This window comes from uncultured Maribacter sp., from assembly GCF_963977385.1.
Classification (GTDB): Bacteria; Bacteroidota; Bacteroidia; order Flavobacteriales; family Flavobacteriaceae; genus Maribacter.
On the sequence record NZ_CAXBOU010000020.1, the window covers coordinates 57,672 to 107,095 of the forward strand.

General features: G+C 35.7%; 32 protein-coding genes, 1 pseudogene and 1 riboswitch (1 of these 34 only partly in view). Of the genes and pseudogenes, 12 read left to right on the top strand and 21 right to left on the bottom strand.

Annotated elements, in window-relative coordinates:
- Positions 1-17 carry the 5' end (the start) of a TIGR00730 family Rossman fold protein gene (locus AAC084_RS18160; RefSeq protein ID WP_339841674.1) on the bottom strand. The gene continues 742 nt to the left of window position 1, outside the view, so 17 of the gene's 759 nt are visible here — the first part of the coding sequence; the start codon lies at positions 15-17; its stop codon lies off the left edge, out of view.
- Positions 18-273: 256 nt separating this feature from the next.
- Here AAC084_RS18160 and pta point away from each other — a divergent pair, with 256 nt between their 5' ends.
- The 6 genes from pta to AAC084_RS18190 all read left to right on the top strand — a co-directional run bounded on the left by pta (position 274) and on the right by AAC084_RS18190 (position 5,663).
- Positions 274-2,367 (top strand): phosphate acetyltransferase, encoded by a 2,094-nt coding sequence (gene pta / locus AAC084_RS18165; RefSeq protein ID WP_339841675.1) that lies wholly within the window; start codon positions 274-276, stop codon positions 2,365-2,367.
- 11 nt (positions 2,368-2,378) lie between these two features.
- Positions 2,379-3,563: an acetate kinase gene (locus AAC084_RS18170; RefSeq protein ID WP_339841676.1), complete on the top strand. Its 1,185-nt coding sequence runs from the start codon at positions 2,379-2,381 to the stop codon at positions 3,561-3,563.
- 207 nt (positions 3,564-3,770) lie between these two features.
- The gene (locus AAC084_RS18175) at positions 3,771-4,100 is read left to right on the top strand and encodes a YtxH domain-containing protein (RefSeq protein WP_339841677.1); all 330 of its coding nucleotides are present in this window, start codon (positions 3,771-3,773) and stop codon (positions 4,098-4,100) included.
- 5 nt (positions 4,101-4,105) lie between these two features.
- Positions 4,106-4,450 carry a phage holin family protein gene (locus tag AAC084_RS18180; RefSeq protein ID WP_339841678.1) on the top strand — a complete coding sequence of 115 codons (345 nt, stop codon included), beginning with the start codon at positions 4,106-4,108 and terminating at the stop codon, positions 4,448-4,450.
- 2 nt (positions 4,451-4,452) lie between these two features.
- Positions 4,453-4,710 (top strand): DUF6327 family protein, encoded by a 258-nt coding sequence (locus AAC084_RS18185; RefSeq protein WP_339841680.1) that lies wholly within the window; start codon positions 4,453-4,455, stop codon positions 4,708-4,710.
- A 134-nt stretch (positions 4,711-4,844) separates the two neighbouring features.
- Positions 4,845-5,663 (top strand): patatin-like phospholipase family protein, encoded by an 819-nt coding sequence (locus AAC084_RS18190; RefSeq protein ID WP_339841681.1) that lies wholly within the window; start codon positions 4,845-4,847, stop codon positions 5,661-5,663.
- 70 nt (positions 5,664-5,733) lie between these two features.
- Here the strand turns inward: AAC084_RS18190 and AAC084_RS18195 are convergent, their stop codons facing one another.
- Positions 5,734-6,819: a site-2 protease family protein gene (locus AAC084_RS18195; protein ID WP_339841682.1), complete on the bottom strand. Its 1,086-nt coding sequence runs from the start codon at positions 6,817-6,819 to the stop codon at positions 5,734-5,736.
- Between the two features lie 116 nt (positions 6,820-6,935).
- Between AAC084_RS18195 and AAC084_RS18200 the strand changes: the two genes are divergently transcribed.
- Positions 6,936-7,871, top strand: coding sequence for a 1-phosphofructokinase family hexose kinase (locus AAC084_RS18200; protein WP_339841683.1), 936 nt, complete (start codon positions 6,936-6,938; stop codon positions 7,869-7,871).
- 38 nt (positions 7,872-7,909) lie between these two features.
- Here the strand turns inward: AAC084_RS18200 and AAC084_RS18205 are convergent, their stop codons facing one another.
- From AAC084_RS18205 to thiS, 10 genes are all read right to left on the bottom strand, one after another.
- Complete coding sequence (locus AAC084_RS18205) at positions 7,910-9,214, bottom strand: TolC family protein (protein ID WP_339841684.1); 1,305 nt, start codon at positions 9,212-9,214, stop codon at positions 7,910-7,912.
- A gap of 1 nt (position 9,215) precedes the next feature.
- Positions 9,216-12,296, bottom strand: a complete 3,081-nt coding sequence (locus AAC084_RS18210; protein ID WP_339841685.1) for an efflux RND transporter permease subunit — start codon at positions 12,294-12,296, stop codon at positions 9,216-9,218.
- On the bottom strand, positions 12,293-13,375 hold the full coding sequence (locus AAC084_RS18215) for an efflux RND transporter periplasmic adaptor subunit (protein WP_339841686.1): 1,083 nt from the start codon (positions 13,373-13,375) through the stop codon (positions 12,293-12,295). The genes AAC084_RS18210 and AAC084_RS18215 overlap by 4 nt, the downstream gene beginning before the upstream one ends.
- 348 nt (positions 13,376-13,723) lie before the next feature.
- Entirely contained in the window at positions 13,724-14,845 is a 1,122-nt protein-coding gene (gene thiH / locus AAC084_RS18220) for a 2-iminoacetate synthase ThiH (RefSeq protein WP_339841687.1), read from the bottom strand.
- The gene (locus AAC084_RS18225) at positions 14,838-15,611 is read right to left on the bottom strand and encodes a thiazole synthase (protein ID WP_339841688.1); all 774 of its coding nucleotides are present in this window, start codon (positions 15,609-15,611) and stop codon (positions 14,838-14,840) included. Before AAC084_RS18225 ends, thiH begins: the two co-directional genes overlap by 8 nt.
- Positions 15,611-16,264: a thiamine phosphate synthase gene (thiE, locus tag AAC084_RS18230; RefSeq protein ID WP_339841689.1), complete on the bottom strand. Its 654-nt coding sequence runs from the start codon at positions 16,262-16,264 to the stop codon at positions 15,611-15,613. Before thiE ends, AAC084_RS18225 begins: the two co-directional genes overlap by 1 nt.
- Entirely contained in the window at positions 16,261-17,025 is a 765-nt protein-coding gene (locus AAC084_RS18235) for a hydroxymethylpyrimidine/phosphomethylpyrimidine kinase (RefSeq protein ID WP_339841690.1), read from the bottom strand. Before AAC084_RS18235 ends, thiE begins: the two co-directional genes overlap by 4 nt.
- Positions 17,018-17,605: a thiamine phosphate synthase gene (locus AAC084_RS18240; RefSeq protein ID WP_339841692.1), complete on the bottom strand. Its 588-nt coding sequence runs from the start codon at positions 17,603-17,605 to the stop codon at positions 17,018-17,020. Before AAC084_RS18240 ends, AAC084_RS18235 begins: the two co-directional genes overlap by 8 nt.
- Positions 17,606-17,753: 148 nt before the next feature.
- Positions 17,754-19,613 (bottom strand): phosphomethylpyrimidine synthase ThiC, encoded by a 1,860-nt coding sequence (gene thiC, locus AAC084_RS18245; protein WP_339841693.1) that lies wholly within the window; start codon positions 19,611-19,613, stop codon positions 17,754-17,756.
- 33 nt (positions 19,614-19,646) lie between these two features.
- Positions 19,647-19,850 carry a sulfur carrier protein ThiS gene (thiS, locus tag AAC084_RS18250; protein WP_339841694.1) on the bottom strand — a complete coding sequence of 68 codons (204 nt, stop codon included), beginning with the start codon at positions 19,848-19,850 and terminating at the stop codon, positions 19,647-19,649.
- 122 nt (positions 19,851-19,972) lie between these two features.
- Positions 19,973-20,069, bottom strand: a riboswitch (TPP riboswitch).
- 548 nt (positions 20,070-20,617) lie between these two features.
- Between thiS and AAC084_RS18255 the strand changes: the two genes are divergently transcribed.
- Positions 20,618-31,390: a T9SS type B sorting domain-containing protein gene (locus tag AAC084_RS18255; RefSeq protein WP_339841695.1), complete on the top strand. Its 10,773-nt coding sequence runs from the start codon at positions 20,618-20,620 to the stop codon at positions 31,388-31,390.
- Positions 31,391-31,509: 119 nt separating this feature from the next.
- Here the strand turns inward: AAC084_RS18255 and AAC084_RS18260 are convergent, their stop codons facing one another.
- Genes AAC084_RS18260 through AAC084_RS18280 form a run of 5 tightly spaced genes read right to left on the bottom strand, consistent with a single transcriptional unit; the run spans position 31,510 to position 38,693 of the window.
- Positions 31,510-32,142 carry a Pycsar system effector family protein gene (locus tag AAC084_RS18260; RefSeq protein WP_339841696.1) on the bottom strand — a complete coding sequence of 211 codons (633 nt, stop codon included), beginning with the start codon at positions 32,140-32,142 and terminating at the stop codon, positions 31,510-31,512.
- 7 nt (positions 32,143-32,149) lie between these two features.
- On the bottom strand, positions 32,150-32,803 hold the full coding sequence (locus AAC084_RS18265; protein WP_339841697.1) for an NAD(P)H-hydrate epimerase: 654 nt from the start codon (positions 32,801-32,803) through the stop codon (positions 32,150-32,152).
- A 2-nt stretch (positions 32,804-32,805) separates the two neighbouring features.
- Complete coding sequence (locus AAC084_RS18270) at positions 32,806-33,540, bottom strand: hypothetical protein (protein ID WP_339841698.1); 735 nt, start codon at positions 33,538-33,540, stop codon at positions 32,806-32,808.
- Positions 33,541-33,552: 12 nt separating this feature from the next.
- Positions 33,553-35,166, bottom strand: a complete 1,614-nt coding sequence (locus AAC084_RS18275; protein WP_339841699.1) for a glutamate synthase-related protein — start codon at positions 35,164-35,166, stop codon at positions 33,553-33,555.
- 20 nt (positions 35,167-35,186) lie between these two features.
- Positions 35,187-38,693 carry a hypothetical protein gene (locus AAC084_RS18280; RefSeq protein WP_339841701.1) on the bottom strand — a complete coding sequence of 1,169 codons (3,507 nt, stop codon included), beginning with the start codon at positions 38,691-38,693 and terminating at the stop codon, positions 35,187-35,189.
- Between the two features lie 164 nt (positions 38,694-38,857).
- Between AAC084_RS18280 and AAC084_RS18285 the strand changes: the two genes are divergently transcribed.
- Positions 38,858-39,334 carry a nucleoside deaminase gene (locus AAC084_RS18285; protein WP_339841702.1) on the top strand — a complete coding sequence of 159 codons (477 nt, stop codon included), beginning with the start codon at positions 38,858-38,860 and terminating at the stop codon, positions 39,332-39,334.
- A 949-nt stretch (positions 39,335-40,283) separates the two neighbouring features.
- On the opposite strand, the gene AAC084_RS18290 is transcribed toward AAC084_RS18285, so the two are convergent.
- From AAC084_RS18290 to ssb, 4 genes are all read right to left on the bottom strand, one after another.
- Positions 40,284-40,664 (bottom strand): BfmA/BtgA family mobilization protein, encoded by a 381-nt coding sequence (locus AAC084_RS18290; protein WP_339841703.1) that lies wholly within the window; start codon positions 40,662-40,664, stop codon positions 40,284-40,286.
- A 429-nt stretch (positions 40,665-41,093) separates the two neighbouring features.
- Complete coding sequence (locus AAC084_RS18295; RefSeq protein ID WP_079512720.1) at positions 41,094-41,291, bottom strand: hypothetical protein; 198 nt, start codon at positions 41,289-41,291, stop codon at positions 41,094-41,096.
- Between the two features lie 11 nt (positions 41,292-41,302).
- The gene (locus tag AAC084_RS18300) at positions 41,303-41,683 is read right to left on the bottom strand and encodes a DUF6876 family protein (RefSeq protein WP_339724704.1); all 381 of its coding nucleotides are present in this window, start codon (positions 41,681-41,683) and stop codon (positions 41,303-41,305) included.
- An 82-nt stretch (positions 41,684-41,765) separates the two neighbouring features.
- On the bottom strand, positions 41,766-42,107 hold the full coding sequence (gene ssb, locus AAC084_RS18305) for a single-stranded DNA-binding protein (RefSeq protein WP_339841704.1): 342 nt from the start codon (positions 42,105-42,107) through the stop codon (positions 41,766-41,768).
- A gap of 1,968 nt (positions 42,108-44,075) precedes the next feature.
- Between ssb and AAC084_RS18310 the strand changes: the two genes are divergently transcribed.
- From AAC084_RS18310 to AAC084_RS18320, 3 genes and pseudogenes are all read left to right on the top strand, one after another.
- Entirely contained in the window at positions 44,076-44,513 is a 438-nt protein-coding gene (locus tag AAC084_RS18310) for a hypothetical protein (protein WP_339841707.1), read from the top strand.
- A 210-nt stretch (positions 44,514-44,723) separates the two neighbouring features.
- The gene (locus AAC084_RS18315; protein WP_339841710.1) at positions 44,724-49,124 is read left to right on the top strand and encodes a CusA/CzcA family heavy metal efflux RND transporter; all 4,401 of its coding nucleotides are present in this window, start codon (positions 44,724-44,726) and stop codon (positions 49,122-49,124) included.
- Positions 49,125-49,156: 32 nt separating this feature from the next.
- A pseudogene (locus tag AAC084_RS18320) lies at positions 49,157-49,424 on the top strand (efflux RND transporter periplasmic adaptor subunit); the annotation flags it as partial.

Consider the following 49,424-nt stretch of genomic DNA (forward strand, 5'->3'; position numbering starts at 1 on the left):
TTAAACTTTTCATGCATTATATATGTCTTATTGATATCTTAATCGAAAGTAGTTTAAAGTATTTATGATGAAAATGACAATGCTCATACAAATTGTATGAGCATTGTCATTTCTATATAAACCAACCATATCTATATTTGGCCATGTCAAATTCATTACTAACTATGCTAGTTAAATCAAAAATGACCGGGCGATTATAATAATTTTAAATCATACGGATTCATAATCGCCAAAGAATCCTATAAATTTGTTAAACACCAACACTCTTTACTCGTGAGCAAAGCTATTTATATTGTTACCACTGAACCCAATAGTGGAAAATCAATTGTTTCATTGGGCCTTATGCAACTTTTATTAGGCAAAACTGCCAAAGTAGGCTATTTCAGACCTATTATAGATGACGTTCCAAATGGTAAAATTGATAACCATATTGATACGGTTCTAAGTTACTTTAATGTAGATATGAAACCAGAAGAAGCTTATGCCTATACGCGTAGCCAAGTGGTTCAATTAAAAAATAAAGATAAGGATGATGAAATCGTTGGTCACATCATTCATAAATACAAAACCATTGAAAATCGCTTCGATTTTGTATTAGTAGAAGGCACTGATTTCTCTGGGGAAGGTGCTATCATTGAATGGGATATAAACGTACTTATTGCAAAAAATTTAGGTATCCCTGCAATTATTTTAGCCAGCGGAAAGAATAAGACTTTAGATGAACTATTAGGTAACCTATATATGGCCTATGACTCATTTATGGAGAAAGGTGTTGAAGTTTTACTCATTATCGCTAATAAAGTAAAACCAGAGAATTTAGATATAGTGACTAATGGTCTAAAAGAAAAATTACCTAACAATGTATTGGTCGGTACAATTCCTATAAACAATGTACTCGGTAGCCCAACGGTAAAGGAATTTGCTCAAGAATTAGATGCCAAAATTCTATTTGGCGAAGATTATATAAACAATCAAGTAGGTGGTTTTAGTGTTGGTGCCATGCAGTTACGTAATTACCTAACACACTTAAAAAAAGATAGTTTGGTGATTACACCTGGGGATCGGGCAGATATAATTTTGGGTGCCTTACAAGCTAATATTTCTACCAATTACCCCAATCTTTCAGGCATTGTTCTAACTGGCGGACTCATTCCTGAAGAGTCAATTATTAAATTAATAGAAGGATTATCTGATATTATCCCTATTCTTTCAGTAGCAGGCGGAACTTTTTCAGTGACCAATAAAATTGGTACGATTAGACCACGTATTTACGCCGATAACACTGAGAAAATAATTACCTCAATTCAGGAATTTGAAAAATATGTTCCAACAAAAGAATTGTCTGAACGTTTAATTACATTTAAAGCAAAAGGTATTACCCCTAGAATGTTTCAGTATAATTTGCTTCAAAAAGCCAAATCTACCAAAAAACATATCGTTTTACCTGAAGGGTTAGATGAACGAATTCTTTTAGCCACTAAAAAGCTTATCGACGCTGATGCCGTATCTATAACCTTACTAGGAAATAGAGAACAGATTAAAGCTAAAATAACAGAATTGGATATCGATTTAGACCTTAACACTATTGATATCATTGACCCTACTACATCAAACCGATTTATTGAGTATGCTACTACATTGTTCGAATTAAGGAAGCATAAAAACGTGAATTTGGCAATGGCCAAAGATTTAATGGAAGATGTATCTTATTATGGCACTATGATGGTGTACAAAGGCCATGCCGATGGAATGGTTTCAGGAGCCGTACATACTACACAACATACTATTCGTCCTGCGTTACAATTCATAAAAACTAGGCCAGATGTTTCTATTGTTTCTTCTATTTTCTTTATGTGTTTACCAAACAGGGTTACCGTTTTTGGAGATTGTGCAATAAATCCAAACCCTACAGCAGAACAATTGTCTGAAATAGCAATTTCTTCGGCTGCTACAAGTGCAGCTTTTGGTATTGAACCAAAAATCGCTATGCTTTCTTATTCATCAGGTGCTTCGGGTGTAGGTGAAGATGTGGATAGAGTACGAAAGGCAACAGAAATTATTAAAGAAAAAAGACCTGACCTTAAAGTAGAAGGTCCTATTCAATATGATGCAGCGGTTGATGCAAAAGTCGGACTTAGTAAATTGCCAGATTCTGAAGTAGCCGGCCAAGCAAGTGTTTTTATTTTTCCTGATTTAAATACGGGTAACAATACCTACAAAGCTGTTCAACGAGAAACCGGAGCTTTGGCCATAGGTCCAATGCTACAAGGACTTAACAAACCCGTCAATGACTTAAGTCGTGGTTGTACGGTTGATGATATTTTCAATACAGTAATAATCACTGCAATTCAAGCACAAGGTCTTTAAAATTACTTTTCATGAATATATTAATTATCAACTCTGGTAGTTCTTCCATAAAATATCAACTTTTAGAAATGCCTACAGCCCAAGTTATTTGTGCAGGCATGATAGAACGTATCGGTAGTACCGAATCTATTTCAACATTTAAATCTCAAGAATATAAAATTGAAAAAATCTACGAAATAACAAATCATAAAGAAGGTTTAGAAAGAATAACAGCTCTTTTACTGGATTCTGAAAAAGGGGTCATTGAAAGTACCGAAGATATTGATGCTATTGGGCATCGTGTGGTACATGGTGGCAGCGCATTCACTGAAACTACTTTAATTGACAATGAGGTTAAGAATAAAATTAAAATGTTCTCTCCCTTAGCGCCATTACATAATCCTGCCAATCTGGTAGGTATTGAAATGGCCGAAAAACTTTTTAAATCGGCAAAGCAAATAGCGGTTTTTGATACTGCCTTTCACGGCACGGTACCTGAAAAAGCAAAAAAATATGCTATACCTACTGAATTATATAATGAAAAGGGAATTCAGGCTTACGGATTTCATGGCACAAGTCATAAATATGTTTCTGAAAAAGCAACGGAGTATTTAGGAAATAATTATGCCAAACTCATTTCTATTCATTTGGGTAATGGGTGTAGTATAACAGCTATCAAAAATGGGGTGAGTATTGATCACAGTATGGGATTTGCTCCATCAAATGGACTTATTATGGGTACTCGAAGTGGTGATATTGACCATTCTATTATTTTTTATATGGTGAATACCTTAGGCTATAGTTTAGACGAAGTGAATGAAATTTTGAATAAAAAGAGTGGTATGCTTGGTCTTACCGGTTTTAATGATTTAAGAGATATTGAAAGCGAGGCCAGTAAAGGTAATACTAACTGTGTTTTAGCTTTAAAAATGAACGCTTATCGTATTAAAAAATATATTGGTGCGTATACTGCAGCCATGAACGGATTAGATGCAATCATTTTCACAGCGGGTATCGGCGAGAATTCAAGTCTAATGCGCCAACTAGTTTGTAAGGAAATGGACTATTTCAATCTTCATTTAGATAATGCTAAAAATGAATTAAGATCATCTACTATTCGTGAGATAAACACAAAAGATTCTGAGGTCAAAATATTGGTAATACCTACGAATGAAGAATTAGAGATTGCAAAACAAGTTTTTAATTTACTAAATTAATTAAAGATTATATTATCATGTAAATTTTTTGCTTCCAATTAATTTACATTATTCTTCACTTGTATTTATAACAAGTTTTACTTAAAAAAAAAAGAACTTACATATAACATAAATTATAGTTTATGATGAAAGTCATTTCCAAAACCTTTTTAAGTATTTAAATTTAGGTTCAAATATAAATTTCATAATAACTTAAAAATCAATATTATGCAAAACGATAGCGGAAATGTATTATTAGCGCTTTTAACAGGTGCAGCAATAGGAGCTGGAATAGGTATACTCTATGCTCCGGACAAAGGAATAGAAACCCGTCATAAAATCAAAAGAAAAGTAGAAGATACTAGTCACGATTTATCTGAACGTGTTTCTCACGCAAAAGATGAGCTTACCAAAACTGCAAACGAAAAGAAAGATGCATTTGACAGAAAATTAGATGAGGCGATTTCTACCATGAGCTACAAGGCAGATGATATCATTGATAAATTAGAGCGAAAACTAGAGGACCTTAAAGCGAAGAACGCTCAACTACAAAAATAGTCAGTATGGCTTTTGAAGAATTAAAAAATGACCTCATGGGGCTGAAAACCGAAATGAGGTCATATATAGAACATAGCGATGAATACTATAGGCTTAAAATCTTTAAAATTTTATCGAAACATGTTACAGGTATCTTAAAGTTTATAGTGATAGGCACAAGCTCTATTTTTGCATTGCTATTCTTATCATTTGCAGCTTGCCTAGGCTTATCTGAAGTGTTTAATAGCTATTTTATCGGTTTTATTGTTGTAGCCGGCTTTTATATTCTAGTTGCAATTTTACTCTATCTCTTTAGAGAACGATTGAATGCTCCTGTTCTTAAAAAATTGTCTAAATATTATTTCGTCTAATTATGGTAAAGGGATATACATCTTTTGAAGAAATAGATAAGCGCTTGAAAATTTTAGAACTTCAACGCGAGATTAATCAAGAAAGTCTGAAACTTAATGTTCAAAACGCTAGAGTAGATTTGGTTCCGCAATTATTTCGCAATAGCCTTGGAACAAATTTCACTAAAAATGATACCTTAAAAAGATTATTGATTACTTTCATTTCAAGCAAAGCATTAAATTTTATTCGTAATAGACGTAGGTCGAGAAATCGAGATTAGCAGCAATTTAATCTCAGTATCATCGCTCGTAAAAAGTATCATTACTTCAGTAAAATTATACTCACATTTTACTCATATAAATTTTGGACTTAACACTTTTAAGCCCATTGAAATTAAGGTTTAAAGCGATTTAAATGAAAACAGGATTAGTTCTTTCTGGTGGCGGAATGCGAGGTGTAGCACATATAGGAGCTATCAAGGCCCTTGAAGAATACCGTATATTTCCATCGTATATCGCTGGAACTAGCGCTGGTGCCATTGTAGGAGCATTATATGCTGGAGGATGTACTTGGAAAGAAATGCTAGAATTCTTCAAAACAGTAGACTTATTTTCTGTTAATAAATATGCTAGAAACAAGCCAGGAATTATAGATACTACTAAGTTTTATGACCAACTAAAAAAGTATTTCCCAGTAGATAATTTTTCAGCCCTTAAAACACCTCTTTATATAACAGCTACCAACCTATTAGATGGAACGCTAAAAATATTTCATGAAGGGCAACTGATTAAACCTGTTTTAGCTTCAGCAGCGGTTCCTGGATTTTTCGCACCTGTTCATATTAATGATAATTATTATATAGATGGCGGCACATTAAACACTTTTCCAGTTGACTTAATTAAAATGTATTGCGACCAAATTGTTGGTGTATATGTAAACCCTTTCGAGAAAGTTAAAATAGAGGACCTTAAACATGCATATAATATTGTAGAACGAGCGTATCATATTAAACTTGCCGATGAATCACAGTCTAAATTTGATGACTGTAATCTACTAATAAGTCCTAAAGGATTGGAAAATTTCGGAATGTTTTCAATGAAAAACATTGATGCAATATTTGAATTAGGCTATGAGTCTGCCATTGAAGCATTAGAATCAAAACATACGCTAAGCAAATCAATGTCAGCTATCGAATCTGAGTTAATGAATGGTTTTTCTGTAGATACCATTTAAAAACTAACATCGGTTTCAAATTCTTCAATCTTCATGATTAAAAATCATAACATATACATTTATTAAAGAGTTATCTACTAGCAGTTTTTAAAAGAATAAATTCGCTAATATTTGTTGTATCAATAGCACCCATAAGTTTACCGTTCTCCACTACGGGATAAAAGCTATTCTTTTCTTTACCTATCATCTGCAATACTTTCATGATTTCCGTCGTCACATCAACGGTCTTAAATTTTTTCTGCATAATGTCACCAACCAAAACCAAAGGTTTCTTTGCATTTTTTATGATATCTTTTTGCGTTAGAATACCGATAATTTTATCGTTTTCAACAACCACAAAATCTTTTTCTGTTCCTGCCAGTAGAATATCAATAACCTCTTCTAAGTTATTACTCGGCTGCAATTTTGTTATATTGGTTAAAGTAGCCTCCTTTACCAAATGCCCTTTAAGCAAATCTCCTTGTTTTACCATTTGATTTTCACCATAGGCTCCAAAAAATATAAAAAGAGCAATTAGAATTAAGAAAGGATTAAAAAATAGTCCCAGTACAAAAAAGATAAAAGCCAAACCTTGACCAATACTTGCAGCAATATTGGTAGCCGTTACACGACCAAGTTTAAAAGACAAAAGCGCACGAAGTACGCGTCCACCATCCATCGGAAAAGCAGGAATTAAGTTGAAGACAACTAACATCACATTAGCTACAAAAAGATAAAACAAAAAGTTTTGAAGTGTTGGCTCATAAAGCATTTCCTCTAAGACGATAGAATCGAAATTAAAATAACTTCGTACAGGCACAACCAAAAGAAGAAGAATAGCAATAACTACGTTCACTGCCGGACCTGCCAATGCAATCCATAATTCTTGTGCTGGCTTTTCTGGCATTTTTTCTAAAGTAGCAACTCCCCCAATCGGCAGCAACAAAATATTCTTCGTCTTCACACCAAACTTTTTTGCGGTAAGTGCATGCCCTAATTCATGAAGTACTACACAAAAGAACAAGACTAATATAAGTGCCTCATTTAGCAGAATTCGATTAAGGTCACTTCCCTGCTGTATTTCTAAAAATGCAACCCAAATGAGTAGTAATGTAAATGTCCAATGAACTTCTATTTTTATCCCTGAAACGCTTCCTATTCTCAAAATACCTTTCATACTTACTTATTTTAAACGAAGATATTTATGAACATGGTTTACACCAATGACATTGGTCATAGCTACAATTAACTCATCAAATTATATTTGATATAAAACATGAATTATTTACTGCCATGAACAAAATTATTACACTTACTGTAAACCCAGCAATTGATAAAAGCACTACTGTTGCCGGCATAAAACCAAATAGTAAATTACGATGTAACGTTCCTGTCTACGAACCTGGTGGTGGCGGAATTAATGTTTCGAGGGTAATTCAAGAATTAGGTGGTAATTCAATTTGTATGTACATGGCAGGAGGACCGACTGGCACCCAACTACAGAATCAGTTGACAGCATTAAATATAGTACAACAGGTTATTCCTATTTCTGGATGGGTTCGTGAGAATCTTGCAGTGACCGACACTAAAAACAATGCGCAATACCGCTTTGGTATGCCAGGTCCGGTGGTTAAGGATAGTGAGTGGAGAAGTGCTTTAAAACAATTGGATACTGTTTTATCGGAAAATGATTTTTTGGTAGCTAGTGGAAGCCTTTGCCTAGGAATGCCCATCGATTTTTTCGCGCAAATCTCTAAAATTGCCAAGAAGAATAAAGCAAAATATATTTTAGATACATCAGGTGAAGCTTTGATAAAAGGAGCTAATGAGGGAGTTTATTTATTAAAGCCAAATCTGGGTGAGTTGGCTACACTTTGCGGTATTGAAAAAATATCATACGTAGAACTTGAATCAATTGCTAAAGATTTTATAAAGAACAACCCCTGTGAGATTTTGGTGATTTCGATGGGGCCACAAGGCGCAATGATTGTCGCAAATAATGAAGTTAATCATATTAAGGCACCAATTGTATTTCAAAAAAGCACTATTGGTGCAGGCGATAGCATGGTAGCCGGAATGGTTTTAGCCTTAGCACAAGGAAAATCTATAAGGGAAATGGCTACATATGGGGTTGCTTGCGGAACTGCAGCCACCATGACAGCAGGAACCGAATTATGTAAAAAGAAAGATGTGGAAGAGCTTAATAAATGGATTTTAGAGAATTCGTAATTATAAAATTCGTTCTTAGACAACCCTTTACTTTCACGCTATATATCTAAATCACCTGATAATTGTTTCAATATAATCTCTGATAATTTTGCTTGAAACTTGGCATTACTAAAACGAACCTTAGCATTTATATAATTCAATTGCGCGGTTCTAAACTCAAGAGTTGGAATAATACCTATTCTATATTTTTCTACTGTAATATCAAGATTCTCTTTTGCTATGGCTTCATTACTACCTTCTAACTCAATAAGGCTTATGTTCGTTAAATAAGTTTGATACGTAGTTCCTAGTATTGACAATAATTGCTGCTGTTGTTGGGCTATAGCAACCTCTGAATTCTGCAACTCCAACTTGCCTATCTTCTCATCTCTATTTTGATTAAAGCCATCAAAAAGATTCAAGGTAGCACCAAATCCGTAATTAAATCCTCTTGAATTAGAACTTGTTGTAAAACCAAGACTTGATTCTGAGCTACCAAAATTATAACCCGTTGTAGCGTAAATGGTCGGGTATCTTGCCGCCTTTATTTGTTTTAGTTCTAACTCGTTAATTCGTTTATTTATACGTTCTGCGTTTAATTGTGGGTTATTAGAAATAACCAAAGATTCTAAATCTGGAAATAATAAACTGTCATCAACGAAAATTTCAGGCACCACAATAAAATCTGATTTCAAATCTCGCGCCAATTGCTGATTCAATTGAATTTTAGTGTTTGCGTATAATTCCTTTTGTCGCTGCATTAATGTCAGGTCGGTATTGAGATCTACCTTAGCATTCAAAACTTCTAGTTTAGATGCCTTACCAATCGAAAATCTATTTTGTGCTAATTCTACCCGTTGTTTAGAAATTAAAATGGTACTATCTAAAGCTGATAATTGCTGCTGTTGCTGTACTAAGTCATAATAAGTAATCATCACCTCACCTACCTTGGTAAGAATTACTTGCTTTAATTCGGCTTCACCCAAGTTTTGATTTTGCTTCAGTTGTTCAAAATTGGCAAACATTCGTAATCCATCAAACAAAGTCCAATTCATGGCCACACCATAATTCAAACTATTATTCTTTGCATTATCCTGTTCAACTTTCGAACCATCTGAACGTGTTTGTGAGAGGTTTTGAACACTATTATTATCAGTTAAACTGGCTTCTAAAGAAGGTAACATTCCCGCATAACCAGGACTTACAGATATTGAATCTATCTTTAAATTATTGTCCGCAGTCATTATTTGATAATTATTCTCAACCGCAGTCTTTACCGCATCTTGAATTGTTAGCACCTCTTGCCCATAAGAATTAAGAGCAATTAGAATTAAAAAAATGACTATATACTTATTGTTCTTCATTCTAATACGTTTCAAGCGCTTTAAACTCTGGTCTTTCTACTTTTTCCCTAGACCATAACATATAAAGGGCAGGAATTACAAATAAGGTTAGCATTAATGAAAACATAGTTCCACCAATAATTACCACTCCCATTCCAATTCTACTCGTAGACGCAGCACCTAATGACAGTGCAATTGGCAAAGCACCCAACGCAATAGTTAAACTTGTCATTAATATAGGCCGTAATCTAGATTCTGATGCTTGCAAAATTGCTTCCCTTTTTTCTAAACCTTGTTCTCGTAATTGATTAGCAAATTCTACAATTAGAATTCCATTTTTGGTAACTAAACCAATCAGCATAATAGTACCAATTTGACTAAAGATGTTCCAAGATTGACCAAATAACCAAAGTGAAAATAATGCACCAGCAACTGCCATAGGTACCGTCAATATTATTATGAAAGGATCTATAAAACTTTCAAATTGAGCAGCAAGAATCAGAAATATCAACAACAAAGCCAATCCGAAAGCAAACAATGTATTTGAACTACTCTCAACAAAATCTCTTGATTCTCCGCCTAAATCAGTGGTAAAGGAATCATCAAGAACCTTTTCCTTAATTCTTTCCATTGCAGCTATACCGTCATTTAGAGTTTTACCCGGAGCCAAATTTGCCGATACGGTCGCCGACATATATCTGTTATTGTGATATAATTGTGGTGGACTACTATGTTCTGAAGTTTGTACCAGGTTATCTAGTTGAATAAGAAGTCCATCTTTATTCTTTACAAATATGGAAGTTAAATCCATTGGCGCATTCCTATCTTCTTTATCAAATTGGCCTATTACCTGATATTGTTTTCCATTCATTAAAAAATATCCAAATCGCTGACCACTTAATGATAGTTGTAGCGTTTGTGCGACATCTATAACTGAAACCCCTAAAGTTTCAGCTTTTTCACGGTCTATGGTCACATAAATTTCTGGTTTATCGAACTTTAAATTTACATCTACGAATGAAAACGTTTCATCATTTTCAGCCTCTGCCATAAAAGCTGGAATATTTTCCTCGAGTTTTTTAAAATTCTGCGCTTGAATTATGAACTGAATTGGAGGACCTCCCCTTCTATTCACTGAAATAGTAGGTCGTTCAGACACATTTGATTTTCCGCCAACATAGGCTTTTGCCCAACGCCCTAGATCTTCCGCAATTTCATGTTGTGAACGTTCTCGCTCACTAGGATCCACTAAGGCGATATTAGCTCTACCACTATTTACCGAAGATGCTCCAAACCCAGGAGAAGTAAGAACAAGGCTTACTTTTTTCTCAGGCACAGAATCATTTATCAACTCTGTAATATCGGTCATTAAACGATCCATATATTCATAAGATGATCCTTCTGGTGCATTTACATTCAGTCGAACAAAACTACGATCGTCATAAGGAGCTGTTTCTTTGGGAAGTAAAACATAAAAAAGTGCAATAAGTCCCAAACAACCAAATAGAATAGGAAAACTCAGCCATTTTCTTTTCATAAAACTCCGTAAAGAATCGGCGTACGAATGATTCATTTTCAAAAAGTACTTTTCTGTAAAATGATAAAATTTTGACTGCTTTTGTTTACCAGGTTTAATAAGGTAAGCATTAAGCATAGGTGTTAAGGATAAGGATACAAAAGCAGAGACTAATACTGCAGCCCCTAGTACTACACCAAATTCCCGAAAGAGCCTGCCTACGAAACCTTCTAAGAAAATAACAGGAAGAAATACAGCCGCCAAGGTTATAGATATAGATATAACTGCGAAGAATATTTCATTAGACCCTTTTATTGCAGCTTCTATCGGGCTCATGCCCTCCTCTACTTTTTTGTAGATGTTCTCAGTTACCACAATCCCATCATCTACCACAAGACCCGTAGCCAAAACGATGGCCAATAATGTTAATACGTTTATCGAATAACCAAATAGCCACATTATAAAAAAGGTTGCTATTAAGGAAACAGGAATATCTATTAATGGCCTTAGCGCCATGGACCAGTTTCTAAAGAATACGAAAATCACTAGAATTACCAGTATAATCGATATTAGAAGGGTTTCTGCCACCTCGGTAACTGCACGTCTCACAAAAACGGTATCATCGATTACCACGTTCAACTTAAATCCTTCAGGCAAGTCTTTCTTGAGCTTTTCATATTCCTCATAAAACGCATCTGCAATTTCCAGATAATTTGTTCCAGGTTGGGGAATCACCGCTGTAGCAACCATTGGCTGACCAGAATCGCTCATTTTGGTTTCCATATTCTCCCCTTCTAACGTGGCTTTACCAACATCACTTAGGCGTACCAATTTCTCACCATTCGCCATGATGATGATATTGTTGAACTGTTCTTCGGTATTTAGGTTTCCAATTGTTTTAACCGTTAGTTCAGTGTTGTCGCCCGTTAACTTACCTGATGGCAATTCTACATTCTGAGCCAATAAAGCCGTACGAACATCTGACACTGTAAGGCCGTAGGAAGATAATTTTAAAGGATCTATCCAAAGACGCATCGCATATCTTCGTTGACCCCAAATTTGAACGCTACTTACTCCTGGTATAGTTTCTATACGCTGAGCAATTACATTTTCTGCATAATCAGATAGTTCTAAAATATTCTTACCATCACTTTGAACCGTCATGGACAGAATACGCTGTGCATCGGCATCTGATTTAGATACTACCGGTGGCGCATCTAAGTCATCAGGCAAGCTTCTAACAGCTTGTGAAACCTTATCTCTAACATCATTAGCGGCATCTTCTAAATTTTTATCTAGATTAAATTCGATGCTTATTGAACTTGAACCCTGTACACTCGATGATGTAATATTTCGAATTCCGTCAATTGAATTAATAGCTTTTTCTAAAGGTTCAGTAATCTGAGATTCAATTATATCAGCATTCGCGCCCGAATAAGTAGTACGTACCGAAACTTGTGCTGGATCAATAGATGGAAATTCACGTACGCCTAAGTATGTATATCCAATAATTCCAAATAGAACAATTGTAAGGTTCATTACAATTGTCAAAACCGGTCGCTTTATACTTAAGGTAGATAAATTCATTTCTCAGCAGAACTAGTTTGTGGTTTGTTAAAGTCTATTGTAACGGGAGTACCATTTTTTAAGGACATAACACCATAAGTTAAAATTGTATCGCCTGCTTTTAAACCCGATAATACCCGAACCTCATTTCCGGTACGAGCTCCAATTTCTACATCTATTTCCTTAGCTTTTCCTTGTTCCGAAATAAAAATTCTTTTACCATTCTGTACTGGTATTAAGGATTCTGATGGTACCATTAGTGCGTTATCAACACTCTCTAAAGGCAAAATTACATTTGCATATGTACCTGGATACAACTTCCCTTCTTTATTCTCTGCAATGGCTCTCATTCTCAAGGTCCGTGTGGCAATTTCAACTTCTGGTTCAATAGCATAAACCTTTGCTTCATATTCCGCATTGGAATCTGATGTCGAAAAGGTTAATTCTGAACCAATTGAAACCTGCGAAGCATACTTCTCTGGTATAGAAAATGTTATTTTTAATTTACTCGTATTAACCAATTTTGCAATTGGAGTAACAGGTGTAACATAAGTTCCTTTGGAAATTGAACGTAAACCAATAGTTCCTGAAAATGGAGCGCGAACAATGGTTTTTGAAAGTTGGGCTTGTATTAGTTCAGATTCGGCACTAGCAGACTGAAAATCTGCACTCACAATTTCATATTCTTCTTGACTAATTGCTTGTTTCTCTAATAATAGCTTTGCTCTTCGCTCGTTTTCAAAAGCTAATTTTTGGGCCGTCTGTACTTTAGATAATTGGGCCTGTAGTTCAATATCATTAACTTTAAACAGCACTTGACCCTGCGAAACCTTACTGCCTTCTTCAAAATTTATACTTTCGACTACCCCAGAAACTTCGCTTCTAATCTCTATTTGTTCATTAGCCTCAATAGTCCCGGACAAGGAGATATTATCATTGAACTGCTGTGCCTGTAAAACCATACCTTTTACATTGGTTGTCTTTACTAAAGCATCGGTTGACTTCGGTGACCCAATTTCACTGTTCGAATTGATTCGATACACAATCAACGAAATAATCCCTATTATCAATAAACTATAAACTATGTATTTTACTTTCATAGGCAGTAAGGAAAGATATTAGATATTCTGTTTTTCGAACACTAACAAATCTAATTCTAATAGACTATTTTATGTAAATGTTAGGCATTATTTAACATGCTTTTAGCATGAAATTATAGCTAATTCATCTATGAGATCTTGAATTAAAAAAACCCTTACTCTCTATGACAGCAATTATTTAAAAAGGTTTAATTAAAATATAATTTTAACATAAATAATCCTTCCAATTGAAGAGTATTGAATTCTATCAAGTGAATTAGCACGTTAAAGTATATAAGCTAATCTAAATGGTTGTCACAAATAAAATGTTAAACCCACTTAATTGCACTATGTGTTGACCCTATCATTTTAGAGGAATGACGAATAACTTCTATCCCAATCTTTCCATATTACTTCATATCCCTGTGATTGAATCATCTTTTTAATTTCATCGGTACTTCGCTCATCTGAAATTTCAAATTGCTCCAATGATTCTGGGTCAACCGTATAACCGCCAGGATTTGTTTTGGATTCAGCACTTATTGAGGTAATTCCCAAGTTTATAATATTATTTCTGAAGATTTCACTTTCACGTGTAGACATTGACAGTTCAACATCTTCGTCTAAAAGACGGTAAGCACATATTAATTGTACCAAATCGGAATCTGTCATTTCGACCTTGGGTTGAACCTCGCCTTGATGAGGACGTAGCCTTGGAAAAGAAATGGAATATTTTGTTTTCCAATACGTCTTCTGTAAATATTTTAAATGAAGTGCCGTATAAAAACTATCTACACGCCAATCTTCTAATCCGAATAGTGCACCCAATCCTATTTTATGGATTCCGGCTTTTCCTAAACGGTCGGGAGTATTCAAGCGATAATCGAAATTTGATTTTTTACCCTTTGGGTGGTGTGTTTTGTACGTTGCTTTATGATACGTTTCTTGATATACCAATACCGCATACAAACCTTCCTGAATTAAGGTTTTATATTCTTCCTCATCTAATGGCTGCACCTCAATACTAATATTTGAAAAGTGTTCACGAATTAAAGCTATGGCATTTTTCAAATAAGATACACCAACCGTTCTATTAGCTTCGCCAGTAACCAAAAGTATATGGTCGTATCCTAATCTTTTTATATGTGCCACCTCTTCAATAATTTCCTTATCGGAAAGTGTTTTCCTTCGAATCTTATTGATCATACTAAAACCGCAGTAGGTACAGATATTCTGGCATTCATTTGAAAGATACATAGGTATGTACATTTGCATGGTGTTACCGAACCGCTTCTTTGTCAGCCCATTACTGCGTTGTGCCATGTGCTCTATAAATGGCTTTGCAGCAGGGGAAATCAAAACCTTAAAATCCTCAAGGGTAATCTTTTCTTTTACCAATACGTTTTTTACGTCGAAAGAAGTGAAACTATAAATTTCATTCACAAGCGTATCCCAATCATAGGCTTCGAAAGTGTCTTTAAATTTACTCATTCAAGAAAGATGTTAAAGGGCTACTTGCTTCGGCATATTGTTTTACTGGTGCCAACTTCGCTAAGTAAGCCATTCTACCCGCTTCTACCGCCATCTTAAAAGCAATTCCCATTGCAACAGGATTTTGAGATACTGCTATCGCCGTGTTTACCAACACGGCATCCGCGCCTAATTCCATTGCATATGCCGCATGCGACGGTGCACCAATACCTGCGTCTACAATCACTGGCACATTACTTTGCTCAATTATAATTTCCAAGAAATCTTTGGTCATCAATCCTTTATTGCTGCCAATTGGTGCTCCTAAAGGCATTACACATTGAACGCCAACATCTTCTAACCGTTTACACAAAACAGGGTCTGCGTGAATATACGGCATCACCACAAAACCTAAATCAACCAATTCTTTAGCTGCCTTTAGGGTCTCAATAGGATCAGGCAATAAAAACCTAGGGTCTGGATGAATCTCTAATTTAATCCAATTGGTCTCTAGAGCCTCCCTTGCTAATTCAGCTGCAAAAACAGCTTCCTTTGCAGTTCGCACCCCTGATGTATTTGGTAAAAGGTTGATGGATTTATCTTTTAAATGAACCAATATATCATCAGATTCATTATTCGCCTCAACTCTCTTCAAGGCTACGGTTACCAATTCGCTTTCAGAAGCTAAAATTGAATCTCGCATTTTTTGAGAGCTGTTAAACTTCCCTGTACCAACAAACAATCTTGAGGTAAAGGTTTTATTAGCTATTCTGAGTACGTCTCCCATTAATTATTATTTTGATAAGGCGTCCATACTTTTTCCTGCACTTCATCTCCTGCTATTAACTGCTTAAACTTCCCAATTCGATTAAAGTCTGTGGTTATCGCTCCTGAAACAGCAATTCCGTGAACTCCGGTTTTCATAATATCGGAGACATCATCCAAGGTTATTCCACCAACAGCAATAATGGGCGTTTCTGTATCAAGATTCTTTAATATGTTCGTATATCCATCTAAACCTAAAACCGGACTCAAATTCTCTTTGGTTAATGTAAATCGAAACGGTCCCATACCTATATAATCTACATTTTTGGAAAGGAGTGTTTTACAATCTTCTAAAGTATTTGCTGTACCGCCAACAAGCTGCCAAGAATATAAATGTTTGCGTGCGATTGATGGACATGAGTCAGATTGACCTAAGTGCACTCCGTCGGCCTTTACGATTTTCGCAATTTTATAATAATCGTTAATTATTAAACGCGTTTGAAATCGACCTGTAATTTCCCTAGCTTTTTCAGCTGCTTCTAGAATAGACGCTTCCTTAAATTTTTTAAGTCGCAACTGTACTAATTCAATACCACTAGTACACGCATTGTTAATATTCGTTAAGTGCTCTTCTACTGTTTTCCCTTGTGAGATATAATGCAATTTTGGTATCATTCTTTTTTTTGTTTTGTATGTATTCCCAATAATGAAGGATGAGAATTTAAAAATTGTTCAGTGTAATATTTTGCATTCTTGCAAGCATCTTCCAATTCAATATCCAAGGTAATGTTACTTGCCAACGCTGAAGACAGAACACAACCACTACCATGCTTTTCTATAACTTCATCTAAAAATGGAGGAATATTTACCATTATGATTTTACTATAATACAATTCATCATAGCCCTTTTTGTCTTTTCTATGTCCGCCTTTTAAATAGATGTTCGTGAAACTGCTAATATGCTCGAGTGTATCTTCAATATTCATTTGAGGATATAAACTTTTAATTTCATTGTAATTAGGAGTAATTATATAACAATGCTTCCAGATTTCATCTAGCACGTTTTGATCTTCACCCCCATGAAAATCATAACCGTCACTAGCTTTTATAATTGGGTCTAAAACAATTTTTAACTTCGGATTTATCGTATGTAATCTTTCCAATATTAAAAGTAAGGTCTGCCATGATTCAACAATTCCAATTTTAACTGTATTGATTTCAAAGCGCTCGAAAACCATTTCTATTTGGGATATAATAGTCTCTACAGGAACCCAAGAACACTGTTTGAATTCAATATCATTTTGAACCGTAATAGCCGTACAAACAGATAGCCCATACAACCCATGGGCATCAAAAGTTTTGATATCTGATGTGACCCCAGCACCAGCACTAGGGTCGTGGCCTGCAATGGTCAATATATATTTTAGGTTATTCAAAATATCTTTTCATTTTTTTAAAAGATTCAACCGGTTCGCTACTGTTCCAAATACCACCTAAAACACCAATACCTTTATACCCTAAAGTATCAAAAGTTTTTATGTTCTTTGTGGTTACACCGCCCATGCCAATTATTGTCTTATCAATGTGATTAACATCAAATCCGCGTCCTTGGTATCCAGGTTTTGAGATAGATGAAAAAACGGGACTTAATAAATGGTAGTCAAATTCAAAGTCACATTCCTCGAGCGCTGTTAATTCATGAAATGAACTGCTAATAGTTTTACCATACATCTCTAGATTCTTAAAATATCGACCAGGGTTGTCAATATGATCTAATCTTTTCTTTTCTTGAAAATGAATTCCCTTTAAATTAAATTCATTCACTAGTTCGTGAAATAAATGTACCACTACCCTATTATGGTATTTTGAATCTATTTGATTCAAATATTTACGATGCTGTTCTACGTTTTTATAAGGTTTTCTAAAATGATAGTATTCTAAACCTTCTTCAAATAATTGATGAAGTATTTCAATTTCATTAGTAATATCATTTTCTGGCGCTATTAAAACTATCATTTTGACTTTTATTTCGACATTGCTCAATTTATAACTAACTTTTTAAGTTAGGGATTGAAGCGGCATCCTTTTTTATTTTACTTAAAAAAGATATAGAGAGAAAGCCCGACCACACTTTTTTAAGTGTGGAAACTCCCAAATCATTATCTTATAAATATACTTTTGATCCTTTATTCTTAAACTCTTTAGACTTTTCATCCATTCCTTTTTGAATCACTTCGTTGTCTACAATATCATTTTCTGCAGCGAAATCGCGAACTTCTTGTGATATTTTCATTGAACAGAATTTTGGACCGCACATAGAACAGAAATGTGCAACTTTCGCACCATCGGCAGGTAATGTCTCATCATGATATTCTAAAGCACGCTCAGGGTCGAGACCTAAGTTAAACTGATCTTCCCAACGGAATTCAAATCGGGCCATACTTAATGCATTATCTCGATGTTGTGCACCTGGATGCCCTTTTGCCAAATCGGCAGCATGCGCAGCCAATTTATAAGTAACAACTCCCACCCGAACATCTTCTTTATTCGGCAATCCTAAGTGTTCTTTTGGTGTTACATAACAGAGCATCGCACACCCGAACCAACCAATCATTGCAGCACCTATACCTGAGGTAATATGGTCATAACCAGGAGCAATATCAGTCGTTAAAGGACCTAATGTATAAAAAGGAGCTTCGTCACAAACTTCAATCTGCTTTTCCATATTTTCCTTGATCATGTGCATAGGTACATGGCCAGGCCCTTCTATGAAGCATTGCACTTCATGCTTTCTAGCTATTTGAGTTAATTCTCCTAAAGTTTCAAGTTCTGCAAATTGCGCTTCATCATTCGCATCGGCAATAGACCCAGGGCGCAACCCATCTCCTAAAGAAAATGCTACATCATATTTCTTCAAAATCTCGCAAATGTCTTCAAAATGAGTATATAAAAAACTCTCTTTATGATGTGCTAAACACCATTTGGCCATAATTGATCCACCACGGGAAACAATACCGGTTACCCGACTCGCTGTCATCGGCACATAGCGCAACAATACCCCTGCGTGAATGGTAAAATAGTCTACACCTTGTTCGGCCTGTTCTATTAAAGTATCGCGAAAAATCTCCCAAGTTAAGTCTTCGGCAACACCGTTTACTTTTTCTAAAGCTTGGTAAATAGGAACGGTACCAACAGGTACGGGAGAGTTACGAATTATCCATTCACGGGTTTCATGTATGTTTTGACCCGTAGAAAGGTCCATGATGTTATCAGCGCCCCATCTACAGGCCCACACCGCTTTTTCCACTTCTTCTTCTATAGAAGATGTCGTTGCAGAATTGCCTATGTTCGCATTTATTTTTACCAAAAAATTTCGACCCAAAATCATCGGTTCTGCCTCTGGATGATTAATATTAGATGGAATAACTGCTCGACCTCTAGCTACTTCTTCCCGAACAAATTCCGGAGTAATTTTAGCAGGAATAGATGCTCCAAAATGCTCCCCAGGATGTTGTTTTTTAATTTCGGTCATCTCATCTATTCGTTGATTTTCACGAATAGCGATGTACTCCATTTCGGGGGTTATAATTCCTTTTTTGGCGTAATGTAATTGCGTTACATTTTTGCCACCCTTAGCGCGCAAAGGTTTTTTTAATAACGAAAAACGCATATGCTCTAGACTCATATCTTTTAAGCGTTCATTGCAATAATCAGATGAAAATTCATTTAAACGCTCCACATCATTTCTATCCATTATCCATTGCTCACGTATTCTTTCAATACCAAGGTGAACATTGATTACTTTTTCAGGATCTGTATATGGACCAGAAGTATCATACACCGTTACAGGCTCATTCGATGTCATTTTTCCAGTAATAGAATGTTTAGTATCACTCAAAGCTATTTCGCGCATCGCCACTTTAATTTGTGGATGTATGATACCACTTACATAAATTTTTGTGGAATTAGGAAAAGGATGCCTTGTTATCTTCCCCTCTTTTGGTGCTGTATCTTTATTTTTCATTTAGAGTATGTTGTTTAAATATTGAGTAGGGAATTATCCGCCTTGAGCGGCCTGAATTATTAAAACATTGTCTTCATTGGACAAGGTTATTGATTCCCAAAAATTTTTAGAGATAATGGCATTTTGAATTGCAACAGCAATGCCGATTTTGGGTGAATTTAATTGCTCAAGTAATTGAAGAATTGTCGAGCCTTCTTCGATTTCTAAACTTTGCTCGTTGACCCAGATTTTAATCATAGTACAGTATATTTTTTAAATATGCTGTAAATAATAAGGGCTTCGAGAAAGTATTGAATTGATAGGTAAATGCGTTTTAGAACGCTTACTATCATGAAAAGGATGCGTAAACACATATTACAATGTGTTTTTCTACTTTTCCCTTCGTTGGTACTAACCAAATCAGGTTCAAAGGGTTTTTCTCAGTTCTAAAATTTTAGAACACCCCTAAAGTTTACGGTATAAAGTTATAGAAAAAAATACTCCTAATGGATTATAACTATCATTTATTTAAAATAACACATACAACTCGAAATTCTGCTAAATAATGCCCCCTATTGACCTAGTCAATTATAAATTTGTCAATTTACTGATTACGTTGACTATATAAAAAAGAAGATTATCAAAGAAGTTGGTCTTCGATGGCAGTTTAGAATATACCTATTAATAATAAGGATAAGCAATTAGATGGTATTCATAAATCTTGGCTAGAAAATGGAAGACTTTACCTTGATTTTTAAGTAAAAAATAGAAAGCGTTATGGATTACAAAATAAATGAATTTTAAAACCCAATTAATGGATTTAAATCATATTAAAAGAAACTCCTAGTGCAACGTCTTTTATAGAGGTTTTAGTTCATTCTTTAATGATTCTATAAAAATCTGTGAAACCATGTAAAACACAGAGTTAACCACATTTTTGAGCATGTCCACAACATAACATTTTAAGATTCCATTTACTTCAATAGTTTAGCCTTCTAATACCCCCCACCTAACAACGCTAAATAATGTCAACCAAACTTGTTGAAAAGCCCTCAAAAAAGTTCATTACACTTCTTTTATTACTTGCTTTTGTTAGCATATCTCATGCGCAGCTGTCAGTCCCATTTGAACCGAGATTACCTGGTGGTAATATAAAGGTAAAAGGAGATCTAGTTTATGTTGCTAACAATATTGTCAGTGTAAGTAGCAATCCTAATGTTGCTTATAATGGTAGTTCTAGCAACCAGAATGTTTATATGGACTATATAGATATCGATGGAGACGCAAATACCTTCAGTTCTAGTATTGCAGAATTGAACGCGCCATCTTGTTCGGCGGTTGTTTATGCCGGACTGTATTGGGGAGGAATCTATCGTGACACCAATAGAGGAAATGGATATAAATCTGTAAAATTTAAGACTCCTGGTGGGTCTTACATCGATATTGGGCCTAATAGTAATTCTCAATTTGAATACGAACAAATATATGATAAGGACGGTGACCGAGATGGTGACGGATTTACAGATCCAGGTGTAATCGATGTAGATTACTTAAGTGGTCAAAACATGACCTCATATCTTAACTATGCTAACGTAACCCATTTACTATCTGGTTTGGTAGACCCTAATGGCGAGTATGCCGTAGCAAATATAGTAGCATCTACTAACGAAAAAAATGTCAGTGCGGGTTGGACCATGGTCGTTATTTATGAAAATCTTAATTCAACCAGCAAGTACATCTCTACTTTTGACGGCTATGCAGCCATGGGAAGCACTTATAAAGAAGTAAGTTTCCCATTCGGTGGATTTAAAACTGTACCAGCACCACTACCCGTTAATGCCGTAATTGGGGCAGGAACTATGGATGGAGACAGAATTACTGGCCCTAGCATGCGCTTTAGAGCAAAACCAACGGATGGCTGGACCTATTTGAGCGATGCCATTAACCCTAGCAATAACATTTTTAATAGTACTATAAGTAATTTAGGTAGTTGGGTAGACACAAGAAACCCAGCAAGTCATAATACCTTAGGATGGGATGCCGATATTTTAAAACTTAAAAACCCTGATAATTCAGTATTGCCCAATGACCACGATAATGGCGAAATACTAATAAGTACCTCTAGTGAAGGTGTTATACTTTTTCTAACTACCGTCGCCGTTGAAATCATTGATCCAGACATTCTGGTTGAAAAAAAGGTTGAAGATTTAGCTGGTAATGATATTACTGGTGCAGGTGTATTGCTCGGCGAATCTTTGGAGTATGTTCTTCGTTTCTGGAACCGCGGTAATGACAATGCCACCAACTTTACAATTCGTGATGTTCTTCCTGAAAATGTTGAAATAGAGAGTATTGACCTTGACAAGGCTCCAGGTACTACAACAACTATTAATCCTTCCGATTCTCGAGAAATAACATTTAATATTCCTGATGTATTAGTAACCAAAGAAAGTAACACCTACGAAATACGAATAAAGGTTAAGGTTTCTAATGATTGTCATGATTTTGTGACTGCATGTAGTTCTACTATCAATAACACTGCATATTCAACTTATAATGGAGTTACCAGTGGACAAACCATATCTGATGATCCAAGTGTATCTAATGTGAGTAGTTGCGGCTTCGTGACACTGGGAGCTACCAATTTCCTTTTAGATGACCTTACAAATTGTAGTTTTGAAAACGAAATTCAAATCTGTGGAGACAAAACAGAACTCAATGCAGGAGCAGGATATGACACATATACCTGGTATAAAGATTTAAATAATAATGGACAGTTAGATTCAACGGATACTGTTTATAGTGATAGTGACCCTGATAATGACCCTACAACGGTATTGGTACAAGAAACAGGTCAATATTTAGTAGTAAAAGAGTCTGCCTCTTGTGGTACTAATACAGAAATCAATATAGTAACTCGTTTTGGTAATACTCAGATAAACCCCATAATCAATTATTTCAACACTTTAAATGGTGATGCAAATTTTACCAACGATATACAAGGAGAAATAGTTACTTGTTCAAATGATAATTCAGAATTACCTAAACTATTCCTTTGTGGCACAAATGACACACAAGAAATACTGCTTAATATAACCGATGCTCTTAAAATATCATGGCAGAAACTGAATGAAGGAAGCTGTAGTATTATAAATCCAGATTGTCCAAATAACCAAATTGGATGTTCTTATTCAGAAGTAAATACCGGTAACGGATTTACTGTAAATACTGAAGGCCGCTATCGACTGGTAATCTCTTACTCTGGTGGTTGTAACAGTATCTTTTATTTTGATGTTTTCCAGAACAATCTTGATTTTGACTATGATAGCGAAGATATCTTTTGTTCCACAGATGGATTTATAAGAATAAATAATGTTGGTTCTGGATATGGTTATCAGTTAGTAGATACTGATTCAGATTCAGTAGTAGTATCTTATTCTGCCAAGAACGGTCCAAACTTTACAATTTCGGATTCTGGTATCTATCGTGTTGATTTCACTCAGTTAGATCCATCTACAGGCGAGCCTATAGAAGGAAGTTGTGTTTTTAGCACTGAAAATATTGGTGTCGAAGACATGAACCTTACACTTAATCTTTCAAAAGAACCCGTTACTTGTATGAGTCAGGGAAGTGTAAGACTACAAATGGGGCAAGGTCGAGCAAACTATCATTATCGACTTTATAAAGACAATGGTTCTGGAGCTCCAGGTATACTCGTTGATGATGAATTGGCCCAAATAAGCAGCGACATATCTTTTAATGGACTTATAGCCGGAGATTATGTTGTGGTGGTCAGTACCGATGATGACTGTGAAGTAACTGAAACATTTACAATTATTGAAATTCCTGACCCACAAGTAAGTGCGGTAACCACAAAACATATATCGTGTACTGATGGTCTTGTTACCCTAAAAGGAACAAAAGGTTCTCCAGATCCATCCTACTTATATGCGATATGGGAAAAAAATGGCAGCTCCTCTTACACTAAAATTTCAGACATTCCATCTAGTGAATTTCAACGTGACACCATCGCTCCCGGAGTTTTTAATTTTACTTCAGGAGAAGAAGGTACCTATCGTTTTGTGATAGTTGACGGCAATAATTGCTGGTCCCTTTCCAATGAAATCACCATTAATGATTTAGGTGACCTAAGCATAGCCACACCAACTATAGATTCTGAGGTGAGGTGTGAGGGTTCAAGTACAGGTCAAGTTACAATGAATGTTTCTGGGGCACAAACTCCCTATATATATTCAATTAATAACTGGAGCACACAACAGAACGATCCTACTTTTGTAAACTTGTCCCCTGGCACATACACCGTTAAAGTAAGAGGTACAGATGGGTGCGAAGGTGAATTAGACTTTACGTTAGATGATCCTGAATCCTTTAAAGCCAATGCAGGTGTTTCAAGCACGGGTACTTGTGATGTCAATGAATATTCTGAAGTTCGTTTTACCAATGTTGAAGGCGGTACAGCACCTTATCAGTTTAGTTTTGACGGAGGAAGTACATTTATTGTGGATGACCCCATGAATTCTAGTTTAAGAACTAAACAATTACCTTCAGGAAGCCATATTTTAATCGCTAAAGATTCTAGAGGTTGTGAAATTTCTATACCTCTTACTATTGACCAAGTGCCTCCGATACCGGTCTTTGATACAGATTTAGATTATGATTGTGAAGGTAACGGTGACATTATAGTTACTTCCAACCAAACTATTTATAACTATGTATACACTATAAATACTACTCCTACAGTATCGGTTACAGATGGAATATTTGCTGGTATAGTACCTGGCACATATAATATTACGGCTGAATACACAGAAAACAACCCACCTAACCCTAGTGTACTTCTTCTTGAAGATTTCGGTAGTGGACCTACAGTTGATAGCGATTTTACTGTGGGCTACACTTATGAAGATCAAGCGGGCAGCAACAAATATGTAAACGATTTCGAATATTCTGTCACTAGCTATATCGTTTCTCCATTTAGTTCATGGCTACGCCCAACCGACCATACATCGAACGGTACAGATTCGAATGGCCGTTATTTGGTCATCAACGTAGGTTCACCAAAACCAGGACAGGTTATTTATCAAAAACCGATAGTAGATATTATCCCTAATCAAGATATGAGAGTATCTTTTTCAGCTATCAACTTACTTAAAAGTGGTGGACAATTAGACCCAAATATTTATGTTCAAATGCGTATTCCTGGTACCGGAACGGTAGTTGGGGAAGTACAGACCAATGATATTCCTAAAAATAAAGATTGGAATTCCTATGAGTTTTCCATGAACCCTGGCTCCAATACTGAATTAGATTTCACTATCATTTCCAAAAAAATTGGAAATAGTGGAAATGATGTGGCCATCGATGATATTTTAGTAGAACAGATTCCACAATCTTGCCCTAGAATAATGAATATCCCCGTGGTTATCGAGGATGGAAAAGATTTTGAAACGAGCATAATCGGTTATACGAATGTAACCTGTAATGGTGATAATAACGGCTCCATTTCATTTGATGTAGATAATTTTGACGCCAATAACGGTTTTGAGTATTCTATTGATAGTGGGAGTAATTGGATTTTATCTAAAACATCTCCGGTTACAACTGCCAAAGTACTTTCGGCAGGAACACAAAGTGTATTGGTTAGAAAGGTAGATGATACATCTTGCTCTATAACCTTGACCCAAATTATTGCTGAACCCGATGCAATTGTAATTAATACAAGTATTGAGCAAAATCCTACATGTAGTGATCCTACCGGAACAATTAAAGCAGCAGTTACGGGTGGCATCCAAACATACGAATACGCATTAGAAGATGATTTAGGTAATACATTGGTTGCCTTTCCAAACAGCACTGGTGCAACTTTTAATGGATTAACTACAGGAAAATATGTTATCGTTGTTAAAGATATTAATGATTGTTTTGAAAAAAGTGCTGTGGTTTCCATAAATGCCCCAGTAGCACTTACTTATAGTTCAGTCTACACGAGTTGTTATGATGGGGGCAATAATGCCACAATTAAACTTAATGCCGATACAGGTAGCGGCGGATATCTTTTTCAATTAAATGGAGGTCCATGGCAAACGCCTACTCCATCTACATCGAATACGTATACTTTCGATGGTTTATCAAATGGAATATATACCGTTAATGTTAAAGATTCTTATGGATGTGATGGAGGAGTTACCACAATCACCATCGACTCACAACTTTTGGTCAATATATCAAAAACGGATGTAAGCACGTGTGCAGATGGCGCAATAGACGTGACTGCATCTGGTGGCAATGGAACTCTCGTCTACGCATTGGTTCCAAAAGGTGACACCGCGACGACAAGTGATTTTATTACCTCAACTAACTTTTCGATTGATAATGCCTTGGCCATAGCAAACCTAACAGGATTTGATTTATACGTACGTGATAACAACGGTGCCTCATCATTTTGCGAAGTTATTGTAGCCAATATTATTGTGAATCCCGCAGTGGAATGGGAATTAAGTGTTACTCCAAAAGACCCAGACTGTAATGGCGGTAATGGAACCATAGTTGTCGATATTCAAAAATTAGGGGGAGGAAGTCTATCCACCTCAGAAATAACTCAAGCAGGACCATTTACCTACTTTCTATATGAAGGTGGAAGTGAGATTGCTTCTGTTTCAAACCTGTCTGCAGTTACCAATACTTTCAACAATACTCCGGCTGGTACTTATGAAGTACGCGTAACAGATGGGTTGGGATGCACTGTTATAGAATCTACTATAGCTATTGTAGACCCACCAGTACTTACCGCAGAGGTCGAAACAGATTTCACCACAGGTACTTGTACTCCGGCTTTTGGATTTAAATTTAAAAATTACCCAACCGCAGGATTGAGCGGAACTCTTGAATTTAGTCACGACAATGGAGCTTCATGGAGAACCACTGATACTTTTGATGATTTGGGCCTTACTTCTGGATATGAAATTCAACCATCGATTAGAACAGTAGATGGTAGTGGTAATACTTTATGCAGGTATAACTTGCCACTTTATACCTTAACCTATCCTTTAGATAACCTTGATATTAACATACTACCCATTATTGTAGATTGTAATCAACTAGTGGTGAAAGTTCAAGGAAGTCAAGGTAATGCACCGTACGTATATACCTATACCGAGGATCCTATTAATTTTGACCCCGGTACAGCATCTTGGACCGTGACCCCACAAGGCATAAACGACCCTTATGAATTTTCGGGTTTAACACCTGGTAGAAGCTATACGTTCTATGCAAAGGATGCAAGTAGTTGTGTTCGTGAAAGTCTTGAAAACGTAAATGATTTGGTGAATATCCCTATTGACATTACTTACAATGTTATTCCAAGTTGTAGTGATGCAACTAGTGGGTCTATCACTTTTACGATAAATCCAGATACTGCTGAACCAAACATGAGATGGGAACTTTATGAAGTAGGTGATATAAACCCTACTTTATTTAGTGGAACTGGAGCATCTGCTGAAAATGTTGCGTATTCCTCTACAATTGAGTTTTTAAACCTTCCGGTTGGCAATTATTATATTGAAGTCACTCAAGTAAATAGTACCATGGCAGATGCATGCCACGGGGGAAGCGAAAACATAGAAATTGAAAAACAGCTTCCTATTACAGCAACCGTAACTGAAACAAAGGAAATTGGCTGTAACCAAACCGGACTCATATCTGTAACCAATATTAATGGAGGTACTGCTCCATATACGTTTGATATAACTGGACCAGCCGGATTTACTGCTATTACTGCAACATCGCAGAACCCTATTGAAATACCAGCTAATTCTCCAGCAGGTAATTATAATGTTACAATAACCGACGTTTATGGTTGTACAACAAGTGCTCCGTATACCGTTGCTATGACGCTCACTCCAAACCCAATTATTACTGATATTCAAGTGGCAAATTGTGATGGTAATATCGAACTTACCATATCTGCAACTTCCCTTGTAGGAAACCTTAGATACGCTATTGTAGCAACAGGCGGTTCAACCCCTACTTCATTCTTAAACAATGGAGGAGTTTTCACTGGAGTAACATCGGGTGATTATGATATGTATGTTATTGATGGTAATGGTTGCTCTACAGCTCATACGACGTTTACCGTACAACCTGCCTTACAAGCAAATGTTAAATTGACCAAATTTCTAGACTGTTCGGCACCCCAAAATGCCATCATAAAAATTGAAGCGCTACAAGGCTCGGGAGTATATGAGTATTCGGTTGAAGAAACCACTTCATCTACCATGTTCGTTCCTAAAACAACCATGGGAGGAAGTTCTATTGAATATCACCCTACAGTTGCTGGAACTTATGAAATAAAAGTTTTTGTTGATGCTACCACAGACCATGAAGCTTGTGAAAGAATATTTACAATTGTAGTTGCTGATAGAATTGAACCTGAGTTTTTGGCTACGCCTACAGATGTTAGTTGTAACGGTGCAAATGATGGTCGTATAACCATTACACAAACGGATAATGGAATTTCGCCATTGACTTATGAATTATTAGATAGTGCTCTGAACCCTATTCCATCGGCAGATTTCACCTATGACAGCGCTACAAGAAGTTTTCAAGGTTTAGCTCCAATCGATTATGTAGTTAGGGCCACCGGAACAAATGGTTGTAGTAAAAATTCTTTTGTTAAATCAATTGATGAACCAACAGCAATTACTGTAAACATTCCTGCTACTGATGTAGTACAATTTGGTTGCGAAGCAGGAAATAATTCAGATTATGCTTCAATCATTGTGAACTCCGTAGCAGTAATTGGAGGTGCCGGAAATTATGTACGATATGAGTTTGTCGACGCTTCTAACAATGTCATTCAAGACGGAAACAATAATAAATTCTTTATAACCAATTTAGCAGGCGGAGCCTATACTATTAATGTATATGATACTGCCGGATGCATGGGTACCACAACTGCAATCATCAATCCTTTTGATGAATTACAAGATGCCGATATAGTAATTGATGATGAAATTTCATGTGCCAACAATGGTGAAACCATAACCATTACAGCAAATGGTACACTGTCCGATTCTTTAACTGCCGGACACAATTATAGTTTTGAAAATGTGGCCACAGGAGACACCAACACAACAGGTATGTTTTTAGATTTAGAAGTTGGTATTCATGCTTTCAGAGTAACTAATACAATTACTAATTGTTCCATTACGGTAACCCAAACTGTTGAAGAAATAGAAGACTTCGATATAAATGTAGTTAAAGATAGTGCCGTGGTTTGTGCAGGAGATACGAGTCAGAACCATTTAGAAATTACAGGAGGATATTCTGGTAATTTTGATTGGACTGTATGGAATGCAAATGGTACGCTTTCTGATATAAGTGATGACACTAATGTTTCTAATGGAAGCGGAACTGCAACTATAAGTGGTAATATAGATTTGCCAAAGGGAACTTATCGTATCGCTGTTGAACAAATGGACTTTCCGTATTGTACCGAAGAAACGATGGTCACCATTGGTGGTGCAGATACAGCATTAGATGCTATTATAAGTGAAATCGGGAATGCTTCATGCTCAAATAACCAAGGAAGATTATCTGTGAAGCCTACCGGTGGAATAGCACCATATACTATCTATATCCCTTCATTAGGTTTAACACAAAGTGACATTTATAGTTATGTTTTCACAAACTTATCTAGCGGAAATTATGCCATAGTAGTTACCGATGCAGCGGGATGTACGAACACTACCTTAAGCGGTACTATTCTTACAGTCGACCCATTGATTGCTGATATTAATCCTGCAATTCAAACTTTAAATTGTATTGGTGATGCTGATGGATCTATTACTGCAACACTTACTTCGGGCGGTGTCGGAATAGTTATGTACAGTATAAATTCTATTGAAAACGGAATGATTATTTCCACGTCTTCCACACAAACTTCAGCCACTTTTGGTAGTTTAAAATCAGGAAGTTATAGTATCAATATTACAGATGATGCTGGATGTATCTATACAACATCAGAGGTTATAATTAATGATCCTATACCTGTCGTAGGTAGTTTGGTTGTATCCACCTCATTAACATGTGATGAAGATGCCCAGTTGACACTTTCAGTAGATGGAGGAACTCCTTTTGCCGGAAATGTGTATCAATTTAGTACTACCGAAACAGGCCCGTTTACTGATATGAACGGAGGCAATACCCATGTATTCGATATTGCACCAAGCACAATTCCTTATAAGTATTATGTTCAAGATACGAATGGTTGTACTCCGACACTAACCAATACAGTTACTATTAACGACATAATACCGTTAACAGCTGAATTGGACTTGAACGGAGCCAATATAAATTGTAACGGAGAAAGCACAGCATCTATTTCGGCAAGAGCTTCTGGCGGACTTGGTGATTATATATACGGTCTATACTATGATAGTGCCATGACACAAGCAGCCACGCCTACCAATACTTTAGGTTATTTTGAAAGTCTACCCCTAGGCACTTACTTTGTAGGTGTAACTAGTGGAGATTGCGAATGGGTTTCAACAAGCATTGAAATATCTGAACCGACCCCACTAGTTGTTACAAGTGAAGTTACAGATGTTACTTGTATGGGAGCTGATGATGGTGTAATCGCTTTATTGGTAACTGGAGGAACCGAAACATATCAATATGCTATTTCACCAAACCTCAACCAATTTGATGATGAAAGTACATTCACTGATTTGGCTGCCGGAGTTTATACCATCATCATCCAGGATGCAAAAGGGTGTTTTGAAGTGCTTGAATTTAACATTGATGAGCCAAATGAATTAACGTTTACGACCACTACAGAAGATGAAGTTTGTTTTGGCAGTGAAGATGGTAGCGTAACACTTGATATTCAAGGAGGAACAGCGCCTTATAGTACTAGCCTAAATTCAAATGAGGATAGTGATTTTGAGGAAGGCATAATGAGTTATGGCGATTTACCAACAGGTACTTATTTAATTTTTATTAAAGATGCTAATGGTTGTATGATAAACGATGTGTTTACTATAGAATCTGGAGTTAATTTAGCAGGTACGGTAGAGTTAATTTATGAATGTGACGGGAATTTGCCAACAAATTATCTGCACATTGAAATGGAAGACCAGTCCGTAGTCTCTGAATTGATGTATAGTATAGATTCGAACGATTCTAATGATTTGGAACTAAATTCAGATTTCAACAATCTAACACCTGGACAACATACACTTACCATTGCCCATTCTAATGGTTGTATTAATACGTTTGATTTTGTGGCAGAAAAATTCGAACCGATTACTTTGCAATTGAGTAATTATAATATAAATGAAATAACGGCCGAAGCTTTAGGCGGAAATCCAAACTACACCTATCAGATAAATGATGGAATGGTAACTGATGAAAATATATTCTTTATTAATAGAACGGACACCTACAGTGTAACAGTAACTGATGAAAATGGTTGTAGTGTTACCCATGAGATTTTCATGGAATTCATTGATATTGAAATACCTAACTTCTTCACTCCTGATGGTGATGGGCTTAACGACTTATGGAAACCAAAGAACCTTGAAGTATTCCCAAATATCACTATTTCCATATATGATAGGTATGGAAGAAAACTATACAGAATGATTCAAGATTCAGAAGGTTGGGACGGACTTTACAATGACTCTAATCTACCACTTGGTGATTATTGGTACATTATTAAACTCAACGGAGATGAAGATGCTAGAGAATTTGTAGGGCATTTTAGCCTGTACCGATAGATATTTGGATTTCTTTGAAAAGTGAAACATTAATAACAAACAAGGGTTGTAACTTAATTTGTGATATAACCCTTGTAATTTTTTAATCTTGAAAAAGATGTTTTAATTTATAATGTACACTATTTAAATAAATCTCCAAACATAACATGGCAGGCGATAAAACCAATGACTGCCAAAACTATACCGACCAAGAATACATGAAAAGAGGTTCTTAGTAATTTGAACTTTCTGTCAATAGTTTTTCCTAAATGAAATGTATCCTTTGCTATTGTGTTATAAAGCTCATCACCTTTATACATTAAACTGGTAAGTTCCTCTGTATACTCTTCTTCATTCATAGTATTAAAATTTCCATAAAACAAAAGGTTGTTGTTACTCTTTTTACCATGTGTAAGCTCTGGTCTTGTTGCAAATACAGCATACCCAATAGAAATTAGGTTGGTAGCCAGCATAATAGTAGCAGGAAAAATTAAATGCGGGTCTTGGTTCAATTGGTTAAGTACAGTGCCTATTGTAATAGAAAGTATTAGTGCATTGATGGAAATCAAAATATTAGATTTTCTGTCAATCATTGTATTTAAGGTATACTGGTTTTTAGATACCAAACGAAATAATGTTTCCGCACCACGTTCAGAGCGAGGCTCTACTTTTAATAGTTTCTTTTTAAGTTCTTTTAACTTCTCTTTATCAATACCCAATTCATCTCTCAGTTGTTTATCAATTTCTTTGGCTTCTTCCTTAGCGTTTTTCATATGTTGGTTATAAAGCTATCAATTGATTTTCCGTAAAACTGGGCATTTTTATATTAAAATGCTCATAGACAGCTTTAGGAATTCCTAAATCAGCTACAAACACTTCTACCCCATTTGGTAATTTTTCTAAAATAGTTTTTGGCGCGGCTAAAGTCATCACTTGATTCGCTTTAAACCCGGCTAGTTCACCATCCTTAGAAATACCTACTGGAATATCTAAAGAAATTTTAAAGGCAGATGAAGCATTTGCTTCATTAATCTTTTCTATAAAACTAGCAGATAAAGGCAACCGTTGAGAAAAGCCCAAATAGGCATCTACCCAAATATCTGTCCTCTTTGGTATACCTTCTTTTACGCCAAACAACAAAGCACGTTCTAATTGTGCTTTTGGTAAATCTTTAGTTATCGGCACAGCCAAATCTAAATTCACATTAAATCCCCAAGCCGTAAGTCTGCGTGCCGCCACTAAACCTCCACCACCATTGTTGCCGTTACCAACACCAATGGTTATTACGGAGTTTTTAAGTGCCTTCTTAGTCACTAATCGTGCGAGTTGTAAACCGGCATTTTCCATCATTAGTTCAATGGACAAATTCAGTTTCTCAACTGCCCAATAATCCATCTCTTTAAAGGCTTCTAAGGAAAGACTCGTGACTTTCATAGTTACTTTTTATACGTGTTTATAGCTTCTATAAAAAACTGAATTGCTTGTGCTTCACTTACTTTTAAAGCTGGTAATACCGCGCCTTTAAATCCTTCATTTTTCCATTCACCTAAAGAAAGCGTATCGAAGTTAGACGTATCTATGCCATTATGACCGTGGTAACCGCTAATATAAAAATAATGTTCGTTAATCATATCATCTGGTACGGCTAGCCCAAAACCTACTGCCAAGTCATTATTTAAACTTGCGTAAGCACCAGAGTCAAAATGATGAGGCCAAACACGAACATCCGATTTTAATCCTGTATCGCTAAGTGTTTTCTCTAAACTTGTCTGAGCCAAAATTCTTAGAGCAGCTAGCTCTTTTAATTCTGATATATTCAATTTATACTTAAATGCATTATCAATTGTATAGGGTAAATCGTAATGAAAGTCATAGGTATATTTCTTCCCTAAAAATGCATCGGCAGTTCTAATTAACCATTCCAATACTTGTTGATGTGTTTTGCCATCCAACGGAAAAGATGCATTGTTTTTAGGTGAAATCCATTCTAAAGAAAAGGTTTTGTAATTTAAAGCAATTACATCTCCGTTCGATGATAAGGGGTGCGTTTCTAATTGTTGTTTATCAATTGAAAAACCCAGGTTAGTATGACTATCATCATCCTGCTTATCAACAAAACTTATTCCTGCAGCGGCTAAATATTGCGCTGCTAAGTGCATCATTTTTTTCATCTTTTTATGTTTTTAAGCATTACTACCTGCGTAGTTTATTCCTGTTAGTTTGTGCATATCGTAATTAAAAGTTGACAAGTCATCAAAATTAAATTTAGAAACATTATCATGACCGCAAGCCCTTGCCACTACTTTAATTAGGTTGTTTGTAGCATCAAAATAATTATGTAATTGTTTTGCCGAGGAATCGATTATCAATCTGCTTCGCAAAGACTCTTTTTGTGTTGCAATACCGACGGGACAATTATTACTACCACAAGCACGCATACCCAAACAACCAATAGCCTGTAATGCCGAATTGGACACTGCAATAACATCTGCACCTAACATTAATGCTTTTGAAAAATCTTCTGCAATTCTTAAACCACCGGTAATTACAAGTGTTACTTCTGTTGCTCCAACTTTGTCTAAATATTTACGAGCTCTTGCCAAGGCCGGTATTGTTGGAATATTAATATTATCTCTTAAAATGGTTGGCGCAGAACCCGTACCACCGCCTCTACCATCCAAAATAATATAGTCTACACCTACATCTAGTGCAAACTGAATATCTTTTTCAATATGACTAGCGGCAATTTTAAATCCTATAGGAATACCACCTGTACGTTCTCGTACTTGTGCCGCAAAAACCTTAAAATCTTCAACGCCGTGAAAATTAGGAAAAGTTGCTGGTGATATTGCTGTCTCTCCTTCTTTTAACCCTCTTACCTCTGCAATCTCTTTACTTACCTTAGCACCTGGTAAATGTCCGCCTGTGCCTGTTTTTGCCCCTTGTCCGCCTTTAAAATGAAATGCTTGTACATTATCTAACTTATCCCAAGTAAACCCAAACTTAGCGGAAGCTAATTCGTAAAAATACTTACTGTTGTTTTCTTGTTCTTGAGGTAACATTCCACCTTCACCAGAACAAATACCGGTGCCCGACATTTGCGCACCTTTAGACAATGCAATTTTTGCTTCTCTAGAAAGTGCTCCAAAACTCATATCACTAACAAACAAAGGAATATCTAAAACTAAAGGTTTTTTAGCTTTAGGACCTATAACTATTTTTGTTGCCACATCATCTTCATCTAGCAATGGTCTGCTTGCCAATTGTGCTGGTAAAAACTGAATATCGCTCCATTTTGGTAACGTGTTTCTATCCACTCCCATAGAAGCTGAAAATCCGTGATGCCCTAAGTTTTTTAACCCATTTGTAGCTAATTCTTTTATGTAACCTGTATAAAGTTCCGTTTCTTCTGGATGGGTATCGGCATAAGCACCTAAATAAGCATCTCTATTAAAAGGTTGTGGACTATCTTTTAAATAGGTATCAATTTCCTCTTCATCTATATAAAGATTACCTGACTCTATTTTAGTAGTAAACTTGTGTAAAACCTCTTTATTATTATATTCGGAAACACCTGTATCATATCTATAATCCCAACCATGAACACCACAAATAAGATTATGACCGTCCATATGACCGTCTGACATTAAGGCTCCTCTGTGTAGACAACGCCCGTAGAGAACTGAAATATCATCATCGAACTTTATTATAACTAAATCTAAACCATTGACTAAAGCGTGTTCTGGTTTTTTGTTTTCTAAAGAGCTTACTTGGGCAATTATAATTGGTTTTTTCATGGAAAATTTTTATTTTTTAATTAAAATGAAAAGCCAAGTGTGAAAACTACACGACCACCATCTACACTACTAAAATAACCTAAATTAGTAGTAAATGCTTCTGCACCAATAAGCCACAATGACCCACCTACAGAATTATGCCATTTTTTTGAAGTTTCATTTGCAGTCCAAACCCTACCGTAATCAAAGCTTCCAGTAAAGCCAAATCTAAATGGAACCAGGCTAGTTCTTACCCCACCCAAAGGAAATCTAAGGTCTGTATTTTGATAAAAGGATTGTTTTCCTGTAAACCGCTCATTTCTAAAACCTCTTAGGCTTGTATTACCTCCAATGGTAGCTGCATGATAAAATTCAAAATCGTCTCCAATTAAAATTTCTCCTCCTAATTTTGTAGCAAAAACAACACTACCACTTTTGGTCAGTTTATGGTCAATGGCCAATTGTGGTTGTAGATAAGCAAAACTATTCTCGGCATCGGAATTATCAATATTAGTCTTATAACCAATAGTCAAACCAGCATCTAAACCTAAAGTAGGAAAAGCTGCGCTGTTTTTATTTCTAAAATTATAAGCTGCTTCTACACCTCCATAGGTTTGTCTATCAAAAAAAGTACTATTAATAGGTAACTGCGTTATAAAACGCCCTTGGGTATCTTCAACACTAAAGGATTCTAACAATGGCTTAAAATAAAACGAACCACCGCTAATCCCTTCCCATTTAAATGCTATTGCGGCTTTGAATTTTCGAATTCTAACTCGATTAAAATCTAAATCTTCCTCATCTTTATCATATAGAGTCTCATTTCCAAAGCCAAAAAAGTTTTCAGAGAAATTAGGACTAGTGTACAAACCTTCTACACCAAAATTCCAGTTGTGAAATATGTTTGAAAATTCACCCTTATAAGACATATCAAAACCCGAAGTACTTGTATAAAAAGCAGCATTAATACTATGCTTATAAGTAAATGGATTACGTTGTAAACTATAAGAAGTATGATTACTGATTACTCCTATTTGTAGTCCGTCATCTGGGTTTACTGCTATTAAAGGTAGTAATTGATTAAAATTATGCTTCACCTTTTTATGGTCGTAATTATTTAATTCATAGTCATTCACCAACCATTTTCTAGAGCGCTTATTTACTATTGTATTTTCTTTGCCCTTATAATCGTAGAGTTTTACTTTTTGGGTATTCTTAAAATCGTATGTATCATGTTTTTGTCCACCAACAATTTTAATTTTAATAGGATGGTCTCCATTGCCTTCTACCACAAAAGTATCTTTCCCGTCTAATCCAAAAAGCCATATTTCCTTGGTAATATCACTTGAAAATGTGTGATCTAGAAGACCCAAATCTTTTCGGTCAATTTTTATAGTCGTTTTTCCGTCAGGCAATCTTGTAATGGTAAAATCATCCGCTTTTTGTGTACCAGTAACCACCTGAAATTTGTTTAGATATAGATAGTATGCTTTGGCTATTTCTTTAAGATTATCTCGTCTACCCTGTAACTTCACTTTAATATCATCTATGGTAGCTCCTTTTATTTCCTCAGGAATTGCTTCAAAGGCATTTGCAATATCATCGTTTGAAAGTTCGGTTTGAATATGGTCAGCTTGCTTCTCCCACTCTTCCCAACCAGAAGCATGTATTAACGTCAAATCTAAATGATATGGAGATGAAGCAAACCATTTTACACTTCTAAGATCTTCACCATACGTTTGCATTTTTCGCAAACCAGGTATTACCCTGGTTAAGAAACTAATTAAAGCTCCATCATATTTAGAAAATGCCTGATCACGATCTCTAGGTATAGGACTGCAATACTCAGTACCATCATCATTCTTATAAAGCGCCCAACGCCATTGGTCTTCATGGCGGTCCCAGTCCCCCAAAAGCATATCGAAGAGCCTAGCTCTTATATATGAAGGTTCGTCTACCACCGATTTACCCGTTTTGTTTATCTCCTGCAATACATCAGCGGTGCTTAATATCGCTTGAGGTTTACCAAAACTTTTTGAATCAATCTGCGTGTCTCCAACATGTTCTTCAATCATATACAACTCATCACCAAACTCATCATTATAAACACCAAGCACCTTTTGCTTCGGAATATAATATAACACAGGATTGGTATGGTTAACACCCACTGCATCAGAAAGACCTCCTATAGCAAAGGGAGTATAGGGGTTCGCCGTAGTGTAAAAATCTGCTAAGAATTTATCTACCGTAGTCCCATCTAAAACTTCACCAATATAGCTTTCTTGAAAAGCATTAGCCTGTAAGAATTTAATGGTACTCTTTTTTAAGGCACGCATAACATATTGCTTGCCTTCTTTATCTACTAAACGAAGCGATTTTGATTGTTGCCCACCCCCACGTTTTAAAGGCACCAAACCTCCCATTAAGGTATCTAATAACGCAACAGGTGCGTTTACTTCTTTACCATAAAACTCTCGATAATGATTGCCCCACATAGTTTTGTAAAAACCACTTTTTGTAACAGCTTCCTTTGTATAAATGGAAGCTTTTTTAGCAACGGAAAAGTCCTCTTTGAAAGTATAATCTATTGTTCGCTCACTATCTCCTTTTAGAACTGTAGTCTTAAAAACTTCTTCAAAAACACCTTTTTTTAATGCTTGATAATTGGCAGTTACTTCACCATCTACAGCAATATCTAAGCGCACATACCCATTTTCAGCTAATGAAAAATCTCCTTCATTTCCATTTTTTACTGGTTCTAATTTTCCTGCCGCGCCACTAATAATTTGCGGAACACTTCCATCTATGAATTGAAGGTTTTTGCCCTGCCCCGATAAGAAAATTACATTCTCTGAACCTCTTGAAATTGTTCTTAATCTATTCCTAAGCTTTCTATACTGCTTATTTTGTATGTCTTGATTAGAAAATCCGCCAATATTTCTAATAAACCCTTGCTTACTATTGTTGAATAATGGGTGATACATGGCCACAAGTATAATTTTACCTTGTGCCTTTTTTACCTGATTTTCAAATTCTAAAAAAAATAAGTTTCTATTTTGAATTTCAGATTCTTCGTTGATATAGATATGATCATCCCAATCTTCTAAAAACCATTGAGAATCTACAGTAATTAATACTACGTTCTCACCTATTTCACGTGATTTGATAGGTTCAGCATCATTCGGATAGAATTTCGCTTCACTATTGCTTTGAATATAATCTTCTATTTCCTTTACACCTTTGTGCCCATTAATCCATTCATTTTTACCAGGAATAAATAGAACATCCTCTGATCCTTTTAATACTTGTAGTTGCGATTTTAGGGTAGACTTGAATTCATTTTCAGAAACTGAATTCCCTAATACTATTATAGAGGATTTTGTCTTTCCTCCTGCTTCGGATACTATCCCCTTTAATACATTTGAATCTTTGAGATCAGCAGTATTGCCAGTGATAAAAATTGACACTTCGGTTTGCTGGGCGAATACTACACTCGAGACAAAAAATAAAAAAATAACTAATTGATAATTTAATTTTAATATTTTCAAAATTGGTTGATTTTAACAAATAGTCGTGATCAAATTCATATACTTTCAATTTTTTTAACATAACTATAATAATGGAAACTTTTCAATCAAATTAAAATCAAACTAAAGCCGCACATAAAAAAGCGTAATTTGCAGCCCTCTTTAATCAATTTGAAGTAAATAATATGAAAGATAATCACGAGTTTTTTATGCGAAGAGCCATTGAAATGGCAGCTAAAGGAATGAACTCAAATGCAGGCGGACCTTTTGGCGCCGTAGTTGTAAAAGATGGGAAAATCATTGCGGAAGGCCATAATAAGGTAACCTCTATTAATGATCCTACGGCACATGCCGAAATGGTAGTAATCAGAGATGCATGTAAAAAGCTGAACACTTTTCAACTTACAGACTGTATCATATATACTTCTTGTGAACCTTGCCCTATGTGTTTTGGTGCTATTTACTGGGCTAGACCCAAAGCTGTTTATTTCGGATGCGGAAAGGCAGATGCTAAAGCTATAGATTTTGATGACCAATTCATTTATAATGAATTAGAGGTTGGTATGCAAGATAGACAAATACATTTCAAACAAATGTTACAAGATGAAGCTGTAGAGGTCTTCAACAACTGGGCTTCTAAAAACGACAAAACAAAATATTAGAAAACCCTGAACTTACAGTCAGCCGTAGCTTTCATTAATAAAGAGTTTATTCAGGGAAGAAAAATACTTGACCGGTAAACTATGAACGGACAATGTCATTGAATATTCATAAAACAAAAAAACCATGTAAATCATAAGATTTACATGGTTTTTGTCGGGGTGGCAGAACTAACCCTCCACACCTCAATACCTTTATTATCAAATAATTACAGGTTTTTTAAAATATCAGGTAACCGAATAGGTAACTTTTGCCTCGAAATCATTCGTATAACTAAAGGTACTTTAATAAATGGATACAAAACATAACAATCTATATTATTTATTCCTCAACCGATAAGATTCAGTTTATTGGTCTTGAATATTATAAAAGTAAATTATAGGACAAAGAATTTATTTATAAAACATGAATCTCCTCGTAGATAAATAGAAATGGATATTTTAATTATTAAAACTATTTAATTAAAATTGTCCATTTCCAGCTATTAAATAAAGCCATGCGATATTTTATAATTCCAATAGTCATGCTCAAAATGACTACAACTTAAATTAACGCTAGGGTAATTGAAAAAAGGTAATTAAAGACATGGAAATTGTGCCATTCATTCCGAAAACAAAAAGGGGTTTTGCGCCAACGATTCCGTTGTGCAAAATTGTCATTTCCATTCTCTATAATCTCAAAGCGGGGTTCGATGTCATTAGTTGCCGGTAAAGGCATTTTTTTTAGAGGTATACCTGACCTGATAATTGGCCTGTTACCACTATAGGAAATGGTGCAAAACCGATATATCGAAGGACTATTGGGTCTACTACATGAACACCACCAAATATTACGAATTTTTTTCGAAATCATTAAAAAACCGACCCTAAATAGCCTGCAAAATCCGCTGAACCCTGACTATAAGTGCCGCCTAATTTTTGAGGTGTTATTGTGATGTACATAGCTTAAAAATTAGAGTTCGTTCTTTAAGTTTCGCTTTTCGCGAAAGCGTACTTCTTTCTTTTCTTCCGCATATTTCTTTTCCACAATCAGCGGTTTTTTTTCTGGCTCTTCTGTTTCAAATAGTGATTGAATCATAGCCACCGTAGGTTTGGTTTGTGTCTTTTCCACATCTCGCATTATGGCAATAACCGCATTGATTCTTTTAAGTAATTTAGCTTCGATGGTTCGCCCCGTCGGACCCAATTTTTCCTTTGGCGAGATTTCATTGTAGAAGAAAAAATCGAGCATCGTGGACATTGCCTCGGTGTGCGATTTGAAGTAAGTGCGTGAGAAAGTCTGGAAACGTTTTGCAGTTTCCTTTTTAAATCTAATTCCAATAAATGAGTCCATATTTCGCCGATTTGTCGCAAAATCTTCCCTAAAAATGGGCATTTACAGCCCGTTTGTCGCAAATCTCTGATTGTCAGGAAATTAAAATATATTCAAATCGCTGATAATCAGATATTTGAAAACGAAAAGGAATACTTAACATCGCGCAGCGTGTTACCCTCTTGCTACTCCTTTTCATTCGCCACAAGCGAATAAAAATTTCGTACAACCTGGCTAAAAAGCCAATTGCCATTTCAAGGAAATGAATTTCCGATATGTTATTTTTCGATGTGTACGGTTATCGGCGAAAGTCGAAAAGTGGATAACCCTACTTAAAATTGAATGCTGTACATCAGCAAACTAAAGATACAATTTTTTTCTTGATATGATCTTGATTAAAAGCAAAACACCCCTGAATTTTCAGAGGTGTCAATTTAATTATTTCAAAATTTAAGGGTTAAAAATAAAAGTGTAAGAATATAAATTTCGTATTGCTTCTTCCTCAACCATAGTTTCAAAACAGGTGTGATTTTCTTTTATATATTTTCGAAGACTATCGCCAAATTTTCGTTCAACGTCTTTTTTAGAATTTTCTAAAAGTCGGTTTTGCGCCTCTTCGCTCAGGTCTGTAAAATTGAGATATACCATAGCTGTAGATTTTAATATTCGCTAGGTAACATCAACGTATCATTTACAAAAAATAACCGCAGTTCATCGAGTGGAAAATCGGTTACCCTATACCTTTGCTTTTCCAAAATAGTATCATTACCGTCGCTGTAAATTATTTCCGCTTCGTATCCTTCAAAATCCGGTTTTTCTTTATGTAGCCTTTTGAAGTCTATCGTTATAAACTCGCTTCGGTTCATCAGACCTTTTGCGATTACGGAAGTGTCTGTTATAAGCCAAAAACATTCAGCTGCTTCCGCCAAATATTTTAACCCGTCCGTAAAACGGGTTTTTAATAATGGTATTTGATAGAACATTTCCGTTCCATGAAAATGTTGTAACCCTTCTTTGATTTCGTTAACTTGTGCTTTCATTGTTTTCTACTTAAAAGGTTAATAATGAGAATTGAAAAAAGGGCGTTTAATTTCGGGAACGCCCTTTGCTTTTTAAATAGTACTAGTCGTTTTTACTTCCAAGTAAAAGGATTTCGTTCGCTTCGATTTCGGTTACATATCGTTTGATACCCTCTTTATCATCATAGCTTCGAGATTTCAATTTCCCTGTAACACCAACTTCTTTGCCTTTTACCACATATTTTTCAATAATTTCGGCAGTCTTGCCCCAAGCTACAACAGTATGCCAATTGGTTTCCGTTTGCTTTTCGCCTTTAGCGTCTTTGTAATACTCGTTTGTTGCGATTGAAAAACGGGCTACTTTTTTACCGCTTTCAAGGTTCGTAATAATTGGTTCTTGCCCAACGTTTCCAATTAACTGTACATGATTTTTTAAAGTACTCATAGTAATAGATTTAAAGATTAATTAAAATGCTACCCGAACCATTCAGATAGTTTGTTTTTATTTTTTTTGAAGTGATTTACTTATTATATCTAGAGCGTTTTCCTTTTTTGTTTTTGTTGGTGCCGCTTCCTTTTTGATGTTTTTGTAAGATTTCATAAGATTTATTTTAGATTTACTTCCCATAGTGCCGTCGCTGTTACCTTTTTTTGTTGCTGATACATTTTCAATATTTGGAATTGATAAGGACTTATAAAAAAGAGCGAGGTACGAGCCTGGTTTATGCAGTCCGTTCAACTTCTAAATGTTGGTATTTTGCTGGCATAAAAAGGGAATAACAGCGATGGTAAGGATGAAGGTCTAAAGGTTTTTGTGAAGTACAACAACATAGGAAGCGGTACCAAATGATTAAATGGAATTCCCATTTGGCGGACTTCGTTCACGATTTTGGCTTAGGAATGAAGTGTTCCTTTCCAGCATAGCGGAAGGGGTTAACGCAATGGAAAGCTGAAATTGGGGGTGGTGTCCAAGACTTATGTAGTGAAGCTCTTTTACCGAAATGTAGGGGAATGTGCTGAGCGTTTTATGAAAGTGGACTTATCTTTTCAGTTGGATTTAGAGCGGAATAGTTATATTTGTTTTCATCAGAACTTATTATAAAGCTTACACAAAGATAACGTTATGAACTTCAATATTTTAAACAAGAAAATTTAGTGATAAATTGTGCAAAGGCAAGATAAATCCAAGCGGACGATTTTTCTTCGTTCATTTGGGTTTATGCGCGGTTCCGAGGGGGTTGAAAATTCGGAGCCGGAAAGACGACCGAAAACGGGGGGCGAAGGTCGTCCGTTCGGTCAGGATTGGAGGCGGAAGATTTTCAACTTCCGCAGGCATATGCCCCCCAATTCAATAATAGCAGTATTTACAATCAAAAGTTGAAAATACGCATAAAGTCTTATTAGGTGTCAATTTGCCTGAAATAAAATTAGTTTTATTCTATAGAGACTTTTCAAAAGAACTTATTTTGTTTCAATTTTATTAACACTTCTATTTACTATTTTCCTTATTAACCTCTACAAGATTGGATATAGTAATATTTATATTTTCTAAGTGCAATTTGTTTTTAAAACTATATTTAAACTTTCATTTTTTTAAAAGAACAGAATAGAAAACGTTAATCAGTCCCAAAGGGGTTATATGTGCCGTTCCCTTACACCTAATTTTGGTGAACAAATTTTAAACGTACTTGTGAGTTTGTCTGAATTATATTGTTTAACCTCTAGTCCAATCATTTTGTGCGACCATCTTCAGAAACAGTACCGATTATTAAGAACTGCTTATAGCACTTTGTGATATAGAAATATACTTGTCAATTTGTTCCGCTGTTATCAAAAAATGAAACGTTGCCCACTCTCACCAAACATCATACTTTGTTTGCGGTTTAAATTCAGTGATATCACTCAATATCCAGTTTACCTTGGTCGAATTGTTCCCAAGTCGCCTTTTTACTTTTTCTATAGCACTCGCAGAGATATCAAGCAGGTAGTTCATAAGTTTACTATCACCACTACCTAAATCAATAATTTTTACAGAACTTTTCAATTTAAAAGATTGTATCAAATAAGGTCTTGTTTTTTACGTAAACGGCCCCCTAATGGTTTTTATATCTTCTTTATTTTTTTTGATACTTATAAAAATTATACTACGTAAAATTAGGTCGACAATAGTAAAATCATCCTTATTTTCAACATTGTAAGCACTTTAAACAAGGTGTAAAGTGTGAATTAATTCTATTTTATTCTCAAATATATCACCTTACTTTATATCATACAGCAGATTTATTTTTGCCAACGCTAAAAAAACCAACACCTTAAAAAAATAAAAGAGCTGTTTTTTGCCTTTGCGCGTAGAAAAAGCTAACAATCAGAAAACAAAACAAAAACCAATTATAAATTATTACATTTGTAACTAATGCATAAAGCAAATAAAATATCTGCGTTTTTCTTCTTAGGCTTATTTAGCCTAATGCTGCTGCATCAGGTTTTTCCTCATTTGCACCATCAGCACGAAGAATCTCATTCGCACACAGATATTGCTGATTCTGGCGAGCATCATCATAACGATAATGATGCCAAAGAAAAAGAGGAAATTCCTTCTGGGTTCTTTGATTTCTTTATGGATGTGCACACGCACTCTTCATTTTCAAGTGAAATTGTAGTTCTAAAAAAGAACACTATTGAGCAACAAACCATTGTTGACAATGATGTTGCGAAGACCTCTTTAGATATTCAAAAATATTTTTTTATTGGTTACAGGCAAAATAGTAAACCGCCTACATATCAACTATCTCATTCATATCTTAATCGGTATCTCTCATCTCTCGTCACACGAGGTCCACCTACCTGTTAATTTCTATTTAGCTTAATAAAATTAGGCAGATACATTCATAGTATCTGCAAATTTATTATGCTTTGGTAATAGCAAGCTTCGCTTTAATTACCATTTTACCATATTTATTTTTTAAGAATTAATCATTGGTTTTGTACAACTCAAATCCATAGATAACCTGTATGGTATTTTCATTTTTATTATTTACGACTTAAAAATATTTTAAACAAAATGTTAGACAAAATCATCGCATTTTCGATAAACAATAAACTTGTTATCGGATTATTTACGCTGGCTCTAATTGGATGGGGCGCATATTCGCTAACACAGCTTCCCATTGATGCAGTTCCAGACATAACAGACAATCAAGTTATGGTTATAACCATATCCCCAACTTTAGCGGCACAAGAAGTAGAACAATTAGTTACGTTTCCCGTAGAACAAACAATGGTTAGTATTCCTGGCATTAAGGATATGCGTTCCTTTTCTCGATTCGGGCTTTCTATAGTAACTATTGTTTTTGAGGAAAGTGTAGACTTATATTGGGCAAGGCAACAAGTTCAAGAGCGATTAACGCTGGCTGCCAAAGATATTCCTGAAGGAATCGGAAAACCTGAAATGGGACCCGTAACTACAGGGTTGGGTGAAATTTATCAATATGTAATTCATACCGAAAAAGGATACGAAGATAAATATGATGCCACCGAATTAAGAACTATACAGGATTGGATTATCAAAAGACAACTATTAGGAACACCTGGTGTTGCAGAAGTGAGTGGTTTTGGGGGTTTGGTCAAACAATATGAAATTGCCATAGACCCAGATAAACTTCAAAGTATGAATGTTACTATTGAAGATATTTTTACCGCTCTGGAAAAAAACAATCAAAACACGGGTGGCGCTTATATAGATAAGGGTCCTAATGCCTATTTTATTCGGAGCGAGGGTCTGGTTAACAATTTACAAGAATTGGAGAAAATAGCTGTTAAAGTAAATAACGGCACACCAGTACTTGTAAGGGATGTTGCCAAAGTACAATTTGGTCACGGTGTGCGCTATGGAGCGGCTACTCGAAATGGTGAGGGCGAAGTTGTTACAGGAATTGTAATGATGCTAAAGGGAGCAAACTCTTCCGCAGTTATCAATGATGTAAAAGCTAAAATTGAACAGATTAAAGAAACTTTACCCGAGGGCGTAACCATTGAGCCTTATCTGGATAGGAAAGGTTTGGTGGACCGTGCTATAGGGACTGTAACCACAAATCTTACGGAAGGTGCATTGATAGTAATTTTTGTATTAATCCTCTTTCTTGGAAATTTAAGAGGTGGATTGATAGTGGCATCGGTCATTCCGCTCTCAATGCTTTTTGCAATCGCAATGATGAACCTCTTTGGGGTTTCCGGAAACCTAATGAGTTTGGGCGCCATAGATTTTGGTCTTATTGTAGATGGGGCTGTAATTGTTGTTGAATCTGTAATGTTTGGGATTCATACCAGTAAAAAGAAATACGCAGGCGTTGAAAAGCTAACATCTAAACAAATGGATACCGAGGTAAGGCACTCTGCGGGAAAAATGATGAATTCCGCTGCCTTTGGACAAATCATTATATTAATTGTTTACGTGCCTATTTTAGCTTTGAGCGGGGTTGCAGGAAAAATGTTTCATCCAATGGCGCAAACGGTAATGTTCGCTATTCTTGGAGCATTAATTTTATCACTTACCTACGTTCCAATGATGTCTGCCCTTGCACTGGGTCGCAAGACGGAACATAAACGGAATTTTTCTGATAAAATGATGGATTTCTTTCAGCGGATGTACCAACCTATTTTAGAAGCTGCTTTGCGTGCAAAACTTTTGGTTCTGGGATTGGCAGTAGGTTTATTTGTCATTACGCTAATCGTTTTTGCAAATATGGGTGGTGAGTTTATTCCGCAATTGGACGAAGGAGATTTTGCGGTTGAAACCCGAGTCCCTGTTGGAAGTTCCATCGACCAGATGATTGATGTTTCTCAAAAGGCGCAGACCATATTATTAAATGAATATCCAGATGAAGTGAAGCAAGTCGTAAACAAGATTGGTTCAGGGGAAATTCCAACAGACCCGATGCCCATTGAAGCAGGAGATATGATGGTTATTTTAAGTCCAAAATCCGGATGGACAAAAGCTGGCGGAAGAGAAGAACTGGCAGCAGAGATGAAAGAATCCCTGTCAATAATCCCTAACGCTACTTTTAGTTTTCAACAACCCATACAAATGCGTTTCAACGAACTTTTGACTGGTGCAAAACAGGATGTTGTCATCAAAATTTATGGCGAAGACCTCAATATACTTTCAGATTTGGCTGGTAATGTTGGGAGTAAAATAAAATCGGTAGAAGGTGTTGAAGATTTGTATGTTGAAGAAGTGACTGGATTACCACAGATTAATATACAAATGAACCGCGATAAGATTTCTCAATATGGAATGAACATCGAGGATATAAATAATACTATCGAAACTGCATTTGCGGGTACTTCGGCAGGACTTGTTTATGAAGGAGAACGTAGATTTGACCTTGTTGTGAGACTGGACAAAGATTTCCGAACCGATATTACCGATGTTCAGAATCTGTATGTTAGTACACCACAGGGAAATCAAATTCCATTAAGTCAGGTAGCGAACATTTCATTTGAACCGGGACCTGTACAAATTCAACGTGACAATGCAAAGCGTCGAATTATTGTTGGCTTCAACGTGCGTGACAGGGATGTGCAAAGTATTATTGAGGACATTAAGCAAATTATGAATTCGAAGGTTGATATGCCAGCAGGTTATTATGTAACCTATGGCGGTCAATTTCAGAACTTGCAAGAGGCTAATCAACGCTTAATTATTGCTTTACCAATAGCCTTGTTGTTGATTTTAGTGTTGTTGTATTTTACTTTCGGTTCAATGAAACAAAGTTTGCTCATTTTTACGGCAATCCCTTTATCAGCGATAGGCGGTGTTTTTGCACTAATCATAAGAGATTTACCTTTTAGTATTTCAGCAGGAATTGGATTTATTGCATTATTTGGTGTGGCTGTTTTAAATGGTATTGTACTGGTGGCAGAATTCAACAGGCTTGATAAAGAAGGCGTAACCGATATTTATGAACGCGTCATTAAAGGAACTCGTGTGAGATTGAGACCTGTGTTAATGACAGCTACCGTAGCTGCTTTAGGTTTTTTACCTATGGCATTGTCAAATTCATCAGGTGCAGAGGTACAGCGACCATTGGCAACTGTGGTGATAGGAGGTTTGATTACGGCGACTGCATTAACGCTAATTGTATTGCCAGTCTTGTATATCTATTTTACTGAAGGGAAATTTAAATTCAATTTTAGAATTAAGAAAATAGCCACTACTTTAATCGTTATTGGTGGTCTATTCTTTCCGGTAATACAACTTCAAGCACAAGAAACAAGTATGGTGCAAGAACGTAAAATTACATTGCAGCAGGCTATTGAAATGGCACTTCAGAACAATAACCGCATTAAAATCGCTCAATATGAAATCGAGGTTGAAGAAAAAGGAAAATACGGTGCTCTAACTATTCCCAGAACAGAATTTACATATTCAAGTGGCGAATTTAATACGCCCACGGTAAAGGATAATCTTTATGGAGTTACACAGCGCATTAATTTTCCAACAGTTTATACCAGTCAGTTCAAACTCGCAAAAGCAAGAGTTAGTAGCAGTGAACAACTAAAGGTTATAGAAGAAAATGACCTGATTGCGGATGTAAAAACAACCTATTACAGATATGTGTTTTTAATGCAGAATAAACAATTGTTGCAGCGTCAAGATAGTCTATATGGCAATCTCAACCGTTCAAGTTCGATGCGTTATGAATCTGGCGAATCCACAAAATTGGAAAGTGTAACCTCGGCAACTCAATCGATGCAAATAAAAAACAAGCTTCAACAAAACGAAGCTGATATGAGAATCGCCAAAAAGCAACTTCAGGTAGTTTTAAATACAAACGATGACATTGGTATTACAGATAGTGAAATGGTTCGCCGTGAGATAGATTTAAATATTGAAAACCAATCTGTAGAGCAAAGCCCATTTTACGTTTATTTAAAACAACAGTTGGAAGTAAGGAAACGAGAAACCAATGTGGAAAGGAACAGGGTATTGCCAGATATTATGTTCGGTTATAATAGCCAAACATTTATTGGGGCTCAAAATAGCGGTATAGCAAACCAAAATTTTAGGGATGATGACCGATTTTCCTACTTTCAAGTAGGGGTTGCAATTCCAATTTTTCCTGGTGGACATCGAGCCAAAATTCAAACGTCCAAAATCGAAGAGGATATTGCTCAATCTCAAATTGAGTTGAACCAAACCCAATTGCAAGGGGAACTGCAAAAATTATTGCAAGAATATTACAAACTTCAAGGTACTTTAGATTACTATCAAAATGAAGCCCTGCCACAAGTGGAACTTATCATTGATAATTCAGAAAAGAGCTTTAAAAGCGGTGATGTTTCCTATACGCAATACTTGCAAAACCTCACTTTGGCTAATAGTATTCAAACGGAGTTTCTAAACACACTATATCAATATAACCAGTCCATCATAGTAATCGAAGCCTTATTGGGTTTATAAAAACTATTGATTTCAAATTAAAATATAAAAAGATGAAAATTCAATTCAATACAAAAATTTCACTGCTCATTTTATCCACCTTATTGATGGTGGCTTGTGGTGATACCGATTCTGGAAAATCGGAATCTTCCGAAGAAAGTTCGATGAAAGAAGAACAACCAGTTGCAACTGGAACTAAACAAATCACTTTTACCAAAGACCAATACAATCTCGCCGAAATTGAAACCGGTGCGATTGAAATGAGAAATTTAAGTAATATCATAAAACTAAATGGGGTAATTGACGTAGAGCCTAAAAGTA

Coding starts and splice junctions, on each gene's coding strand:
- thiS (WP_339841694.1), bottom strand. CDS start 19,850: ATGATTAAAATCTGGGTCAACGAGCAAAGTTTAGAAATCGAAGAAGGC.
- AAC084_RS18170 (WP_339841676.1), top strand. CDS start 2,379: ATGAATATATTAATTATCAACTCTGGTAGTTCTTCCATAAAATATCAA.
- AAC084_RS18290 (WP_339841703.1), bottom strand. CDS start 40,664: ATGGACTCATTTATTGGAATTAGATTTAAAAAGGAAACTGCAAAACGT.
- AAC084_RS18260 (WP_339841696.1), bottom strand. CDS start 32,142: ATGAAAAACGCTAAGGAAGAAGCCAAAGAAATTGATAAACAACTGAGA.
- AAC084_RS18285 (WP_339841702.1), top strand. CDS start 38,858: ATGAAAGATAATCACGAGTTTTTTATGCGAAGAGCCATTGAAATGGCA.
- AAC084_RS18225 (WP_339841688.1), bottom strand. CDS start 15,611: ATGGGAGACGTACTCAGAATAGCTAATAAAACCTTTACCTCAAGATTG.
- AAC084_RS18205 (WP_339841684.1), bottom strand. CDS start 9,214: ATGAAGAACAATAAGTATATAGTCATTTTTTTAATTCTAATTGCTCTT.
- AAC084_RS18200 (WP_339841683.1), top strand. CDS start 6,936: ATGAACAAAATTATTACACTTACTGTAAACCCAGCAATTGATAAAAGC.
- thiC (WP_339841693.1), bottom strand. CDS start 19,613: ATGAAAAATAAAGATACAGCACCAAAAGAGGGGAAGATAACAAGGCAT.
- AAC084_RS18180 (WP_339841678.1), top strand. CDS start 4,106: ATGGCTTTTGAAGAATTAAAAAATGACCTCATGGGGCTGAAAACCGAA.
- AAC084_RS18310 (WP_339841707.1), top strand. CDS start 44,076: ATGCATAAAGCAAATAAAATATCTGCGTTTTTCTTCTTAGGCTTATTT.
- AAC084_RS18215 (WP_339841686.1), bottom strand. CDS start 13,375: ATGAAAGTAAAATACATAGTTTATAGTTTATTGATAATAGGGATTATT.
- AAC084_RS18255 (WP_339841695.1), top strand. CDS start 20,618: ATGTCAACCAAACTTGTTGAAAAGCCCTCAAAAAAGTTCATTACACTT.
- AAC084_RS18315 (WP_339841710.1), top strand. CDS start 44,724: ATGTTAGACAAAATCATCGCATTTTCGATAAACAATAAACTTGTTATC.
- AAC084_RS18295 (WP_079512720.1), bottom strand. CDS start 41,291: ATGGTATATCTCAATTTTACAGACCTGAGCGAAGAGGCGCAAAACCGA.
- AAC084_RS18265 (WP_339841697.1), bottom strand. CDS start 32,803: ATGAAAGTCACGAGTCTTTCCTTAGAAGCCTTTAAAGAGATGGATTAT.
- AAC084_RS18185 (WP_339841680.1), top strand. CDS start 4,453: ATGGTAAAGGGATATACATCTTTTGAAGAAATAGATAAGCGCTTGAAA.
- AAC084_RS18275 (WP_339841699.1), bottom strand. CDS start 35,166: ATGAAAAAACCAATTATAATTGCCCAAGTAAGCTCTTTAGAAAACAAA.
- AAC084_RS18210 (WP_339841685.1), bottom strand. CDS start 12,296: ATGAATTTATCTACCTTAAGTATAAAGCGACCGGTTTTGACAATTGTA.
- AAC084_RS18195 (WP_339841682.1), bottom strand. CDS start 6,819: ATGAAAGGTATTTTGAGAATAGGAAGCGTTTCAGGGATAAAAATAGAA.
- AAC084_RS18175 (WP_339841677.1), top strand. CDS start 3,771: ATGCAAAACGATAGCGGAAATGTATTATTAGCGCTTTTAACAGGTGCA.
- AAC084_RS18240 (WP_339841692.1), bottom strand. CDS start 17,605: ATGATAGTTTTAATAGCGCCAGAAAATGATATTACTAATGAAATTGAA.
- thiE (WP_339841689.1), bottom strand. CDS start 16,264: ATGATACCAAAATTGCATTATATCTCACAAGGGAAAACAGTAGAAGAG.
- AAC084_RS18270 (WP_339841698.1), bottom strand. CDS start 33,540: ATGAAAAAAATGATGCACTTAGCAGCGCAATATTTAGCCGCTGCAGGA.
- AAC084_RS18300 (WP_339724704.1), bottom strand. CDS start 41,683: ATGAAAGCACAAGTTAACGAAATCAAAGAAGGGTTACAACATTTTCAT.
- thiH (WP_339841687.1), bottom strand. CDS start 14,845: ATGAGTAAATTTAAAGACACTTTCGAAGCCTATGATTGGGATACGCTT.
- ssb (WP_339841704.1), bottom strand. CDS start 42,107: ATGAGTACTTTAAAAAATCATGTACAGTTAATTGGAAACGTTGGGCAA.
- AAC084_RS18190 (WP_339841681.1), top strand. CDS start 4,845: ATGAAAACAGGATTAGTTCTTTCTGGTGGCGGAATGCGAGGTGTAGCA.